Source organism: Pseudomonas sp. TE12234, from assembly GCF_054061835.1.
Genome location: NZ_JBSSEP010000002.1, coordinates 115,344 through 173,014, shown reverse-complemented (window position 1 = coordinate 173,014; position 57,671 = coordinate 115,344). Strand labels below are relative to the sequence as shown.

Genomic DNA, 57,671 nt, shown 5'->3' with positions numbered 1-57,671 from the left:
TGAGTTCACCGCCAAGGTCGGTGACCTCGACTTGCGCTTCACACCGTCGCCGACCGCGCTGGAGGGCATCGTCGGCCATCGCACCGTGGCGTCCCGGCGCAGTGAGGGCTACCAGAGTGAAGTCGCCCTCGAAGGCCAATATCGGACCCTGACCGTCAAGGGCAGGGCGGATGGCTACGATCCAGCGCAAAACTGCCTCGAAGAAGTCAAGACCTACCGTGGCGACTTGAGCAAGCAACCCGCCAACCACCGCCAATTGCACTGGGCCCAGGCGAAAGTCTACGGCTGGTTGATGTGCCGCAAGCTCGACCTGGAACGGATCAACCTGGCGCTGGTGTACTTCGACATCGTCAGCGAAAGGGAAACCTGTCTGCTCGAAGTGTTCAGCGCGGCCGAGTTGAAGTCGTTCTTCGAGGAACATTGCGCACGGTTCCTGCACTGGGCCGAGCAGGAAATGGCCCATCGCGAGGCGCGCAATCGGGCGGCTCAGCAGCTCGCGTTTCCCCATGCCGGTTTCCGACCGGGCCAGCGGCATCTGGCCGAGTCGGTGTTCAAGGCCGTCAGCACGGGCCGCTGCCTTATGGCCCAGGCACCGACGGGGATTGGCAAGACCGTCGGCACGCTGTTTCCGATGCTCAAGGCCATGGCGCCCCGGCAACTGGACAAGGTGTTCTTCCTGACGGCGAAGACCCCGGGGCGAAAGCTGGCACTGGACGCCGCCCAGGTGATTATTGAAAGCGCCGATGCACCGCCTTTGCGGGTCCTGGAAATGATCGCCCGGGACAAGGCCTGCGAACACCCGGACAAGGCCTGCCACGGTGAGTCCTGCCCGTTGGCCCAGGGCTTCTATGACCGCTTGCCAGCCGCGCGCCAGGCGGCCAATGAGCTCAAGCTATTGAATCAGGGCGCCTTGCGCCAGGTCGCGCTGGACCACGCGGTCTGTCCATATTACCTGAGCCAGGAAATGGCCCGCTGGGCGGACGTGGTGGTTGCCGACTACAACTATTACTTCGATTTCAGCGCCTTGCTGTTCGGCCTGGCCCAAGCCAACAACTGGACTGTCGCGGTGCTGGTGGACGAGGCGCACAATCTGGTGGAGCGTGGCCGTCAGATGTACAGCGCCAGCCTTGATCAGGCGACCCTCAACGGCGTACGAAAAACCGCTCCCGAAGCACTGAAAAAGCCCCTGCAACGGGTCAGCCGCGAATGGAATGCCCTGCACAACCTCCAATCGGGCGCCTACCAGGCCTATGACAAAGCCCCGGAAAAACTGCTCCAGGCATTGTCATCGTGCAGTGCCAGCATCGGCGACTATCTGAACGATCACCCACAAGGGCTGGACAGCGCACTACAGAGTTTCTACTTCGAGATGCTGCAGTTCTGTCGTGTGGCCGAGCTCTTCGATGGGCAGTTCCTGTTCGACATCAGCAAGCGCGACCTCGACCGCAAACGATGCCTTTCGCAACTGTGCCTGCGCAACGTGGTGCCTGCCGGTTTCATCGGGCCACGTCTGACCGCCGCACGCAGCACTGTGCTGTTTTCCGCGACCCTCAGCCCTCGCCACTATTACGCCGATCTGCTGGGCACACCGCTCGACACGGTGTGCATCGACGTCGAATCGCCGTTTCATGCCGACCAGTTGCAAGTGCACATCGTCGACCGGATCTCCACGCGGTTCGTCCATCGGGAAGCCTCCCTGGCGCCGATCGTCGAGCTGATCGCCAACCAGTTCATCCAGCGTCCCGGCAACTACCTGGCATTTTTCAGCAGTTTCGATTACCTGCATCAAGTAGCGCAGTTGCTGGCCGAGCGGCACCCGCAGATCAACCTGTGGACGCAGTCTCGCGGGATGGCGGAAGAACAGCGTCAGCAGTTTCTCGATCAGTTCACCGAAGGCGGCGAGGGCATTGGTTTTGCGGTGCTGGGCGGAGCGTTTGGCGAAGGCATCGACTTGCCCGGTGCACGGCTGATCGGCGCGTTCATCGCCACCCTGGGCCTGGCGCAGCTCAACCCGGTCAACGAACAGTTGAAGCGGCGCATGGCGGCGATTTTCGGCGCCGGCTACGACTACACCTACCTGTTTCCCGGCGTGCAGAAAGTGGTACAGGCCGCCGGACGGGTGATTCGCACCCAACAGGACCAGGGTGTGGTGATGTTGATCGATGACCGTTTCGCCGAGAGCAAGGTCAGGCAACTGCTGCCGCGTTGGTGGTCGATTGCCCCAACGAATGTGCATTCTGCGCTGTAGGAGCTTTCACTCTTAATAACAAATACATACCTTGATTAAAACAACGGTTTGAACAATTGGGGCCAGCACGTTTTATAGGGAGGGCTGGATATCACAGCCCAATTCTTTGATAAGGAAATCAAGGTATGTCAGATGAACCGAAATACAGTTACTCCTCAGACGACGTGATCAAGGCGTTCGACGAGATCTTCCCTACGCTCTTTGCCGACAAAACTGCTGAAACCATCCCGAAGTTGCTGATCACCGCCGGAGTGGAGGGCTCGGGCAAGACTTACCTGCTGGAAAAGAGCTTGCTGCCATCCGGAAATTACGGGAACTACATTCGACTGTACCTGCCCGAATATCGAAAAAAACACCCGCGTTACGACGACATGATCGAGTTCGGCGTATTGCACGCCTACGAACATTCAGAAGCGTTTGCCAGGGAACTTGGTTCGAAAATCTTCGCCAACGCGCTTACTCATAGATACAACATCATCATGGAGTGCGCGTTCGATGACATCGGTTTTGCCGGATTGGCAAAGTTTGTTCCTGGTTATCAACTCGAAGTCCATGTCGTGGGCTGCAATCATGCGTTCGCCCATCTTTCCAGCATCAAAAGAGCATTCTCCAGCCTGCAAAAGCAGGAGATGGAGCGATTTGTCAGCTATTCGAGACTCGAGTCGAGCATCAGTAACGCCCCGGCGGTTCTCGTTGCGTTCGAGTTCATCGCAAAGACGGTGAGCGGCTCGCAGATCTTCTTGTACGAGCGTGGTCTGGGCACGCTGAGCGAGCGGGTACTGCGTGCTCACAGCAGCTATACCCTGGACGCAAACGGGAATCTGAACGAAGTTTCAACGTTGCAGCCATATGCGTACAGCGCCTATGACACAATCCTCAGGAGGTCGGTGTATTCGATGGAGGAGCGTGACGAGATGGTCAAGGAATGTCATTTACAGCTGCTTAAAACCAGCCAATATGACAAGCAGGTTCCTGATTTCGTCTACAACGACCTTTATTCCTATATCACCAAATACGTCTATCGCTAAGCCGGCCGGGATTGCAGGCTATGAAACAAACCGCCGGAATCATGGCTTTCCAAATGCAGTTTGTCTCATACTCCAGCAAAGCAATCATGATGCGAGAACTCAATGACCGAGGATCGAAGCAGGCCAAATGCCGTTGAGGACAAACGTTTTCGCTTGTTGATCGATGCGGTGATTGACTACGCGATCTACATGATTGACCCCGACGGCATCATCACCAGCTGGAACGCCGGCGCCAAGCGTTTCAAGGGGTACGAGGAAGCCGAAATCCTCGGCCAGCATTTCTCGCGCTTCTACACCGATGAGGACCGCCGTGCCGGTTTGCCCCAACGGGCGCTGGACACGGCGATTCACGAAGGGCGATTCGAAGGCGAAGGCTGGCGCGTACGCAAGGACGGCACGCACTTCTGGTCCCACGTGGTGATCGATCCGATTGTCGATCCTTCGGGAAAATTGCTGGGATTTGCCAAGATCACCCGTGATTTGACCGACCGCAAAATGGCTGAAGAAGTCCTCAAGCAGAGCGAGCAGCAGTTCCGCTTGCTGGTGCAAAGCGTCACGGACTATGCCATTTACATGCTCGCCCCGGATGGACGCGTGACCAACTGGAATCTCGGTGCGCAGCGCATCAAGGGCTACTTGCCCCGGGAAGTGATCGGCGAGCATTTCTCGATGTTCTATACCCCGCAAGACCGCGAGGCCGGTGAGCCGCAGCGAACCCTGGACACCGCGACCCGTGAAGGGCGATTCGAAAGCAAGGGCTGGCGTGTACGCAAGGACGGCACGCGGTTTCTGGCGCATGTCGTGGTCGATCCGATCCGGGGCGAGACCGGTACCTTGCTCGGTTTCGCCAAGATCACCCGTGACATCACCGAATCGACACTCGCCCAGCAGACGCTGGAGCAAACACGCGAAGCGCTGTTCCAGGCGCAGAAAATGCAGGCCATCGGCCAACTCAGCGGCGGCATCGCCCACGACTTCAACAATTTGTTGACCGTCATCCTTGGCAATCTGGAAATCGTCCGCAAGCGTCTGGCGGATGACCCGAAAGTCGTGCGATTGCTGGACAACGCGACCCAGGGTGCCTTGCGCGGTGTTTCCCTGACCCAGCGCATGCTGGCTTTTGCACGGCGTCAGGAACTGAAGTCGGAACCTGTCGAGATACCGGCCCTGGTGCAGGGAATCTCCGGTCTGCTGCGCAGTTCGTTGGGGCCGTCAGTGGAATTGGAAACGCGTTTCCTTCCGGATGTCGAGCCAGTGATGGCCGACGTCAACCAACTTGAACTGGCCGTGTTGAATCTGGCCACCAACGCCCGTGATGCCATGCCCCATGGAGGCAAGATCGTCATCAGCACGCGAACCGAAGAGATCCACAAGGGCAGCCGCCCGGCACTGGTTGCCGGCCGTTATGTGTGCCTGAGCATCACCGATACCGGGGAAGGCATGGATGAGGCGACGCTGGCGTCGGCGATGGACCCGTTTTTCACCACCAAAGGACTGGGCAAGGGCACCGGGCTGGGGTTGTCGATGGTCCACGGCTTTATCGCGCAACTGGGCGGACGGTTGGTGCTCAAGAGCCAGAAAGATCAGGGCACCACGGCGGAACTGTGGTTGCCCGTCGCTACCGAGAGCGTGGCGGCCAACCTGGTTGCCGATAAACCCGCAGCGCCGGATGTGCCACGCCTGAGCGTCCTGGTGGTGGATGACGACAGCCTGGTGCTGACCAGCACCTGCCTGTTGCTCGAAGACCTCGGGCATCGGGTGATCAGCGCCACCTCCGGTGTCCAGGCACTGGAAGTGTTTACGGGGCAACAGGGCATTGACCTGGTGATCACCGACATGGCCATGCCGCAGATGAGTGGTGCGCAACTGGCGGATGCGATCCGCACACTGGACCCCAACGTACCGATTATTCTGGCCACCGGTTATGCCGAGCGACTGGAAGGATTCGCCACCAAACTGCCCAGGCTGTCGAAGCCCTTTACTCAACTCAGCCTGGTGGAAGTGATTGCTTCGGCGATGAAGTGAGCAAACGGGTGACAGGGTCAGCCACCCGATGCCACCGGCATCCAGCGCAGGTAGCACGAGGCGAGTGCCAATGCCCGCAGCACGGCACCCCGGTGCGGCGATCCAGGCAATAAAGCTTACGCGCGCCGCGTTCAGTCTGGTTACACGCGTTATCGTTGACGTCCATCGCGAGCAAGCTCGCTCCTGCAATGGGTCGTGCCCGGGTACGCAATTCCTGGGCCGGTGTCAGGTGCGGAGGTTGCGCAAGCTGCGCTCCATCCGCGCGATGCCTTCTTCCAGCAATGAGCGCGGGCAGCCGAAGTTCAGGCGCACGAACTGTTGGCAGTCATCGCCGAAGTCCAGGCCGGCGCTCAAACCGACTTTGGCCTGTTCGAGGAAAAACTGCTGCGGGTTGTCCAGCCCCAGCGCCGAGCAATCGAGCCAGGCCAGGTAGGTGCTTTGCGGCACGTTCATGCTGATACCCGGCAGGCGGCTGCGCACGGCTTCGACCAGGTAATCGCGATTGCCTTGCAGGTAGGCCTTGAGTTCGTTCAGCCAGGGCGCGGCTTCGCTGTAGGCGACGCGGGTGGCTTCCAGGCCCAGGGGGTTGACGCTGTCGACCATGCCGCAACGGGCCTGGTTGACGCGCTCACGCAGGTGGCGGTCCTGAATGATCATGAACGAGGTTTTCAGCCCGGCGATGTTGTAGGCCTTGCTGGCCGACATCAGGGTGATGGTGCGCTGGGCGATTTGCGGACTCAGCGTCGCCATCGGAATGTGCTGGCGACCGTCGTAACACAACTCGGCGTGAATTTCGTCGGAGATGATCCAGGCGTCGTGCTCCAGGCAGATATCGGCAATGGCCTGCAACTCGGCGCGCGGGAATGCTTTGCCCAGCGGGTTGTGCGGGTTGCTCAACAGCAGCGCGCCGCCACCTTGCAGCGACTGGCTCAAGGTCGCCAGCGGCGTGGCGTAGGTACCATCAGGCTGCGCCTCGAAGCCCAGCTCGACCTTGTTCAATCCCCAATGGCCCGGGGCATGACGCAGCGGCGGGTAGTTCGGCACCTGCACCACGACATTCTGTTGCGGTTGCACCAGGGCCTTGAGCGCCATGTTGAAGCCCGACTCGACGCCCGGCAGGAAGATCAGTTCCTGGGGCTCCACGCGCCAGGCGTATTTGTTCCACAGGTCGGCCACGATGGCCTCGCGCAAGTCGTCCGGGGCCACGCTATAGCCGACCATCGGGTGTTCCAGGCGTTTTTGCAGGGCCTGGATGATCACCGGCGGTGCGGCGAAATCCATGTCGGCGACCCACATTGGCAGCACGTCGGCCGGGTAGCGGCTCCATTTGGTGCTGCCGGTGTTGTGGCGGTCGAAGACCTGATCAAAATCGAAAGTCATGCGCAGTCTCGTCAAGGCTGGGTTGGATATGGCGCCATGATAAGCGCCAAGCCCCTGTAGGAGCGAGCCTGCTCGATGGCCCGAACAAGAACCCCCTGTGGGAGCGGGCTTGCCCGCGATAGCGACGGCACAGTCAACATTAACAGTGGCTGACCCTCCGCCATCGCGGGCAAGCCCGCTCCCACAGGGTTTGCGTCGACTCGACAAACGGCCGACGGTCGGTTTTCACACAGGACCCCCTCGCGTTGTCTAGAGTTTCAGTGTCGGCAGCCCGTCTGCCGCAACCATGTTTGTCGAGAAAAATCCGGGAAAAGTACCGGATTTCCACCTGATCAGGAGTGCACGATGGACCTCAGCCGTCGTCAGTTCTTCAAGGTCGCCGGTATCGGCCTTGCAGGCTCTAGCCTGGGTGCGTTGGGCATGGCCCCGACGCCAGCCTTTGCCGAACAGGTGCGCCACTTCAAGCTTGCCCACACCCATGAAACCCGCAACACCTGCCCGTATTGCTCGGTCGGCTGTGGGGTGATCATGTACAGCCAGGGCGATGCGGCGAAGAATGTCGCGCAAAGCATCATCCACATCGAAGGTGACGCCGACCACCCGGTCAACCGCGGCACCCTGTGCCCCAAAGGCGCGGGCCTGCTGGACTTCATTCACAGCCCCGGTCGCCTGCAATACCCGCAGGTACGCAAGCCCGGCAGCAGCGAATGGACGCGGGTGTCCTGGGATGACGCGCTCAATCGTATCGCCGACCTGATGAAGGCCGACCGCGACGCCAACTTCATCGAGAAAAACGCCCAGGGGCAAACGGTGAACCGCTGGCTGACCACCGGTTTCCTCGCGGCCTCGGCAGCGTCCAATGAAGCGGGCTACATCACCCACAAGGTCATTCGCAGTCTCGGCATGCTGGGGTTTGATAACCAGGCGCGTGTCTGACACGGCCCGACGGTGGCAAGTCTTGCCCCGACGTACGGCCGTGGTGCCATGACCAATACCTGGACCGATATCGCCAACGCGAACCTGGTTCTGGTGATGGGCGGCAACTCAGCAGAAGCGCACCCATGCGGTTTCAAATGGGTGACCGAAGCCAAGGCGCACAACAAGGCGCGGCTGATCGTGGTCGACCCGCGATTCACCCGCACGGCCTCGGTGGCCGACTATTACGCACCGATCCGCACCGGCACCGACATCGCCTTCATGGGCGGGTTGATCAACTACCTGCTGACCGAGGACAAGATCCAGCACGAATACGTGCGCAACTACACCGACGTGTCATTCATCGTCAAAGCGGGCTACGGCTTCGAAGACGGGATTTTCAGCGGCTACGACGTGGCCAAGCGCGCCTATACCGACAAGTCCGGCTGGGGTTACGAGCTCGGTGAGGACGGATTTGCCAAGGTCGACCCGACCCTGCAAGACCCGCGTTGTGTCTACCAACTGATGAAGCAGCACTACAGCCGCTACAACATCGACCTGGCGAGTCAGATTTGCGGCATGCCGGTCGATGCCATGAAAAAGATCTGGGAAGAAATCGCCACCTGCTCGCAGCCGGGCAAGACCATGACGATTCTCTACGCCCTGGGCTGGACCCAGCACTCCATCGGTTCGCAGATCATCCGCAGCGCCGCCATGGTGCAATTGCTGCTGGGCAACGTCGGCATGCCGGGCGGGGGCGTGAATGCCTTGCGCGGGCACTCCAACATCCAGGGGCTGACCGACCTCGGTCTTTTGTCCAACTCGTTGCCCGGATACCTGACGCTGCCGGGTGACGCCGAGCAGGATTACAACGCCTACATCGTCAAACGCACGCAAAAACCGCTGCGGCCGGGGCAGTTGTCCTATTGGCAGAACTACGGCAAGTTCCACGTCAGCCTGATGAAAGCCTGGTACGGCGCCAATGCGACGGCCGAGAACAACTGGTGCTACGAGTACCTGCCGAAGCTGGACATTCCCAACTACGACATCCTCAAGGTGTTCGACCTGATGGGCCAGGGCAAGGTCAACGGTTACATGTGCCAGGGCTTCAATCCGATCGCCGCGTTGCCCGACAAGAACCGGGTGATGGCGGCGCTGGCCAGACTCAAATGGCTGGTGGTGATGGACCCGCTGGCCACCGAGACCTCGGAGTTCTGGCGCAACGCCGGGCCGTTCAACGATGTGAAGAGCGCCGACATCCAGACCGAAGTGATTCGTCTGCCCACCACCTGCTTCGCCGAAGAAGACGGTTCGCTGGTCAACAGCAGCCGCTGGCTGCAATGGCACTGGAAAGGCGCCGATGGCCCTGGTGAAGCGCAAACCGACATTCGCATCATGAGCGAGCTGTTCCTGCGCTTGCGGCAGCGCTATCAGAGCGAAGGCGGGAAATACCCCGACCCGATCCTCAAACTGTCCTGGCCCTACAAGATCGCCGACGAACCTTCGCCGGAGGAACTGGCGAAGGAAATCAACGGTTCCGCCACCGCCGACTTCACCGACGTCACTGGCGCGGCTATCAAGGCCAATACCCAACTCGCCGGCTTCGCTCAGCTCAAGGACGATGGCAGCACGGCGTCCGGCTGCTGGATTTTCTGCGGCAGCTGGACCGAGGCGGGCAACCAGATGGCCCGGCGCGATAACAGCGACCCATACGGCATGCATCAACATCTGGGCTGGGCCTGGGCCTGGCCGGCCAACCGGCGGATTCTCTACAACCGTGCCTCCGCTGACGTGCAAGGCAAATCCTGGGATCCGAAAAAACGCCTGGTGTGGTGGAACGGCAAAGCCTGGGGCGGCACCGATGTGCCTGACTACAAGGCCGATGTGCCGCCGGAAGCCGGGATGAATCCGTTCATCATGAACCCCGAAGGCGTGGCGCGTTTCTTTGCCGTCGACAAGATGAACGAAGGGCCGTTCCCCGAGCACTATGAGCCGTTCGAAACGCCCATCGGCATCAACCCGATGCACCCGGACAACAAGAAAGCCACCAGCAACCCGGCGGCGCGGATCTTCGACTCGGTGTGGGACTCCCTCGGCGTGGCCAAGGATTACCCGTACGCCGCCACCAGCTACCGCCTGACCGAGCATTTCCACTTCTGGAGCAAGCACTGCAAGCTCAATGCGATTGCCCAGCCCGAGCAGTTCGTCGAGATCGGCGAAGTGCTGGCCAAGGAGAAAGGCATCGTCGCCGGCGACCGTGTGCGCGTCAGCTGCAAGCGCGGGCATATTGAAGCAGTGGCGGTGGTGACCAAGCGGATTCGGCCGTTGCAGGTCAACAATCAAGTGGTGCACCAGATCGGTATCCCGCTGCACTGGGGTTTCACCGGCCTGACGCGCCACGGTTACCTGACCAACACCCTGGTGCCGTTCCTCGGCGATGGCAACACCCAGACCCCGGAATCCAAGTCATTCCTGGTCAACGTGGAGAAAATCTAAATGGCCAGCCAAGACATCATTGCCCGCTCGGCCACCACCACCGTACCGTCCTCGGTGCGCAATCAGGAGGAAGTCGCCAAGCTGATCGACACCACCAAGTGCATTGGCTGCAAGGCCTGCCAGGTCGCCTGCTCGGAATGGAACGAGCTGCGCGACGAGGTCGGTCACAACCACGGCACCTATGACAACCCGCAGGACCTCAGCGCCGAAACCTGGACCCTGATGCGCTTCACCGAGCACGAAAACGACGCCGGTAACCTGGAATGGTTGATTCGCAAGGACGGCTGCATGCACTGCGCCGAGCCCGGTTGCCTGACGGCATGCCCCAGCCCCGGTGCGATCATCAAGCACGCCAACGGCATCGTCGATTTCAACCAGGACCACTGCATTGGTTGCGGCTACTGCATCACCGGTTGCCCGTTCAACATTCCGCGCATCTCGCAAAAGGATCACAAGGCCTACAAATGCACCTTGTGTTCGGACCGGGTGGCCGTAGGGCTGGAGCCAGCCTGCGTGAAAACCTGTCCGACCGGGGCCATCGTCTTCGGCTCCAAGGAAGACATGAAGGAGCACGCCGCCGAGCGCATCGTCGACCTCAAGAGTCGCGGTTTTGACCAGGCCGGTCTGTACGACCCCGCCGGCGTCGGCGGCACCCATGTGATGTACGTGCTGCACCATGCCGATACGCCGAAGCTCTACGCTGGCTTGCCCGCCGACCCGGCGATCAGCCCGTTGGTGGGCCTGTGGAAAGGCGTGAGCAAACCCCTGGCGCTGCTGGCGATGGGCGCGGCGGTGCTGGCCGGGTTCTTCCATTACGTGCGCGTTGGCCCGCAGATCGTCGAAGAGGACGAACTGCCGCCAGGCAATGACCCGGCGGTGCACGAGGTCGATCCGTCGGTGCACACCTATGATCCGAAGCGGGAGAACAGGTCATGATCCGCAAAGAGATCCTTCGCTATACCGCCAACCAGCGCACCAACCACTGGCTGGTGGCGATCCTGTTTTTCATGGCCGGGTTGTCCGGGCTGGCGTTGTTCCACCCGGCGCTGTTCTGGCTGAGCAACCTGTTTGGCGGCGGTCCCTGGACACGCATCCTGCACCCGTTCATGGGTGTGCTGATGTTTCTGTTGTTCCTCGGGCTGGTGGTGCGCTTCTGGCGCGCCAATTACTTCATTGCCAATGACCGCTTGTGGCTCAAGCGTATTGACCGGGTGATGAAAAACGAAGAGGAGGGCGTGCCCCCCATCGGCAAGTACAACCCCGGGCAGAAGCTGCTGTTCTGGACTTTACTGCTGTGCATGTTCGGGCTGCTGTTCACCGGTCTGGTGATCTGGCGCGCGTATTTCAGCGACTACTTCGGCATCACCATGATCCGTTGGGCGATGTTGCTGCATGCCTTGGCCGGTTTCGTGCTGATCCTGAGCATCATCGTGCACATCTACGCCGGGATCTGGATCAAGGGCTCGGTCAGCGCCATGCTGCATGGCTGGGTCAGCCGCGCCTGGGCGAAGAAACACCATGAACTGTGGTATCGCGAGGTGACGCGTGACGAGCGTCCCGACCCGCCCTTGAGCAAAAAAGGATAACGATTTGGCCACCATTCTGGAGCCTGGAGAGATCGAAGCGGCGGCCACGGCACCGCCGTTTCTGCACCTGCCACCGCCCAACCTGTTCACCTTGCGCGCGCTGCGCCTGGAGCGTCTGGCCGAAGGGCATCCCTTGGCCGAGTACCTGCGCCTGATTGCCGGGTTGTGTCACGAGCAGCAGCGTCTGATGGATGATCCACCCGACGCGGCCGTGCCGGATCCGCAACGTATCCGGCGCTGCCTGGAGCACGGTCTACCGCCGTTCGCCGCCGACAGCCTGGTGCGCGAAGACGCCTGGTTGCCATTCCTCCACGGTTTGTTGCAGCGCTATCAACCCGCCGCGCAACCGGCGGTGGAACAGGCTGTGGCGACGTTGCGCAACGCGAGCGTCGGGCAGCTCAAGACCTGGGCGCTGGCTTTGGTCAGCGGCCAGTTCAGCTTGTTGCCAGCGGCCCTGGTGCCGTTTCTCGGCGCGGCATTGCAGGTCGCGTGGAGTCATTGGTTGCTGACGACGCCAGACCTCGCCTTGAAACCCGGCTCTAGCCTCAACCAATGCCCGGCCTGTGGTTCACCGGCCATGGCCGGGGTAATTCGCCATCGCGGCAAATACAACGGTCTGCGCTATCTGGTGTGCTCGCTGTGCGCCTGCGAATGGCATGTGGTGCGGGTCAAGTGCGTGTATTGCGAGCAAAGCAAGGGCCTGCAATACGTCAGCTTCGACAGCGACCGCCACGCTGCCGACAAAGCCCCGTTGCGCGCCGAAACCTGTCCCGGCTGCCAGAGCTACCTCAAGCAGATCTACCTGGAGTGTGACGCCGAAGGCGAAGCGCTGTCCGCCGACCTGAGCAGCCTGATGCTCGACATGCGCCTGGAGCAGGAAGGCTTTCAGCGGCCGGCGCCCAATCTGCTGCTGGCCCCCGGAGGCGACTGACGCGAACGTCTACACTCAGGCGGTCCACCTTTGCCGGAGCGCCTGATGTCTGCCCGATCCGCCAGCCCAGCCTTGCGCCTGCCCTCCATCGACAGCTTGCTGCGCGACCCGGCGTGTCAGCCTTTGGCCGAACGCTATGGGCGCGATGCCTTGCTCGCCAGCCTGCGACAGTTAATCGACGACTTGCGCGAACCGGTGCTGGCCGGACAACTCGACGCCGTTGAACTCGCCCCACAAGTGCTGGCGGGCAGGGCGGGTGAGCGGCTGGCCAATCAGCATCGCAGCCATGTGCGCCGGGTGTTCAACCTCACCGGCACGGTGCTGCACACCAACCTGGGGCGTGCCTTGCTGCCGGAGGAAGCCATAGACGCAGTGCAAATGGCCGCGCGTTATCCGCTGAATCTGGAGTTCGACCTGCACAGCGGCAAGCGTGGCGACCGCGACGATCTGATCGAAGGCCTGATTCGCGAGCTGACTGGCGCGGAGGCGGTGACCGTGGTCAACAACAACGCCGCCGCCGTGCTGCTTACCCTCAACAGCCTGGGCGCGCGCAAGGAAGGCATCATTTCCCGGGGCGAGCTGATCGAAATCGGCGGCGCCTTTCGCATCCCGGACATCATGGCCCGCGCCGGGGTGAAGCTGCATGAAGTCGGCACCACCAACCGTACCCACGCCCGTGACTACGAAGCCGCCATCGGCCCGCGCAGTGGTCTGGTGATGCGCGTGCATGCAAGCAACTACAACATCCAGGGCTTCACCACTCGCGTGCCCACCGCAGAGCTGGCGCAACTGGCGCATAAACATGGCTTGCCGCTGCTGGAGGACCTCGGCAGTGGCAGTTTGCTGGACCTCACGCGCTGGGGCCTGCCGGTCGAGCCGACGGTGCGACAGGCGCTGCTCGATGGCGCAGACATCGTCACCTTCAGCGGCGACAAACTGCTCGGCGGTCCCCAGGCCGGTCTGATCGTAGGGCGCAAGGAACTGATCGCACGGATCAAGAAAAACCCGCTGAAACGTGCACTGCGCGTCGACAAACTGACCCTCGCCGCCCTCGAAGCGGTGCTCGGCCTGTACCGCAACCCGGATCGCCTGGCCGAGCGGCTGCCAAGCCTGCGGCTGCTGACCCGGCCCCAGGCGGAGATCTTCGCCCAGGCTCAACGCCTGTTGCCGTCCCTGGCGCACGTGTTAGGCGCTGCCTGGAGCGTCAGTGCAGAACCGGCGCTGGGCATGATCGGCAGTGGCAGCCAGCCGGTGGCGCGTTTGCCGGGTGCGGCGCTATGCCTGCGGCCGAACTGCTCCAAACGTCTGCGCGGTCGTTGGTTGCACGGTCTGGAAGAGAACCTGCGCAGCCTGCCGATTCCGGTGCTCGGGCGCATCGACGACGACGCCTTGTGGCTGGACTTGCGCCAACTGGACGACGAGCCGGCATGGCTGGCGCAACTCGATCAGTTGCAAGCAGGGGATCCGGCAAAGTGATCGTCGGCACCGCAGGGCACATCGACCACGGCAAGACCGCATTGCTCCAGGCGCTGACCGGACAATCCGGTGACCGACGCCGGGAAGAGCGTGAGCGAGGCATGACCATCGACCTTGGTTACCTCTACGCCGCGCTGGAACCGGGCGCCGGCCTCAGCGGTTTTATCGACGTACCCGGTCATGAGCGCTTCACCCACAACATGCTGGCCGGGGCGCAGGGCATCGATCTGGTGCTGCTGGTGGTGGCTGCTGATGACGGGGTGATGCCGCAAACCCGCGAGCACCTGGCCATCGTCGAACTGCTGGGCATCCCCCGGGCACTGGTGGCGATCAGCAAATGCGACCGGGTCGATGAGGCTCGTGTGCAGATCGTCTGTGAGCATGTCAAAGCCTTGCTGGCGCCGGGCCCTTATGCCGATGCGCCGCAGATCGTGCTGTCGAGCGTGACCGGGCAGGGCATCTACACCCTGCGTCAGGCCTTGATCGAAGCGCAACGCGAGGTCGTTCAACGCAGTCACAAAGGTGGTTTTCGCCTGTGGATCGATCGGGCATTCAGCGTGGCGGGCGCAGGTATCGTGGTCACCGGCACGTCGCTGTCCGGGCAGGTTACGGTCGGCGATACATTGATGCTTGGCCCGCTCGGCAAATCGGTGCGGGTGCGCGGCCTGCATGCACAGAATCGAGTGGCCGAGGTCGCCCTGGCCGGTCAGCGTGTGGCCTTGAACATCAGTGCCGAACGCCTGGCGCTGGAGCAGATACACCGAGGTCAGTGGCTGTGCGCTGAATGGCTGCATGCACCGACCCAGCGAATCGATATCGACCTGCGTTTGTTACCCGGCGAACCGCGCGCTTTCGAACACTTTCAACCGGTGCACATTCATCTCGGCACGCAGGACGTGACCGGACACGTGGCGTTGCTGGAGGGCACCAGCCTGGCGCCGGGCGCACGGATGTTCGCGCAACTGCTGCTGAATGCGCCGGTGCAGGCGGTCAAGGGCGATCCACTGATTCTGCGTGACCAGAGCGCACAACGTACCCTCGGCGGTGGCCGGGTGCTCGACCCGTTCGCGCCTGACCGACAACGACGCAGCCCCGAGCGTCTGGCGCAGTTACACGCGCTGGCCGCGCACAACGAGTTGGAACGCTGCCTGCCTGAATTACTGGCCCACGGCGAAACCGGACTCGACTCCGTGCGTCTGGAGCGTCAATTCAATCGCCCCCGCGACACCTGGGTTTTGCCCGCGGACGTGCGCCTGATCGACACCCGCCAAGGATCGTTGCTGTTCAGCGCGGCGCGTTGGGAAGGGCTGAAAACACGCTTGCTGGAACAACTGGCGCGCTTTCACGAATTGGAGCCGGACCAAATGGGTCCGGACCGCGATCGCCTGCGTCGATTCAGTGCCACGGTCCTCGATCGTCCGACCTTCATCTGCCTGCTCGACGAATTGCTGGTCAGTGACGACATCGCCAGCAGCGGGCCGTGGCTGCATCTGCCTGGCCATCAGGTGCGCCTGAGCGACGCGGACGAAGCCCTTTGGCATCAATTACAGCCATTGTTCGAAACGGCCGGATTCGATCCCCCCTGGGTGCGCGACTTGCCGCATGACGAAGCCACGGTGCGTTTGCTGCTGCGCAAAATGGCCCGGTTGGGGTTGCTGCACCAGGTGGCCCGCGACCTCTTTTATACCGATGCGATGATCCGCCGATTGGCGGCTATGCTGTTGCAATTGGCCGACGTCGACCCGGTGATCCAGGTGTCGGCGTTTCGCGATGCGGTGGGCCTGGGGCGCAAGCGCAGTATCCAGATTCTCGAATACTTCGATCGCCTGGGCCTGACCCGACGGGTGGGCGATCGCCGCCAGATTCGTCCCGACAACGTATTGGCCCGGCGCCCATAGCCAGGTTTTCAAGGAAGGTAATCGCGCCCGGTGGCGCGGCCGGGCTTCAAACCCGGTTGGGGACGGCATCCGTTCCCGGGCAGGTTCGACTCCGGCTACCTTCCGCCATTTTCCGCTCAGAAGGGCCCGAAATTCAGCGGGTACTGGATGACCACGTAAAGCCTGTCGATGTCATCGCCGCCCTGGGCAGCGTTGGCGCGGTGCGACACATGGGACACCTGCAGGCTCAACCCCTTGGCGGCACCGGACTGCACGATATAGCGCAGGTCGATGTCGCGCTCCCAATGGCGTCCGCCATCCCCTTGTTGCGGTACGTACTCACCCAGCGACGGGTCGAACGGGTTATACGCTCCGCCCTGGGGCGCGTGGGTGCCGTCGATGCCGGTGCCTTTGACGTAGCGGGTCATGAAGTTCAGGCCGGGCACGCCAAAGGTGCTCAAGTCGAGGTCGTAACGTGCCTGCCACGAGCGTTCGCCCGCGCCGTTGAAATCGGCGTACTTGATCGAGTTGGCGAGGTAGATCGAATCGCCACCGACGAAATCGAACGGCGTATTGCCCTCGACTTTTTGATACGCCAGGGTGAAACCATGGGCACCGACCGTGTATTTGCCCGACAGGCTATAGGCCGTGTTGTCGATGGCGCCGGCCAGCGCCTGACCGGTTTGCCGGGTGTGGTAGATGTTCCCGTCGAGGAATATGCCCGGCTGTTTCAGGTGCAGGTTGCCGTAGTACTGATGCCAGGTGTCCGTCAGCTCTGAGGCGTACAGTGCGCCGCCGACAGGGCTTTGGGTAAACAGGTCGGCGCCGGCGAACGAAATTCCGCCCGCTTCGGTATTGGCCCCGTAACCGTAGAAATTGCCCTTGCTTGAGGAACTGTCCTGGTTCTTGAAGGCCGTGAAGTGGCCGGCAGCAAGCTTCATGCCGTCGATTTCGCGGCTGTTGAGCAGAAAGCCGGTGGCGTATTCCGGTTGCAGACGCTTGTCCGAGGTGTCGAACACCGGGGTTTCCACCGTCATTTCACCGAAGGACAAGGTGGTTTTCGAGCTATTGAGTTTGATTGCACCGCCACCGCTGGAATAGTCACTGGCGCTGCGTCCATCGCTGCCGACCGGCAACAAACCGGTCCCGGAACGGCCCTTGCCGCTGTCCAGTTTCAAACCCAGGAAAGCATGGGCGTCGAGGCCAAAACCCACGGTCCCCGGTGTGAATCCGGATTCAAAGGAGCTGATAAAGCCTTGAGCCCATTCGGCTTTATAGCTTTTGCCCGTCGGCGAGGGGGAACGGTAATCGCTGTTGAGGTAGAAGTTGCGACTGAGCACATCAAGCGACGCACCACTGAGAAACCCTGACGCCGATTCGTCTGCCAGGGCGGTCCCGGTGGTCAGTAGCGATAAGCATAAGGACAGGCTGATCCGCAGGTCGGGGGAGGCACACTTCATCGATCTGTCACCACAGGCCCGCGACTGCGAAAGGTCCGCAGCCGCAGGCAGTTGAAAAGCGATTAATGGCCTTCCGAAGCGCCAAACATGGTTTTGGCGTAGATCAGTCCCAGACCATAGGCGCCACCGTTGGCAATCGAGGTTTTCACGGTTTCGTCGTAGGTCTCGGTGCGCGCCCAGTCACGCTGCAGCTCCAGCAGGTACTGCAGCGATGTCATCGGCCGGGCACCGAGCTGGATCATGCGCTGCATGGCCATTTCGTGGGCTTCTGTGCTGACGTCGCCGCAGGCGTCGGCGATCACATAGACCTCGAAGCCCTGGTCGATTGCCGACAGTGCCGGGCCGACGATGCACACCGACGTCCACAAGCCGGCCAGGACGATTTTCTGTTTGCCGAAGGCATTGACCTCGACAGCGATCCGCTCATCTTCCCAGGTGTTCATGCTGGTGCGGTCGATCACCTTGTGTTCCGGGAACACCGCCTTGATTTCGTCGAAGATCGGACCGGAAAAGCTCTTTTCGGCGACCGTGGTCAGAATCGTCGAGACCTTGAATCCACGCGCAGCCTTGGCGACCAGGGAAGCGTTATTGCGCAGCGTGACGGCGTCGATGGATTTGGTCGCAAAGGACATCTGCGACTGGTGATCGATCATGATCAGGGTGTGGTCGGTCGGGTTCAGCAGGGTTTTACCGGGAACAGCTTTCGCAATGGCCATGACAACGATCCTTACGGGGGAGTGAGGCGTTCATGGTGGCGCAGACTCAGGCGCAAAGATTGAATCGGTGTGCTGTGTTGGAGGTGTTTTTCCGCAAGCGTGCCAATGGAATCGCGCCCACGCACAGGGGGGCAGGCGTGCCTGCCAGAGCTTATGGATAAAAAACGCGACGCCCGATTGAGAGGAGCTGACGCCGCGTGGGTTCAAGCGTCAGAACTGTTCGGCGCTCAGGCCATACAACGGGGCGCTGCCGGCGCGAATGGATTGCTCCAGGCTCAAGATGCGCGGCAGCAGGCGATGGATGTAGAAGTCGGCGGTGGCGATTTTCGCGCCGTAGAACGTTTCGTCCTCGCCCCGTTTGTGCAGGGCCACTTGCGCCATCCGCGCCCAAAGCCAGGCGTAGGCGACGTAACCGAACAGGTGCAGATATTCCACTGAAGCGGCGCCGACTTCGTTACGGTGGGTCGCCGCTCGATCCTGCAGCCAGTCGCTCAGGTCCTCCAGGCGCTGCACCGCGTCCAGCAACTGAGAGGCATAGGGCGCATCGGGTTGGGCGGTAAAGCGACGAATCTCCCCGGTGAATTGGCGCAGCGCCAGCCCCTTGTCGGCCAGCACCTTGCGCCCGAGCAGGTCCAGCGCCTGGATGCCGTTGGTGCCTTCATAAATCTGCGCGATGCGCACGTCGCGCACCAGTTGCTCCTGGCCCCATTCGCGGATGTAGCCATGGCCACCAAACACTTGCTGGCCGTTGATGCAGCTTTCCAGGCCGGTGTCGGTAAAAAATGCCTTGGCCACCGGCGTCAGCAGCGCGACCAGGTCCTGGGCGCTCTCACGCTCCCGGGCATCGTCGGAAAATTTCGCCAGGTCCAGTTGCTGCCCGACATAACTGGCGAACGCGCGACCGCCTTCCGTCAGGGCTTTCATGCTCAGCAGCATGCGTCGCACGTCGGGGTGCACGATGATCGGGTCGGCCGCTTTGTCCGGAGCCATGGCGCCAGTCGGCGAGCGGCTCTGGATGCGTTCGCGAGCGTAGGCCACGGCGCTCTGATAGGACGCCTCGGCACAGCCGATGCCCTGGATGCCGATGGACAGGCGTTCGTAATTCATCATGGTGAACATCGCCGCCAGGCCCTTGTTCGCCTCACCGATCAGCCAACCGCTGGCGGCGTCGAAGTTCATCACGCAGGTGGCCGACGCCTTGATCCCCATCTTGTGTTCGATCGAACCGCAACTCACGGCGTTGCCTGCGCCGAGGGAGCCGTCGGCGTTGACCAGCACTTTCGGCACCAGAAACAGCGAAATGCCTTTAGGGCCGGCCGGCGCATCGGGCAGCTTGGCGAGCACCAGGTGGACGATGTTTTCAGTCAGGTCCTGATCGCCGCCGGTGATGAAAATCTTGCTGCCGGTGATGGCGTAGCTGCCGTCGGCCTGAGGTTCGGCGCGGGTGCGGATGAGCCCCAGGTCGGTGCCGGCGTGGGCTTCGGTCAGGCACATGGAACCGGCCCAGCGGCCTTCGTACATTGGTGGCAGATAGAGGTTTTTCAAGGTTTCGCTGGCATGGGCATCCAGCGCCAGGCAGGCACCGGAGCTCAGGGCCGAATACAACGCAAAGCTTGAATTGGCGCCGTAGAGCATCTCTTCGAACTGCACCGCGAGCATCTTCGGCATGCCCATGCCGCCAAACTCGACATTCCCGGACAAACCCACCCAGCCGCCTTCGATGTAGGTGGTGTAAGCCTGCTTGAAGCCGACGGGCGTGGTGACTTGCCCCGCCTGCCACTGCGCGCCTTCTTCATCGCCGCTGCGATTGAGCGGTGCGATCAGGTGCGAGGTGACTTTCGCCGCCTCTTCAAGAATGGCGTCGGCCGTGTCGGCATCGACGCTCTCGGCCAGCGCCGGCAGGCGTGCCCACAGGGCCGGGGCGTCGAACACTTCATGCAGCACAAAGCGCATGTCGCGCAGCGGGGCTTTGAATTCGGGCATAACGTGAACCTCGTTGTGACGGTTGTGCGAGGGGCAGGGCGCCGCATCGGCGGGCCGTACCTTTTTGGTCTATGACTGGAAACGCTGGCGCAAAAGTCGGCGTGCACGAGCCCTTGGGCGCCAGGTCAATCACCTGCCGCTCAAGGGGTGCGGCGTTGCGTCAGGCTAGAGCGCCGCAGCCCGGTCGCGCAGCACGTATTTCTGGATCTTGCCGGTGGATGTCTTGGGCAAGAGGGTGAAGATCACGGTGCGCGGCACTTTGAAGCCGGCCAGGTGTTCGCGGCAGAAACTGATGATGTCCGCCTCGCGAACGTCCTGGTGATCGGCCTTGAGCGTAATAAAGGCACAGGGCGTTTCGCCCCACTTTTCATCGGGACGGGCAACCACGGCCGCTTCCATCACACCCGGATGGCGGTAGAGCACGCCTTCGAGTTCGATGGTGGAAATGTTCTCGCCACCGGAAATGATGATGTCCTTGAGACGATCCTTGATTTCCACGTAACCGTCGGGATGACACACCGCCAGGTCGCCAGTGTGGAACCAGCCACCCTCGAACGCTTCGGCCGTGGCGGATGGATTCTTCAAGTAACCCTTCATCACGGTATTGCCACGCATGAAGATCTCACCGATGGTCTGGCCATCGCGCGGGGTCGGCTCCAGGGTCTTCGAATCGCCGACCATCACGCCTTCCAGGGTTGGGTAACGTACGCCTTGCCGGGACTTGATTTGCGCCCGTTCTTCCAGAGGCAACTCATCCCATTCGGCATGCCAGGCACAAATCGTCACCGGGCCGTAGGTTTCCGTCAGGCCATAGACGTGCGTGACCTTGATGCCCATGGCTTCCACGGCACCGATCACTTTGGCCGGCGGAGCGGCACCGGCCACCATGGCGCTGACCGGATGATCGATGGCTGCTTTCGCCGATTCCGGCATGTTCACCAGGGCATTGAGCACGATCGGCGCACCGCACAGGTGAGTGATCTGATGCTCGCGAATCAGCGTCAGGATTTTCTGCGGATCGACCCGGCGCAAAAACACATGCACGCCGGCCATGGCGGTGATGGTCCAGGGGTAGCACCAGCCGTTGCAATGGAACATCGGCAGCGTCCAGAGGTACACCGGATGGTTGCCCATGGCCCAAGTCATCTGGTTGCCCAAGGCGTTCAGGTACGCGCCGCGATGGTGGTAGACCACGCCTTTGGGATTGCCGGTGGTGCCGGAGGTGTAGTTCAGGGAGATGGCTTGCCATTCGTCCACTGGCCATTTCCAGTCGAACGCCGGATCGCCTTCGGCCAACAAGGCTTCGTAGTCCAGATCGCTGACGGACTGGCCTTCGCCATACTCCGGGTCGTTGACGTCAATCACCAGCGGCGGGTGATCGAGCATGCCGATCGCCGCGTGGATCACCCCATGGAATTCACGGTCGGTAATCAGCACCTTGGCTTCACCGTGCTGGAGCATGAAGGCAATGGCTTCGGCATCCAGGCGCACGTTGAGCGGGTTGAGCACGGCACCGATCATCGGCACGCCGAAGTGCACTTCAAGCATCTCGGGAATGTTGGGCAGCATCACCGCCACCGTGTCGTCCTTGCCGATACCGCGCCCGGCCAATGCCGAGGCCAGGCGCCGGCAGCGGGTGTAGGTCTGGGCCCAGGTGCGGCGGATCGAACCGTGGATGACAGCGGGGTAGTCCGGATAAACGTTGGCAGTGCGTTCGATGAAGCTCAGAGGCGACAAGGCAATGTGATTGACAGCCGAAGGGTCTAGCCCTTGCTCATAGATCGACATGTTCGGGTACTCGGTGGCTGATTGTTAGCTCTATGGGTGACCTGGCGAGGCAGTCGCTGAGGGCACCTTTTATGTCCGGAGTACGTTATATAACAACCCGTCATTGATATGGAAGTACAACCTATTGCGTATGGTATATATACTATATGAATTTCGTTCGACTCTAATCGAATGCCGCCAGACGTCTAAACCCGGTATATCCTTGGTTTTCCTCACAAAGTGGACCCGCGATGAGCCTGACTCCCGTTCGATTGCACAGCTGGTTGCGCCTGCAACGCGAAGGCGTGGCATTGGCTGCCCGCGCCGATGCGTTGTGCCGTGCCCTTCAGGATTGCCCGCAAGTGCAGCGCGCGGTTTATCTCAGTTGGCAGCCCGATGCGCGGATCTACAGCCACGAAGGCTCGGCCCAGCACTTTCCGCCGGGGCTGGGCGACCCGGCGCTGGCCAGCGATCAGTTGCTGTTTGAACGCCTGGTCGAAGCAGGGCACCTGGATCTGGCCCAAGTCCGTCAACTCGACTGCTGGTTGTCGGGCCGATTGCGTCGCGCCGCCATCAGCCATGGCCAGGTGTTCGATCTGGCCTTGCAACCGGGCCAGGCAGGGTTGTTGCTGGTGGAGGTGTGCGAGGGGGTCAGTCTCGACTGGCTCGGCTGGGTGCAGGATGTGTTGACGACCCTGCTCAGCAGCGTCAACGGGATGCTGCGCGGCTCACCTTTGCTGGGCCACGATCCGCAACCGAGCCTGTTGCTCGATGCCCAGGGTCGACCATTGGAATTCAACGCGGCGCTGTTGGCCTTGCTCGGCGAAAAGCCGTTGACTGATGTGCTGGGCTTTTTACCGGTCAATCATCGGGTGTTGGTGCGCGCGTGCCTGGATCAGCAACGCGCCATCGAAGGTGTCGAGGCCCGGTTCGAAGCGCAAATACTGATCTGGACGTTCATCCCCGATCCGCAGGACAACCGGGTGCTCGCCCGTTGCCGCGATGCCACGACTCAAGTGCTGGCAGAACGGGAAGCGACCACCGCACGCCGGCTGTACAGGCTGATCATCGAAAACACCACCGACCTGATTTCCCGGCACACGCCGGACGGGCGTTTTCTCGATGCCTCGCCCGCGTCCTGGACGTTGCTCGGCTACTGGCCCGAGCAATTGCGCGGGCAAATGGCCCAGGGGCTGTTCCATGGCCAGGACCTGGCCAATCTGGTTCAGCGGGCGCGGGATGCGCTGGAACAGGACGGATATCACACGATGACCTATCGCATTCGCCATCGCGACGGGCATTACCTGTGGTTCGAAACCGCCAGCCGGGCCATCCGCGAGACTTACACCGGTGCAGTGGTCGAAGTGGTCAGCGTCTCCAGGGACGTCACGGCGCGGGTGCAGGCCGAGGAAAACAAGCGCCGCCTGGCCGAAGTGGTCGAGGCCAACATCGACCCGGTGCTGTTCATCGATTCCGAGGGTCAAGTCACTTACCTCAACCCGGCGGCGCGGCGCATTCTCGGCATCGATGAGCAACAAGCGATGCCGGCCCTCGCAGGATTGTTCGCCAGTGCCGACCTGGCGCGCCTGCAACATGACGGCTGGAGCAGCGCTGAACGCGATGGCGTCTGGAGCACCGATTCGCGCTTGCAGCCACCCGGCGGCGGCACCTCGGTGCCGGTTTCGCTGGTGTTGCTGGCGCACCGTAGCGCCGGCGGCGAGCGCTATTATTCGCTGGTGGCACGGGACATGACCGAACGTGAATTGCGCGAAGCGCAGCAACGTCGTCATCAGGATGAGCTGGCGCACACCGCGCGGCTGGTGACGCTGGGTGAACTGGCCTCGGGGATCGCCCACGAAATCAACCAGCCACTGGCTGCCGTGGTGAATTACGCCAATGCGAGCCAACGCTATTTGCAGACACTGGGCAGCAATCCCCAGGCAACTGCCAGAGTGGCGCAAGGGCTGGAACGCATTACCCACCATGCCACTCATGCGTCAGAAGTAATCCGGCGTCTGCGCGGGTTTCTGCGCAAGGGGCAGCGTCGCATGCAAGCGCTGAACCTCACCGACGTCGCCCGCGAATCGGTGCGTTTGTGTGCCTGGGAGGCGAGCAATTGCCAAGTGACAATCGAGGATCGACTGCCGGATAATCTGCCGCCCGTTTACGCCGACCGCGTGTTGCTTGAGCAGGTGTTGCTCAATCTGCTGCGCAACGCGATCGACGCCAACCGCGAGCAACATCCCGGTCAGCCTTCGTTGATCGTGATGGCGGTGGAGCAGGGCAGTGGCGCCAGCGTGGAAATCAGTGTGCGAGACCAGGGGCCGGGTGTCAGCGAGCCCGAACTGGAGCAGATCTTTACCCCGTTCTACACCAGCAAGGCCGAGGGCCTGGGGCTCGGCTTGTCCATGAGCCGCAGCATCATCGAGGGTTTCGGTGGCGATCTGCAGGCCCGGCGCCAGCCTGTCGGGCTGCTGATGTGTTGCCGCCTGCCGCTTGCCGGTCCAACAAAACAACAACAGGAATAACGCAATGTCAGGTGTGACGGAGCACGTGGTGTATGTGGTCGACGATGACCAGGGCATGCTCGATTCAACGGTGTGGCTGCTGGAGTCGGTCGGTCTCAAGGCCTTGCCGTTTACCAGCGGTGTGGCGTTTCTCGATGCCTGCGATGCCAGTCTCGATGCCTGTGTGATTCTCGACGTGCGCATGCCCGGCATGGGTGGGTTGAACGTGCTGGAAGAAATGCGCGTGCGTGAACTGAACCTGCCAATCATTTTCGTCAGCGGCCACGCCGATGTGCCGATCGTGGTCCGGGCCTTCAAGGCGGGCGCCCATGATTTCATCGAGAAGCCCTACAACGAGCAGTTGCTGCTGGACAGCGTGCAGCAGGCACTGAGCAGTTGCGCCACGCGGCGGTCCGGCAATCAGGCCTTGCAGGCACGTTTGCTCACGCTGACGCCACGGGAGCGCGACGTCATGTTGCCTCTGGTGCAGGGTTACACCACCCGCGAAATCGCCGAGCAATTGGGCGTCAGTGCAAAGACTGTCGACCTGTATCGCTCGCGGGTGATGAAACGCATGCAGGCCAACACGTTGCCGGACCTGGTGGGCATGGCCATTGCGGCGAACATGGTCGATCCACTGAAGCTGCGTTGATCCTTCGCGCCGTGCAATGTGCGTCTATGCTGGGCTAACAGATTCGCCCACTTCACGGCGAACCGCGAGGAGACAGCAATGGTGCCCACACCGCTTACAGTGAAAACCTTGTCCGGCGGCCTGCTTGATGTGTTGATCCGCGCCGGGCTGATTGTCGTGATGGTGCTGTTTTGCTTCGAGATTTTCCGACCGTTTCGCGACTTGATGCTGTGGTCGCTGATCCTGGCGATCACGCTTTACCCGTTGCAAACTCGGCTCAGGGGGTCGCTTGGACAAAAGGACGGATTGATTGCGACCCTGATCGTGCTGGCCGCCATCGTGATCCTGATGGTACCGGTCTATCTGCTGGGTTCCTCGGTGGTAGATTCGATCCAGCAAACCATCTACATGGTCAAGACCCAGGGCTTTCAAATTCCCCCGCCGACCGAATCCGTCGCCACCTGGCCTCTGGTGGGTAAACCCATATCGATCCTCTGGTTGCAGGCAGCCAACGACTTGCCAAGCCTGACCGTGAAGTACATTCCGCAAATCAAAGGCGTCAGCCTCGGGCTGCTGAGCAAACTGGCCGGAATCGGCATGGGTTTTCTCATTTTCATCTTCGCCCTGATCATCGCCGGCATCTTCATGGCCTACGGCGAAGCCGGCCGCCGCAGCGCGATCCAGATCGCCTCGCGTTTCAGCGGGCCGGACAGAGGCCCGAGTATCGCCGCGCTGTGCACCGCGACGATCCGGGCCGTGGCGCTCGGGGTGGTCGGCATCGCCTTCATCCAGATGTTGCTGGTGGGCCTGGGGTTCGTCTTCAAGGGCGTGCCCGCCGCCGGACTGCTGGCAATGGGGGTGTTGTTGCTGGGGATCATGCAATTGCCGGCGACGCTCATCACCATCCCGGTCATCGTTTATGTGTTCGCCACTGAAGGTCCGAGTACCGCGACTATCGTGTTCGCCATTTACGTGTTCGTTGCGGGCCTGGTGGACAACGTACTCAAACCCTTGATGTTGGGGCGCGGGGTCGCCGTGCCAATGCCGGTGATACTGATCGGTGCCCTGGGCGGTATGGTCACCAGCGGCATCCTCGGCTTGTTCATCGGCCCGGTGGCGCTTGCGGTCGGCTATCAATTGTTCTGGCAGTGGGTGGAGGATCGGCCCCAGGACGAAAATCAGCCATTACCCTGAAACCTGTGCGGAAAGGAACCCAGCATGCGCAACAGGTTAGTCACAGCCGTCATCGCCGTTTTCTGTTTGTTGAGCACGGTGCCTCTGCGGGCCGAGGATCCGCCCAAGGCCCCGGATGCACCCGCGGAGCTCAAAGTGGCCAACCGCAGTGTCATTGTGTTCCGTGCGACGGTTCTCGGAGAGCCACCGCAATCGCGGGTCAAGGGCGCCAGCGCGGTGATCCGCGAGGCGCTGGATGAAGCCGACGATCTGACCGTCAGCATTGATCCGATCCAGAACAGTTACCTGGTGTTGTTAGGGGTCAGGCGCGCTTTCATTGTGGCCCCCAAAGACGTTGACACCCAGGGTGCCGCGTCAACCCAGGAGACCGCCGAGCAAGCGGCGCAAAACCTGCGCCTGGTGGTCGCTGAGACCCAGGAAGCGCGCAGCCTGAGACTGATTCTCAGGGCGTTGATCGCCGTGACGCTGGCCACCACCCTTTACCTTGCGCTGCTGTGGGTCATGGTTTACCTGCGGCGAAAAATGCTGAATAAGCTCCCGGAGTTGATGGATCGGCACACCAAGGCGTTGAGCGTGGGGCGCGTCCAGCTCATCGATGCCAATTTCCTCTACCTGTTGGTCAGCCGTGTGCTGTGGTTTCTGCGCTGGCTGGTGGTGTTGCTGTTGACCTACGAGTGGCTGGGATTTGTCCTGTCGCGTTTTCCCTACACCCGGCCATGGGGAGAAAGCCTCAATAACTACCTGCTGGAGATCGTGACCTACCTGTTCCAAAGCATCATCAGCGCCATTCCCGGACTGGGCGTGGCCCTGATGATTTTCTTCATCGCCCGAGGCGTCAGCGCCTTCAGCAAGCGAGTGTTGCGACGCCTGGCCAGCCCCGGCATCTTCAACTGGCTGAACCAGGAAACCTTGCAGCCGACCACCCGGCTGATGTCCCTGGCGATCTGGTTGTTTGCATTGGCCATGGCGTATCCGTATTTGCCAGGGGCGGGCACCGACGCATTCAAGGGCTTGTCGGTGTTGATCGGCCTGATGATTTCCCTGGGCGCCACCAGTGTGATCGGTCAGGCGGCGTCGGGGCTGATTCTGACCTACACACGCACCCTGCGACCGGGGGAGTTCGTGCGTATCGGTGAATACGAAGGTACGGTGACGGAGTTGGGCATGTTCACCACGCGCATCCGTACCGGCCTGGGCGAGTTGCTGACCTTGCCCAACTCGATGATCACCAACTCGGTCACCAAGAACTATTCGCGAACCGTGCAGGGCGACGGTTACGTGGTCGATACAGTGGTGACCATCGGCTACGACACGCCTTGGCGACAGGTTGAAGCCATGCTGCTGGAAGCCGCCAGACGCACCACCGGGGTCCTTGCAGTGCCGACGCCCCAGGTGTTTCAGACCGCATTGTCGGACTTCTACCCGGAGTACCGCCTCGTGGCCCAGGCCATCCCCAGCCAACCGCGTACCCGTGCCGAGTTGCTCAGCATGCTGCACGCCAATATCCAGGATGTGTTCAACGAGTACGGCGTGCAAATCATGTCGCCGCACTATTTTGGCGATCCGGGGGAAGCGAAGTGGGTGCCGAGGGAGAAATGGTATTCGGCCCCTGCGCAGGAGCCGAAACAGTCAAAATGACGGACTGAACGAAGCAGACGGCAGGGACGCTCGCATCGCCGTAATGGCTGGAGCAATTCTTCAAGGTGGCCACCGACACCTGTCATGAAATGAAAAGCCGTTGTCGTCTGATGAGAAGCGATGACGGCGCCGGAGACCTACAGTCCAATCAGCGCAATTCGACGCACTCGCCAAAATCGCAGATTGGAGAATAAGAAAAAATGGCCAAAGCCGTTCGCTTTTACGAAACCGGTGGTCCCGACGTTCTTCGTTACGAAGAGGTCGAAGTCGGCGACCCGGGCCCAGGCCAGGTTCGTCTTCGTCACGTGGCGGTCGGCCTGAACTATGCCGACACCTACTTTCGCAATGGCACTTACCCGATCCCGCTGCCCAATGGCATGGGTGTCGAAGCGTCCGGCGTGGTCCAGGCCGTCGGCGAAGGGGTGACCAACGTGCAAGTGGGTGATCGCGTCACCTACACCGGGTTCCTCAACACCTTGGGGGCGTACAGCACCGAGCGCCTGATCCCGGCGGCGCCGCTGATCAAACTCCCGGAAACCATCAGTTTCGAAACTGCCGCGGCGATGACCATGCGCGGCCTGACGTCGTCGTACCTGATGCGTCGCATTTACGATTTCAAGGTCGGTGACAGCATTTTGCTGCACGCTGCAGCGGGCGGGGTCGGCCTGATCGTTTCGCAGTGGGCCAAGCTGCTGGGCCTGACCGTGATTGGCACCGTGTCCACCGAGGTCAAGGGTGAAATAGCCCGGGCCCACGGCTGCGACCATGTCATCAACTACAGTCATGAAGACGTCGCCCAGCGCGTTCGCGAACTGACGGACGGCGTCGGCGTCAACGTGGTGTTCGACAGCGTCGGCAAGAATACTTTCATGGGCTCGCTGGATTCGCTCAAGCGTCGCGGCCTGATGGTCTGCGTCGGCACGGCGTCCGGCCCGATCCCGGCATTCGACCCGGTCATGCTGGCGATGAAAGGCTCGCTGTACCTGACCCGCCCGGCCCTGGCCGACTACATCGCCGACCCTGCGGAAAAAGCGGCCCTGGCCGGTGAATTGTTCGACCACGTCGGCAATGGCCGGATCAAAATCGAGATCAACCAGCACTACGCCTTGCAGGATGCCGTTCAGGCCCACCGGGACCTGGAATCGCGCAAGACCACGGGCTCGTCGATTTTCGTCATTTAAGGGAGTTCGCTGCCATGAAAGTCGAACAATTGACCTGCAACATCGGTGCGGAACTGATCGGCGTCAACCTCGCCGACGCGATCCATGACGATGGTCTTTTCGCCGAGATTCGGGCCCAGTTGCTCACCCATCGTGTGGTGTTCCTGCGCGACCAGAACATCAGTCGCGCCGAGCACGTGGCGTTCGCCCGTCGCTTCGGCGAACTGGAGGATCATCCAGTGGCTGGCAGTGATCCGGATCACCCCGGCCTGGTGCAGATCTATAAGAACCCCGACCAGCCGATGGACCGCTACGAGAACGCCTGGCACACCGACGCCACCTGGCGCGAAGCACCGCCCATGGGTTGCGTGCTGCGCTGCGTGGAGTGCCCGCCGGTCGGCGGTGACACCATGTGGGCGAACATGGTCGAGGCCTACGCCAACCTGCCCGATGACGTGAAGGTGAAGATTGCCGACCTGCGCGCGCGCCACAGCATCGAAGCGAGCTTCGGCGCGGCCATGCCGATCGAAAAACGCCTGGCGCTGAAAGCCATGTATCCGGACGCCGAGCACCCGGTGGTGCGTACCCACCCGGAAACCGGTGAGAAGGTGCTGTTCGTCAACGCCTTCACCACCCACTTCAGCAACTTCCACACCCCCGAGCGGGTGCGTTTCGGCCAGGACGCCAACCCTGGCGCCAGCGAGCTGCTGCGTTACCTGATCAGCCAGGCGTACATCCCCGAGTATCAAGTGCGCTGGCGCTGGAAGCCCAACAGCGTTGCCATCTGGGACAACCGCAGTACCCAGCATTACGCCGTCATGGATTACCCGCCGTGCCATCGCAAGATGGAACGCGCCGGGATCATGGGCGACAAGACTTACTGATCGACCCCTTCTGCATACGCACTCGTAAACACGTCTGCCCGGAACGAATCCGGGTGGGCGGGACAATCATAAGAACTGGCATAAGAACTGGAGAGCAACCATGCAATTCTTCGACGATTCCCTACACCCCGAAAACATGGAAAAGGTCGTCATTACCGTGGCCCCGTATGGCCCGGAATGGATGCCGGAAGACTTCCCCGAAGACATCCCGCTGACCATGGATGAGCAAGTGCAAAAAGCGGTCGAGTGCTACGAAGCCGGTGCCACCGTTCTGCACCTGCACGTACGCGAACTGGATGGCAAGGGTTCCAAGCGCCTGTCCAAGTTCAACGAGCTGATCGCCGGTGTGCGCGAAGCCGTGCCGGACATGATCATCCAGGTCGGCGGCTCGATTTCCTTCGCCCCTGAAAGCGATGGCGAAGCGGCCAAGTGGTTGTCCGACGATACGCGCCACATGCTGGCCGAGCTGACGCCAAAACCGGATCAGGTGACGGTGGCGATCAACACCACCCAAATGAACATCATGGAGCTGCTGTATCCGGAATACCTGGAAGGCACCTCCCTGGCCAATCCGTTGTTCCAGGCGGCCTACAGCGAAATGACGGTGCCGGCCGGTCCAGCCTGGGTGGCCGAGCACCTCAAGCGCCTCACGGAGAACGGCATCCAGCCGCACTTCCAGCTGACCGGGATTCATGCCTATGAAACCCTCGAGCGTCTGGTACGCAAGGGCATCTACAAGGGCCCCCTGAACCTGACCTGGATCGGCATCGGTGGCGGTTTCGACGGCCCGAACCCGTTCAACTTCTTCAACTTCATCCACCGTGTTCCGGACGGTTGCACCCTGACCTCCGAGTCGCTGCTCAAGAACGTACTGCCGTTCAACACCATGGCGATGTCCATGGGCATGCACCCGCGTGTGGGCAACGAAGACACTATCATTGATCACAAGGGTGAACGCTTCGGCTCGGTGGCGCAGATCAAGCAAACCGTGCGCATCGCCCATGAACTGGGGCGCGAAATCGCGACCGGTAAAGAGGCCCGCGAGATCTATCGCATCGGTGTGCAATACCAAAGCATCGAAGAAACCCTGTTGGCCAACGGCATGGCCCCCAACCGCAAGGTTGGGCAGAAAGGTGTGCCGCAGCGCGGCTGACCGGCAGTGGCGGCGAGAGGCCGATGGTCTCTCGCTCACTGCATGCAACACGCTTGATAACAACAATAAAACGAAGCTTTGAGGAGGCTGCATGGCCTTTCATCCAATCGCCGCGGACGATGACGACTGCAGTGGTGTCGGCGTTGCGCGCAAATATGCCTGGATCGTCTTTGCACTGACGTTTGGCCTGTTGATTTCCGACTATATGTCGCGTCAGGTACTGAACGCGGTGTTCCCGATGCTCAAGGGCGAGTGGTCCTTGAGCGATGGACAACTGGGCCTGCTCAGTGGCGTTGTAGCCCTGATGGTCGGCCTGCTGACGTTTCCCCTGTCGTTGATGGCGGATCGTTTCGGCCGGGTCAAAAGCCTCGCGCTGATGGCGCTGTTGTGGAGTGTGGCCACGCTGGGCTGTGCCTTGGCCCAGGATTACCCGCAGATGTTCATTGCGCGGTTCATGGTCGGAGTTGGTGAAGCGGCGTACGGCAGTGTCGGCATCGCCGTAGTGATTTCCGTGTTTCCCAAACACATGCGAGCCACCCTGGCCAGCGCCTTCATGGCCGGCGGCATGTTCGGTTCCGTGTTGGGCATGGCGTTGGGCGGAGCCATCGCTGCCAAGCTGGGCTGGCGCTGGTCGTTTGCCGGCATGGCGCTGTTTGGCCTGCTGCTGGCGGTGCTGTATCCGATCATCGTCAAGGAAGCACGCATTGCTCCGCAGCGCGTTGCGACCCTGGCGGCCGCGAAGGTCAAGCAACCGTTGCGCACGTTGTTTTCCAGCCGCTCGGTGATCGCGACCTATGTCGGCAGCGGCTTGCAGCTGTTCGTCGGCGGCACCGTGATCGTATGGATGCCCAGTTACCTGAATCGCTACTACGAAATGGGCACGGACAAGGCCGGGGGCATGGCGGCGATCATCGTGCTGTGCAGCGGCGCCGGGATGATTCTGTGCGGCATGCTCAGTGATCGCCTGTGCCGGCAATCACCGGAACGCAAGGTGGCCCTGGCCATTGGCTATTGCCTGGGCAGTTGCCTGCTGTTGTCGGCGGCGTTCGCCCTGCCGGCGGGGCCTGTGCAACTGGCGTTGATCTGCCTCGGTATGTTGATTGCCGCCGGCACCACCGGTCCTGCCGGGGCGATGGTCGCCAACCTGACCCACTATTCGGTGCATGGCACGGCGTTCGCCACCTTGACCCTGGCCAACAACATGCTCGGCCTGGCGCCGGGGCCGTTCATCACCGGCAGGGTGTCCGACCTGATCGGCCTGCAGGCGGCCTTTCAGTGGGTGCCTCTGGTCAGCCTCGGGGCAGCTGCGGTGTTCTTTTATGCCAAGTGTCATTACCACAGAGATATTGCCCGCCTTCAGGGTCAGCGCGTGCCTGATCCCGTCAATGCAGCCGGGTTAGAGGTGAAGTTGTGAGTCGTCGCTTATCCATTGATGTGTTTTTTGATTTTATCTGCCCCTGGTGCCTGATCGGCAAACGCCAATTGGAGCATGCGCAAGTGCAGTTTCGCAGTCGCAACCCGGATGTGCAGATCACCACGGTCTGGCACGGGGTGCAGTTGCTGCCGCATTTGCCCGTGGAAGGTGAGCCCTTCGCCGATTTCTATCGCAAGCGCTTGGGCAATGCCGATGCCGTGACCATGCGCCAGGCTCAGGTTCGGCAGGCTGCCTCGGCGGTCGGGCTGACCATCGACTTCAGCCGTATCGAGACCATGCCCAACACCGCTGATGCCCATCGTTTGTTCGAGCGTGCCAGCGCACTGGGCAATGTCGCCCAGCGTGAAATGTTGCTCGAACGACTGTTCGCCGGATATTTCCGCAAAGGCGAAAACCTGGGTTGCCGTGACACGTTGCTCGCCATTGCCAGCTCCTGCGGCGTCGATCCGGACAGCCTGCTCGATTGCCTGAAAGGCGATGCGACGCCCTTCGCCGGATCCCCCGATGCGACCAGTGGCGTACCGAGCTTTCAGTTCGACCGCCGTTTGACGGTGATCGGTGCACAACCTGCGCAGGCGTTGCTCGGGGCCATGAGTGAAGCGCTCAGGGAAAGTGATCGCGAGCGGCAACCGGCATGACCAGGCGTATCCCCGTACCTGCCGGCAAACACCCTCAGGCCGGTGGCCGTGCACTGTTCGAGTTCGACGACAAAAGCCTGGCGCTGTTCAACGTTGACGGGCAGTTGTTCGCCATCGACGACAGCTGCCCGCACCAGGGCGCGTCGCTTTGTGGCGGGCGCCTGGAGGGTCGAGTGATCCAGTGCTGCGCCCACGGCCTGCGCTTCGACCTGCTCAGCGGCTACTTGCTCAATTCCACCCAGGTCAAGGTCACTAACTACCCGGTCGAGATCATCGACGGCCAGGCGTTCATCATCATTTCCGAGGAGTCCGTGCCATGAGCGCCATTGCTCTTACCCGTATCCATAGCCGCACCCGCGAATTGGCACCGGGGTTCATTGTCAGTCTGATCGTGGCAGCGGCCGCGTCGTTTTTATCCGAGCACTACGGTGCGCCGGTGATGCTGTTCGCCTTGTTGCTGGGCATGGCGCTGAACTTCCTGTCGGGCGACGGTGCCTGCAAGGCCGGCATTGAATTCACCGCGCGTAGCGTATTGCGCATTGGCGTGGCACTGCTCGGTATGCGCATCACCCTGGAACAGATGGCCGCGCTGGGCTGGAAACCGGTGGCCCTGGTGGTGATTCTGGTGGTCGTGACCATTAGCGTCTCGGTGGTCGCGGCCAAGGCCATGGGGTTCCAGCGCCTGTTCGGCATGCTCACCGGCGGGGCCACGGCGATCTGTGGCGCATCGGCGGCGCTGGCCCTGGCGGCGGCGTTGCCCAACCATCCGCAGAAAGAACGCGCCACCTTGTTCACCGTGATCGGGGTGTCGGCGCTGTCGACCCTGGCGATGATCGTCTATCCGATGATTGCCAAGTGGCTGGCCTTGTCGCCACAGGTGGCCGGCGTGTTCCTGGGGGCCACCATCCATGACGTGGCTCAGGTCGTCGGTGCCGGCTACAGCATGTCGACCGAGACCGGCGATACGGCCACAGTGGTCAAGCTGATGCGCGTCGCCATGCTGCTGCCGGTGATCGTCAGCGCCGCCATGATTACCCGCATGCAAGGCGCCGATCCCACTGGCAAACGGCCGCCGCTGCTGCCGTGGTTCGCCGTTGGCTTCCTGATACTGGCCTGCATCAACAGCACCGGCTGGGTGGTCCCGGCGGTGCAGGGGGCGGTCAATGAGCTGTCTCGCTGGTGCCTGGTGGTTTCCATCAGCGCCCTGGGCATGAAAACCCAACTCAAGGAACTGGCCGCCGTCGGTATCAAGCCGATTCTCCTGATGGTGGGAGAGACCGTGTTCCTGGTGGTTCTTGTGCTGCTGTTGCTGCACTGGGGAGCGTAACCCCGGCGCACGCAACAGCTTTCAGCAAGTGGCGTCGCACTGTGTTCACTCCAACGCCGTGCAGCGCTCGACCGGCGTCAAAAGCACCGGTTTTTTTGCGGCGACTGTACCAGCAGTCGCCGTTTTTTTATTTGGAGGCTGCTGCGAAATCCTAGGCACCGGCTTGCTGGCGAAAGGGCCTTTGAGGGCTGCGTTAAGTTCCAGGCTGCTTTCGCTGGCAAGCCAGCGCCCGCAGTTTGATCTCCAGAGGTTCAGGTTTTTTTCGGGGCGAGGAAGGGTGTCGTCTCCGTCGGCGCTTTTGCGCTGCCGGGCTTGTGAGTTGCACGCCAGGCCGCTGGCGGCATGTCGAACTGGGTGATGAACCAGCGCGTGAACGAGCTCGCCATGGAGTAGCCCAGCATGTCGGCAATTCGGCTCAGCGAGTAATTGGGGTTTTCCAGGTAGCGCAACACCAGATCGCGACGCACGTCGTTGATCAGGTCGTTGAACGCACAGCCATCATCCTTGAGGCGACGTTGCAGGGTCCGTACGTTCATGCCCTGGGTCTGGGCAATTTGCTCGATCGTGGCGCGCCCCATTGGCAGCAGCAGGTAAATGGCCTTGCGCACTTCAAACAGCATCGACGGTCCTTCGTGGCTCTGTAGCGAATCCAGGTAGCTTTGGGCGTAACGCGCCATGGCCGGGTCGGCATGGGGGTTGGCCATGTCGAGGCTGGCGTCGGGGCAGACAATGCCGTTGAATTCGCTGCCGAACTCCAGGTTGCAACCGAACAGGCGGCGATGCAGATGCAGGTTATCCGGAGCCTGGTGGGTGAAGTTGACGCCGTATGGATGCCAATGCGTCCCCAGCAGGGCCGCGCACAGACGGAACATCACGCCAATGGCCAGCTCATTGGCTTGCCGGCAGGACATCGGTGACTCGGTGACCACCTCTTCACGAATGATCACCATCTTGCCGGCCTCCTCGACGAAGATGGCCAGCGAATCGTTCATCAGGTGACGGTAATGCACCAGCACCTGCAGCGCATCACGCAGCGTGCGCTGATGCGTGAGCAGCAGGCTGACCACGCCAAAGTCCGAGAGTTGACGCGACTCGGCCATGCTCAGGCCGAAGGTCTGGCAACCGGTGGCGGCCGCCGAAAGCTCCAGCAGGCGCACCGCTGAATCGATCGGAATGCGTTGCTCGGGGGCCAGCAGACGGGCCTTGCTCAGGCCGACCTGCGCCAGCACATCGTGAGGATTGAACCCCAGGTAATGGGCCACATCCAGGTAGTTGGTCAAGACAGCGGCGCGAACGAGCTTGGTCATGCAGAGGTCTTCCCTGGAGCGTCTCGATGGAATTGAGCGGGTCGGACTATATCCAGCACATCATGAAATGAAAAGATTTTGAAGCCGCGTTTTTTGGCTTGTTCACGACCATCAACCAGGCGCCAATGCGGTGTCATCAAAAGAAAAGTCGGTGTCGTCAAATGAAAAGCATAGCGGGTGGGGGCTCTTTAATGTCGGTACTACAAAAAGATGCTGGCGATACAGCCAGGCGAGCTACCGAGAAGGTGAGGTGTTCAAGTGAACAAACTGCAAACCGCCGCTACCGTTCTGATTGTACCGGGTCTGCGCGACCACGTTGCCGAGCATTGGCAAACGCTGCTTGAAGCCCGGTTGAACAACGTACGCAGCGTTCCGCCACTTGAAACCGACAAACTGGATTGCGCCGCCCGCGTCCGGGCGATCCAGCACCAACTGGAGCAAATCGACGGACCGGTGATTCTCGTCGCCCACAGCGCGGGCGTGCTGATGGTTGCCCACTGGGCCGCCCGACACAGCGGCTCGATCAAGGGCGCGCTGCTGGCCGCGCCGCCGGACCTCAATGCCACCTGGCCAACAAACTACCCATCCCCTGAAACCCTCAAAGCCAACGGCTGGGACCCTCTGCCTGCCGGTGCGCTGCCGTTTCGCAGCATCGTGGCGGGCAGCACCAATGATCACCTGGCCAGTCTGGATGCCGTCACCCGCATGGCCCGCAACTGGGGCAGCGAACTGCTCAACCTCGGCGAAGTCGGCCATCTCAATCCCGCTTCGGGCTTTGGCCACTGGCCGCAAGCCGAAGCCCTCATCCTGGAACTGGATCGCTAGTCAGGCACCTGGCCGGACGTGTTGTGTCCGGCACCTGCTCTAACCTGTGAGAAAAACGCAGACCCTTCACCAGGGCCTGTGCAAGGAAAGCTGCGCTTAAAAACAAGTACAACATGGCGGAGACAATGTAATGCATAACAATAAGAGTCACAGCCACACACTCCCTTCACGTCGCAGTCTGTTGGCCCTGGCCATTCTGGCTGCTTCGATGCCGGTGGCCCAGGCGGTCGAAATCGATACCGGCAACCCTGACTGGTCGGTGCGCTTTGACAACACCGTGAAGTACAACTACGGCGTGCGGACCGAAAACGCCGACAAGCGCATGCTGGGGACGCCGAACAACAACGACGGTGACTACAACTTTCGCAAGGGCGGCACCAACATCACCAACCGCCTTGACGTGCTGAGCGAGCTGGATGTGGTCAACCAGGGCAAGCAGGGGTTTCGCGTCAGTGCCGCGAGTTGGTACGACCAGGCCTATGATGACATTGGCTCCAGTTCCAATCCCTTCGTCAATGGCAATGGCTCGACCTCCGGGCTGGTTAACAATGACACGCGCCCTGTGATCGGTAGTCGCGTCAACCCCGGCGTCGGCAACGGCAGTCCGCACCTGAGCAACTATGCCCAGCGCTACTACAGTGGTCCGTCCGGGGAAATTCTCGACGCCTTTGTGTTCTGGAACCATGAAGTAGGCGATGAGTCGCAGATCAGTCTCAAGGCCGGTCAGCACAACGTGTTCTGGGGTGAGACCATCCTGAACCCGGTGCATTCGATCAGCTACGGTCAGTCGGGCCTGGACCTTGCCAAGCTGGCGGCTTCGCCGGGTACCGAGGCCAAGGAACTGTTCGTTCCGCGTAATCAACTCTCGATGACCTTCACCGTCAATCCCGAGCTGACCTTGGGCGCTCAGTACTTCATGCATTGGGATGCCGCCCGCCTGCCCGAGGCGGGTACCTACTATGGCGGCTCCGATCTGGTGGGTACCGGTGCGCAGTCCTTTCTGCTGGGCAACACCAATGCCCCCTCGGGTACCCCTTTGCTGGGATGTGGACTGGCGCCTTGCAATGGTCTGACCAACGTGCGTCGCGGTCACGACCTGACGCCGGATAACAGCGGAGACTGGGGCGTCATGGCCAAATGGTCGCCGGCCTGGCTGGACGGGACACTGGGCGTCTACTACCGCCAGACCTCGGATATTTTGCCGCAGGCGTGGATCAACGCCACCGGTATCACTTCGGCTAACCCCAATGGGACTGTGCCCAATTTCAAGACCGCAGCGGGGCAGGTGCAGGGCGTCGCCAATACGCTTAACTCGCTGAGCACCGCCACCTATCAAATGGCCTATGCCGATAATATTCATATTTTCGGTTTGAGCCTGTCGAAGGACGTGGGCGGCGTGAGTGTTGGCTCGGACCTGAACATCCGCGAAAACATGCCACTGGCCAGCATCCCGGCAATCGTCGTCAATAGCAACGCGTACGGTCTGGGTCAGGGGCTAGGCCTGTTGCCCGCGCGTACGGCGGACACCGGTGTTGTCAATGAAATCCCCAGCAATGGCAACTTGAGCGCCACCGGTGAGACGTTGCACTGGACACTCAACGGCCTGATGACCCTTCCCAAAACGCCAGTGTTCGATCAGGCAACCCTGCTCACCGAACTCTATTACAGCAACCTGCTTCACCTCGATAGCCAGAATGCCGCGCTCTACAAGGGTAATGGCAGCTACCAGGGCATCGACAAGCCGACTCGCGACAACTGGGGTATTGCGGTCAACTTCACGCCGACCTGGTACCAGGTATTCCCTGGTGTCGATCTGAACATGCCGATATCGGTCAATGCGGGGCTTGCTGGCGTGTCACCGGTCAGCGGCGGCGGTGCGAAAGACACTGGCAACTATGCCGTCGGCGTCGGCGCGATTGTTTACAACAAATACTTTGTCGATCTGAAGTATGTGGACTCCTTCGGCCAGACCGACAAGTGCAACGTCAGCGGCGTGAGCACAGGTTCAAAAGGTGGCGACGGCTCCACGCCGAACGCCTTCAGCGGTAACGAAAACTACGCGTGTTATGGCGGTGGCTACTCGTCGTTCTCGGGTGCCGGCGCAACCACTGCGGATCGTGGCGCTGTTTACCTGACATTGAAAACCACTTTCTGATTCACGAATGGCTTACCCCGGTAAGCAGGAGAATAACAAGATGAAATTCGTGCACACGTTGCTGGCCGCATCCCTGGCCATGGCTTTCGCCGCTCATGCGCAGGCCGCCGTATCGGCTCAGGAGGCCACCAGACTCGGCACCAGCCTGACCCAGGTCGGGGCCGAAAAGGCCGCTAATGCCGACGGTTCCATTCCGGCGTATACCGGTGGCTTGACCACCCCTCCGGCCAACTTCAAACCCGGCGACAGCATGCGTCCGGACCCTTTTGCCAGTGAAAAACCGCTGCAGGTGATCGATGGCAAGAACGTCGATCAATACAAGGGGTTGCTGACGGCCACCACCGCGGAGCTGGCCAAGCGTTTTCCGACCTATCACATCAATGTGTACCCGACCCACCGCACTGCAGCACTGCCTCAGGCGGTGTTGGATAATGGCCTGAAAAACGCCAGCGGTGCCAAGTCGCTCGAGGGCGGGTTGGCCATCGATAACGTCCTGCCCGGCGTGCCTTTCCCGATCCCGCAATCGGGTGCCGAGGCGATGTGGAACTTCCTGCTGCGCTATCAGGGCGTCAGCATCAACTCCAAGTATGACTCCTGGAACGTCGATTCGGCGGGCGTACCGAGCCTGGCGATCACTGGCGAAGCGTTCATCGCTTATCCGATTTACGAAAACCTGACGAAGCCCATCAGCAGCAGCGACATCTACTATCAGATGAAGCTGTATTACACCGGTCCTGCGCGCCGGGCGGGCGAGTCGGTCATGCTCAAGGACGCCGCCAACCCTCTGCAACAGCCGCGTCGCGCCTGGCAGTACCTGCCAGGTCAACGTCGGGTAAAACTGGCACCGGACCTGGCTTACGACACGCCTAACCCGGGTACTGCCGGCGCCGGTACCTATGACGATGTCTTCGTGTTCAACGGTGCGCTGGATCGCTACGACTGGAAGCTGGTGGGCAAGCAAGAAATGATCGTGCCGTACAACACCTACAAGCTGACCTATGCCCAGGATCCGAAGTCGCTGACCACCCCCAACCACCTGGCACCCGACTTCGTGCGCTGGGAAAAACACCGCGTCTGGGTCGTGGAGGGCAACCTCAAGGCTGGCGCACGGCACGTCTACCAGAAGCGTCGTTTCTACCTGGATGAAGACACTTGGACCGCTCTGGCCTCCGACGAATACGACGCACGTGGTCAGCTGTACCGTGGCTCCTTCGCTTTCCTCAGCCAGAGCTATGACAAGCAAGTCCCGGACGCTACACCCTTCATGATTTACGATCTGGTCGGCGGCTCCTACAACATCAATGGCGTGGTAGGCCCGTACGGCGGCATCAAGTACGTTGACCCGCTCTCCAAGGTGCAGTGGTCGCCGGAGTCCCTGGCGGGCGCCGGTATTCGCTAAGCACAAAGTGACACAGAGCCTGTTTGGTCCACTGCCTCCCCGGCAGTGTGACCGGACAACTCTCGGCGCCGAGTCGAGAGTCCAGGGGTGCCTGATTTCAACGCTGGGTTGCACGTTCGTGCCCCAGCGCAGTTCCCTCATGAGGACGCCGTATGTATTCGTACAAAAAGTGCGTGTCGTTGGTGCTGGGCGCCACGCTGGCACTGTTGCAGGGACTTGCCCAAGCGGCCGGCTATGTTGACGTGCTGGACCTGCCAGCCAAGGCCAGTGCCCTGGCGGTGCGCAGCCCTCTGCTGGACGTGGCCCGCGCGGGAGAGCGACTGGTTGCTGTCGGCCAGCGTGGCCACATTCTTTATTCCGATGATGCTGGCAAGCGCTGGCAGCAGGCTGCTGTACCGGTCAGTTCCGACCTGACAGCCGTGAGTTTTCCTACAGCAACACAAGGCTGGGCGGTCGGCAACGATGGTGTGGTCCTGCACAGCGGCGATGCCGGCGCGACGTGGAGCAAGCAGCTCGATGGTCGTCAAATCGGTGCCTTGCTGGTCAAACACTACGGTGACTTGGCCAGTGCCGATTCAGGCAACGAACAATGGGCGCAGCTCGTCAGCGAAGGCCAGCGTCTGGTCGAGGAGGGCGCCGACAAACCGCTGCTGGGCGTCTGGTTCGCCAACGCCAGACTCGGCTACGTAGTCGGTGTGTTCAACCTGATCTTGCGTACAGAAGACGGCGGTCAGCACTGGACACCCTTCGAAGACCGCACAGAAAACCCGCAAGGTTTGCACCTCGAAGCCATTGCCTCCACCGGTGACGCGCTCTACATCGCAGGAGAACAGGGCCTGCTGCTCAAGTGGGATGAGTCCAGCCAGCATTTCATGGCCGTGCAAACGCCTTATCAGGGCAGCTTTTTCGGCGTTATCGGTAAGCCAGGTGAAGTGCTGGCTTACGGCCTGCGCGGACATGTGTTTCGCAGTGTCGATGCCGGCAAGAGCTGGAGTGAGTTGAACGCCGGGCTGCCAGTCAATATCACCGCCGCCACGCTGGACGCGAAAGGCAATTACCGGTTGTTCACTCAGGCCGGTCACATGTTGGTGGAACAGGAAGGCAGTACGCAGTTGCAACTGGTACCGCAGCAAGGTCAATCCCCCGTGGCAGGTGCCACGCTGGCCGCCGATGGCTCGCTGGTGTTGGTGGGTAGTCGTGGTGTGCGTGCACTTCGCGTCGAATAAGAACTGGATCAATTAGAGCGAGTACCCTGACATGGGCAACATCAAGCAAGACACCATGCCGGTGATCCGCGATTTGCGTGACTTCGATCAGCGCTCCGGCAACCGGCTGGAACGCTGGGTGTTCAATCACCGTCCGCTGTTCATGCTGTTCATGGTGATCGTCACCCTGCTGCTGGGTTACATGGCGCTGACTCGTCTGGAGCTGCGCCCCAGCTTCGAAAAAATGATTCCACAGAGCCAGCCCTACATTCAGAACTTCCTCGAGAACCGCAAATCGTTGCGCGGCCTGGGCAGCTCGGTGCGGGTGGTGGTGGAAAACACCCAGGGCGATATTTTCGACCCTGAGTATCTGGCCGTGCTCAAGCAGGTCAACGACGACCTGTTCCTCACCGAAGGCGTCGATCGTGCCTGGATGAAGTCGCTGTGGAGCCCGTCGGTACGCTGGACTGAAGTCACCGAGCAGGGTTTTCAGGGTGGCCCGGTAATGCCCGATGACTACAAGGGCTCGCCGTCGGACATTGAAAAGCTGCGCCAGAATATCAACCGTGCAGGCCTCGTCGGGAGTCTGGTGGCCAGCGACTTCAAATCGAGCATGCTGGTGGTGCCATTACTGGACGTTGCCTCGGCCACCGGCCATGGCATCAACTACTACCAATTCGCCCAGACCCTCGAGCAGCAACTGCGCGACAAGGTTGAGTTCGCCGGTGACAGCGCCGCACGCAAGGCCGGAAAAGAAGGCACCGGCAAGTACAAGGTGCATGTGATCGGTTTCGCCAAGTTGATCGGTGATCTGATCGACGGCCTGATCCAGGTGATGATGTTCTTCGGCCTGGCCGTGGTCACCTCGTTCGTCATCATTTATCTGTACACCCGTTGCATCCGCAGCACGCTGCTGGTGATCTTCTGTTCGCTGACCGCAGTGGTCTGGCAACTGGGCATCGTCGCCTGGCTGGGCTATGCCATCGATCCGTACTCGGTGCTGGTGCCGTTCCTGATTTTCGCCATCGGTGTCTCCCACGCGGCGCAGAAGATGAACGGCATCATGCAGGACATCGCCCGTGGCACCCATAAGCTGGTCGCGGCGCGCTACACCTTCCGCCGTTTGTTCATTGCCGGGGTCACCGCGTTGCTGGCCGACGCGGTGGGTTTCGCGGTGTTGATGCTGATCGACATTCCGGTGATTCAGGACCTGGCCATTACCGCCAGTATCGGGGTGGCGGTGTTGATCTTCACCTCGCTGCTACTGATGCCGGTGGCGCTGTCCTACATCGGTGTCGGGCGCAAGGCCGCGGAGCGAGCGCTGAAGATCGACACCCGTGCCGACGAGAGCCGCGGCTTCGGCAAGCTGTGGGATTTTCTCGACCGCTTCACCACGCGCAAGTGGGCCACGGGCATCGTGCTCGGCGCCGTGGCGCTGGGGATCGCCGGCTTCATGGTCAGTCAACACCTGCAGATCGGCGACCTCGACAGCGGCGCCCCGGAGCTGCGCGCCGACTCGCGCTATAACCGTGATAACGCCTACATCACCAGCCACTATGCGCTGTCCAGCGATCTGTTCGCGGTCATGATCAAGACCCCGCCTGAAGGTTGCCTGAATTATCAGACGCTGATTCTGGCCGACCGCCTGGCCTGGGAGTTGCAGCAATACCCGGGCGTGCAAGCGACGTCTTCGCTGGTCAATGCGGTCCGGCAGATCACCGCCGGTTCGTTCGAGGGCAACCCCAAGCTCAACAGCATCCAGCGCAACCAGAACGTGCTGAACTACGCGGCGCAGCAGGCCTCGGTCAATGCTCCGGAGCTGTTCAATACCGATTGCTCGGTGATGCCGGTGATCGCTTTCCTCAAGGACCACAAGGCCCAAACGCTGGACGCGGTGGTCGCTATCGCCGACAAGTTCGCCCGCGAAAACAGCACCCCGGACCGCCAGTTCCTGCTGGCCGCCGGCACCGCCGGTATCGAAGCGGCGACCAATATCGTCGTGCGTGAGGCCAATCACACGATGCTGCTGTACGTGTACGCAGCAGTGACGCTGTTCTGCCTGATCACCTTCCGTAGCTGGCGTGCCACGCTGGTGGCGCTGCTGCCGCTGGTACTGACCTCGATTCTCTGCGAGGCGCTGATGGTCATCATGGGGATTGGCGTCAAGGTCGCGACGCTGCCGGTGATCGCGCTGGGGGTCGGGATCGGTGTCGACTACGCGCTGTATCTGCTCAGCGTGCAGTTGCATTACCAGCACCAGGGCATGCCGTTGGCACAGGCCTACCGTAACGCCGTGTCCTTCACCGGCCGGGTGGTGGGACTGGTCGGTATCACCCTGGCGGCGGGGGTGGTGTGCTGGGCCTGGTCGCCGATCAAGTTCCAGGCCGACATGGGCATCCTGCTGACCTTCATGTTCATCTGGAACATGCTCGGTGCGTTGATCCTGATCCCGGCACTGTCCAGTTTCCTGCTGCGCAACATCGCCCCCGTACCCGTAAGCACCAAGGAGCAAACGGCGGAGCTTGTTGACGCAAACCATTAACCTTTTTGCACTTCCATTGACCAGGGCAGGTTGAATGCCCTGACATTGCCTGAGTATTCAAATATGGCTGACTACAAAGCACCCCTGCGCGATATCCGGTTCGTCCTCAACGAAGTTTTCAACGTCTCTCGCCTGTGGGCGGCGATGCCGGCCCTGGCCGAGGTGGTGGATGAAGAAACCGCCAACGCAGTCCTCGAAGAAGCCGGCAAGATCAGTGCGGAACTGATCGCGCCGCTCAATCGCAGTGGCGACGAGCAAGGTTGTTCCTGGCACAACGGCGAAGTGTCCACCCCTGATGGTTTTGCCCAGGCCTATCGCGCCTTTGCCGAGGGTGGCTGGGGCGGCGTCGGCGGTGACCCGGCCTACGGCGGCATGGGCATGCCCAAGGTGATCGGCGCGCAGGTCGAGGAAATGGTCAACGGCGCCAATCTGTCTTTCGGCCTCTACCCGATGTTGACCGCCGGTGCTTGCCTGGCGATCAAGGCCCATGCCAGCGAAGAACTGAAGTCCGCCTTCCTGCCGAACATGTACGCCGGCACCTGGACTGGCTCGATGTGCCTGACCGAACCCCACGCGGGCACCGACCTGGGGATTATCCGCACCAAGGCCGAACCTCAGGCCGACGGCTCCTACAAGATCAGCGGGACCAAGATCTTCATCACCGGCGGCGAACAAGACCTGACCGAGAACATCATTCACCTGGTGCTGGCCAAACTGCCGGATGCCCCGGCGGGGCCGAAGGGCATTTCGCTGTTCCTGGTGCCGAAGTTCATGGTCAATGCCGATGGCAGCCTGGGCCAGCGAAACGCGCTGTCCTGTGGTTCGATCGAACACAAGATGGGGATCAAGGCGTCCGCCACCTGCGTGATGAATTTTGACGGTGCCACGGGCTGGATCGTCGATGCGCCGAACAGGGGCCTGGCGGCGATGTTCACCATGATGAACTACGAACGCCTGGGCGTTGGCATTCAAGGCCTGGCCACGGGCGAGCGTTCGTACCAGAACGCCGTTGAATACGCCCGTGACCGGCTGCAAAGCCGTTCGCCGAGCGGCGCGCAGAGCAAAGACAAAGTGGCCGACCCGATCATCGTCCACCCGGACGTGCGGCGCATGCTGCTGACCATGAAAGCCGCGAACGAGGGCGGTCGTGCTTTCTCGACTTACGTGGCCATGCAACTGGACACCGCCAAGTTCAGCGAAGACGCCGCGACCCGCAAGCGCGCGGAAAACCTGGTGGCGTTGCTGACGCCGGTGGCCAAGGCGTTCCTCACGGATATGGGGCTGGAGACCACGATTCACGGCCAGCAGATTTTCGGCGGCCACGGCTACATCCGCGAATGGGGCCAGGAGCAACTGGTGCGTGACGTGCGCATCACCCAGATCTACGAAGGCACCAACGGCATTCAGGCGTTGGACCTGGTCGGACGCAAAGTGGTGGGCACCGGAGGCGAGTTGTACAAGCTGTTTGCCGACGAGATTCGCCATTTCACTGCCACCGCTTGCGCCGACTTCGCGGAGTTCACCAAGCCGCTCAACAGCGCCCTGGACAACCTCGACGAACTCACGGCGTGGCTGCTCGACCGTTCGAAAAACAACCCGAATGAAATCGGCGCGGCGTCGGTCGAGTACTTGCACGCCTTCGGTTACACCGCTTACGCCTACATGTGGGCACTGATGGCCAAGGCAGCCGTGGGCAAGGAAACGCAGGACGACTTCTACGCCAGCAAGCTGGGCACAGCGCGCTTCTACTTCGCCCGCCTGCTGCCACGCGTTCATTCGCTGGCCGCGTCGGTCAAGGCCGGCAGCGAGTCGCTGTACTTGCTCGACGCCGATCAGTTCTGACCCCGTGAACCGGAGATGATCTCCAATCAACAGCATCAGGAAGACTTCACCGTGGTGAAAACAAAAATACTCGCGCCTGCGCCAGGCGCTTACAGCTACCCCTTGTTGATCAAGAGCCTGTTGCTCTCGGGCGCACGCTATGCGCCCGATCAGGAAATTGTCTACGCGGACAAGCTGCGCTACAGCTACCGGACACTGAATGAACGCATCAAACGATTGGCTAACGCGCTCACCCAGGCGGGCGTCAAAGCTGGCGATACCGTGGCCTTGCTGGATTGGGACAGCCATCGGTATCTGGAGTGTTTTTTCGCCGTGCCGATGCTGGGGGCGGTGTTGCACACGGTGAATATCCGCCTGTCCGCGGAGCAGGTTCTCTACACCATGAACCACGCCGAAGATGATCTGGTGCTGGTGCATGACGATTTTCTGCCGCTGATGGAGCAGGTCCACGATCAGTTGACCACCGTCAAAGGCTACATTCAGCTCACCGATCAGGACGCGCCGTCGACCGCGTTACCGGTGCTGGGGGAATACGAAAGCCTGTTGGCGCGGGCTGAAACGCACTTCGATTTCCCTGATTTCGATGAGCACTCGGTCGCCACGCTTTTCTACACCACGGGCACGACGGGCGACCCCAAGGGCGTGTACTTCTCCCATCGCCAGTTGGTCCTGCATACGCTCAATGCCGTCGGCACCCTCGGCGTGTATCAGGGCCTGCCATTGTTGCGTTCCGACGATGTCTACATGCCGATCACGCCGATGTTCCATGTGCATGCCTGGGGCGTGCCCTACGTCGCGACATTGATGGGGATCAAGCAGGTGTATCCGGGGCGTTATGAGCCCAACAGCCTGGTCAGGCTGTACCGCGAAGAGAAGGTCAGTTTTTCCCATTGCGTACCGACGATCCTGCAAATGATCCTGGGTTGCGACGAAGGGCAACGGACTGATTTCGACGGCTGGAAAATGCTCCTGGGCGGTAGCGCCTTGACCCATGGGCTGGCCGCCCAGGCGACCGCACGGGGCATGCGTGTGCACAGCGGCTACGGCATGTCGGAGACCTGTCCGTTGCTGTGCCTGACGCACCTGAGTGAGCCCGAACTGGAACTGCCGGCGTCCGATCAGGTGACCGCGCGTATCAAGACCGGCGTGGCGGTGCCGATGGTGGACTTGCGCATCATTGATGCCAGCGGCAACGAAGTGGTGCAGGACGGTGAGGCGCTGGGCGAGATCGTGGTGCGTGCACCCTGGTTGACCCAGGGCTACCTGAACGCACCCGAGCAAGGCGCGCAACTGTGGGAAAACGGCTGGATGCATACCGGTGACATCGGCTCCATCGACCCCATGGGCGTCGTGGAGATCAAGGACCGGATCAAAGACGTGATCAAGACGGGCGGGGAGTGGATCAGTTCGCTCGAGCTGGAGAGCCTGATCAGCGAGCACCCCGCCGTCAGCTCGGTGGCGGTGGTGGGCGTACCTGACCCGCAGTGGGGGGAACGACCGGTGGCGCTGGTCGTGTCAGAAGGCATCACGGCTGAAATGCTGGTGACCCATCTGCTTCAGTATGTCGAGAGTGGTCGCATCAACAAATGGGCGATCCCCCGGCAGATCAGGCTGGTGGCCGACATACCCAAGACCAGTGTCGGGAAAATCAACAAGCGGCTGATCCGTGAACAGGCATTGAGCCAATAGGCGACGATGCGCGTTTGTAGGAGCGAGCCTGCTCCGGGCGGCTCGCTCCTACAGGTGGGGGCGTGGGTCATCCCAGATGTTCGGGTTTGACCGGGTCCCCCGACTGCATGTTCAGTTGCTTGCGTACATCTTCGAACATTTTGTCGTAGTAAACGTGGCTCGAGCCGATCTGGCTGTGGGTCCTTGGAATACCGTGTTTCTCTACAACTGTCGTGAAGTTGCGGCCGAAATTGTAGGCCTGGTCCTTGGGCAGATAGAAACTCTCTTCGAACGGCTTGTCGAAAATGGTGCCGTGCATCTTGAACAGCATCCCCTTGCCTTCCTTGGGGTCCTGAGTGACTTCGTAGTCGATGTATATGTTGTAGCTGACGTCATCGTTGGTCAGCGCATGACGCTCGATGTGCATGTGACCGGGCTCGAACTTAGCCATTGTCATCTCTCCTTCAAATAGGCCTTGAAGCGGGGCAGGCCGCCAGCCTGCCCGCAGTATCGCGACTATCGATAGCTGATACCGGGTGTCGCCGTGCTCACGCGAGTACCGGCCTTGCCCTGGACGATCGCTTCGATGTCCGAAAGCGAGCCAATCACCGCGACCTTTCCAGTATGGCGGGCAAACTCGCAGGCTGCCTGCACCTTCGGCCCCATGGAGCCGGCGGCGAAGCCCAGGCGCTCCAGTTCGTCGGGGTGCGCCTGGGCGATGCCTTTCTGGGTCGGCTTGCCGTAATCGATATACGCCGCATTGACGTCGGTGGCGATCACCAGCAAATCGCTTTCCAGTTGTTCGGCCAGCAGCGCCGAGCACAGGTCTTTATCGATCACCGCTTCCACGCCCTGAAGCCTGCGGTGTTCATCGTACATCGTGGGAATACCGCCACCGCCGGCACAGATCACGATGCTGCCTTTTTCCAGCAGCCACTTGATCGGGCGGATCTCGAAGATGCGCTTCGGTTTGGGGCTGGCGACCACGCGGCGGAATTTGTCGCCGTCCGGGGCAATGGCCCAGCCTTTTTCGGCGGCGAGTTTTTCCGCCTCGGCCTTGGAGTACACCGGGCCGATGGGTTTGCTCGGCTTCTGGAACGCCGGGTCATTGGCGTCGACTTCGACCTGGGTCAGCAGCGTGGCGAAGGGCACTTCGAAGTCCAGCAGGTTGCCCAGTTCCTGTTCGATGATGTAGCCGATCATGCCTTCGGTTTCAGCGCCCAGCACGTCCAGCGGATAAGGCGACACCGACGTGTAGGCTGCCGCTTGCAGCGACAGCAGGCCGACCTGAGGGCCATTGCCGTGAGCGATGACCAGTTGGTTGCCGGGGTGGATCTTGGCGATCTGTTCGGTGGCGATCCGGATGTTGGCGCGCTGATTGTCAGCGGTCATCGGTTCACCCCGGCGAAGCAGGGCGTTACCGCCCAGAGCAACGACGATACGCATGGTGTATGTCCTTCAAAAAGAGAAGTAAGCGGGCGACCCGGTCTCCTGTGGGAGCTGGCTTGCCAGCGATGGGATCACTGCGGTCTATCAGATACACCGAGGTGCGGCCATCGCTGGCAAGCCAGCTCCCACAAGGAGCCGAGTAAGCTGTTACAAGTCAGCCAGTGTCGACACCAGAATCGCCTTGATGGTGTGCATGCGATTTTCCGCTTGCTCGAAAGCGATGCAGGCCGGTGATTCGAACACGTCATCGGTCACTTCGATGCCGTTGGCCAGGTGCGGATACTGTTCGGCAATCTGCTTGCCGACCTTGGTGTCACTGTTGTGGAAGGCCGGCAGGCAATGCATGAACTTGGTGCGCGGGTTGCCGGTGGCTTTCATCAGCTCGGCATTGACCTGATACGGCAGCAATTGCTTGATGCGTTCGGCCCAGGCTTCGACCGGCTCGCCCATGGACACCCACACGTCGGTGTGAATGAAGTCCACGCCTTTGACAGCCGCTTTCGGGTCCTCGGTCAGGGTGATGCGGGCACCGCTTTCTTCACCGTATTTCTTGCAGCGGGCCACCAGGTCGTCCGCCGGCCACAGGGCTTTCGGCGCGCAGATGCGTACGTCCATGCCGAGCTTGGCGCCCACCAGCAGCAGCGAGTTGCCCATGTTGTTACGCGCATCGCCGAGGTAGGCGTAGCTGATTTCGTGGATTGGCTTGTCGGCGTGTTCGCGCATGGTCAGCACGTCGGCGATCATTTGCGTCGGGTGGTATTCGTCGGTCAGGCCGTTGAACACCGGCACGCCGGCAAACTTGGCCAGTTCTTCGACGATTTCCTGCTTGAAACCCCGGTATTCGATGGCGTCGTACATGCGCCCGAGCACCCGGGCGGTGTCCTTCATGCTTTCCTTGTGGCCGATCTGCGAGGAGTTCGGGTCGATGTAGGTGACATTCGCGCCCTGGTCATAAGCGGCAACTTCGAAGGCACAACGGGTGCGGGTCGAGGTTTTTTCGAAGATCAGCGCGATGTTGTTGCCTTTGAGGTGTTGCTGTTCAGTGCCGGTGTATTTGGCCCGCTTGAGGTCACGGGAAAGATCGAGCAGGTAGCGCAATTCGCGAGGGGTGTGGTGTTCCAGGCTCAGCAGATTGCGGTTATGGATGTTGAACGCCATTTTGGATCTCCTAAGGTATCGGTTATCCCCTGGGTCCGTGCGTTGTAAGCACGGACCGAGGTTAATAGGTTAGTAATCGATAGGGTCGCGGATGATCGGGCAGGTCATGCAGTGACCGCCGCCACGGCCGCGGCCGAGTTCGCCGGCGCTGATGGTGATGACCTCGACCCCGGCCTTGCGCAGCAGGGTGTTGGTGTAGGTGTTGCGGTCGTAGCCGACGACCACGCCGGGTTCCATGGCGACCACATTGTTACCGTCGTCCCACTGTTCGCGTTCGGCGGCGAAGCTGTTGCCGCCGGTTTCCACGACGCGCAGTGCTTTCAGATTGAGGGCCTTGGCCACGGTGTCGAGGAAGTTGGTTTCTTCGCGACGGATGTCGATGCCGCCTTGCTTGCTTTCGTCCGGGCGCAGGGTGAAGGCCACGATCTGGCTCACCACTTCCGGGAAGATGGTCACCAGGTCGCGGTCGCAGAAGCTGAACACCGTGTCCAGGTGCATCGCTGCGCGGGATTTCGGCATGCCGGCAACGATCACCTTCTCGACGGCTTTGTTCTTGAACAGGTTGAGCGCCAGTTGGCCGATCGCCTGACGGGATGAGCGTTCGCCCATGCCGATCAAGACCACGCCGTTGCCGATGGGCATGACGTCGCCGCCTTCAAGGGTGGAGCTGCCGTGTTCCTGGTCAGGATCGCCGTACCAGATCTGGAAGTCGGCGTTGGTGAACTCGGGGTGGAATTTGTAGATGGCGGTCGTCAGCAGTGTTTCCTGGCGGCGCGCCGGCCAGTACATCGGGTTGAGCGTCACGCCACCGTAGATCCAGCAGGTGGTGTCGCGGGTGAATTGGGTGTTGGGCAATGGCGGCAGAATGAAGCTGGAGTGGCCGAGGAAGTCGCGGAACATCTGGATGGTCTTGCCACCGAAGCTGTCCGGCAGGTCATCGGCCGATACGCCGCCAATCAGGAACTCGGCGATCTTGCGAGGTTCCAGGCTGCGCAGCCACGAGGTTGTTTCATTGATCAGGCCCAGGCCGACCGAATTGGCGGTGACCTTGCGTTCCAGAATCCAGTCCAGGGCTTCAGGAATGGCAACGATGTCGGTCAACAGGTTGTGCATTTCCAGCACATCAACGTTGCGCTCACGCATTTTGGTGACGAAATCGAAATGGTCGCGCTTGGCTTGAGCGACCCACAACACGTCGTCGAAAAGCAGTTCGTCACAGTTGTTCGGGGTCAGTCGCTGATGGGCCAGGCCGGGGGAGCAAACCATGACTTTGCGCAGTTTGCCGGCTTCGGAATGGACGCCGAACTTAACTTTTTCCGTGGTCATTACAGTGATCCTCCAGATGACAATTAATCAGGGGGTTACAGAGTCAGGAAGCCGTCATACAGCCCATAGGCCGCCACCAGGGCACCCACGACGACGGCCGCGAAAATCAGCTTCTCGACGTTGGTGAAAACAGGTTTGTCGATTTCCATCTTGGCCTTGGCGAACAGAATGACGCCGGGCGCATAGAGCAGGGCGGACAGCAGCAGGTACTTGACGCCGCCGGCATAGATCAGCCAGATCGCGTAGACCAGGGCGATCGCGCCGATGAACAGGTCTTTCTGGCGTTCGGGCGCGGCGCTTTCATAAGTCTCACCGCGTACCGCCAGCAAAAACGCATAAGCTGCCGACCACAGGTAAGGCACCAGAATCATTGAGGTCGCCAGGTAGATCAGCGACAGGTAAGTACTGGCCGAGAACAGGGTGATGATCAGGAACAGCTGCACCATGGCGTTGGTCAGCCACAGCGCGTTGACCGGTACATTCTTGCTGTTTTCCTTGCGCAGGAATGCCGGCATGGTGTGGTCCTTGGCCGCGGCAAACATGATCTCCGCGCACAGCAGCACCCATGACAGCAATGCCCCGAGCAGCGAGATGACCAGACCGACGCTGATCAGCACCGCGCCCCAATGACCCACCACATGCTCCAGCACGGCGGCCATCGACGGGTTCTGCAGCTTGGCCAGTTCCGGTTGGGTCATGACACCCAGCGACAGCACGTTTACCAGCACCAGGAACAGCAGCACGGTAATGAACCCGATCACGGTGGCTTTACCCACGTCGGTGCGTTTTTCCGCCCGCGCCGAGAAGATGCTCGCGCCTTCGATGCCAATGAACACCCACACGGTGACCAGCATCATTTTGCGCACCTGGTTCATCACGCTGCCCAGGTCCGGGTTTTTCAGGCCCCAGATATCAGCGGTAAAGATGTCCAGTTTGAAGACGAACAAGGTGATCAACATGAACAGCAACAGCGGCACGACCTTGGCGATCGTGGTGACCAGGTTGATGAATGCCGCTTCCTTGATCCCCTGCAACACGAGGAAATGCACGCCCCACAGCAGCACTGACGCGCCAATCACGGCGGCCACCGTATTGCCTTCGCCGAAGATCGGGAAGAAATAACCGAGGGTGCTGAACAGCAGAACGAAATAACCGACGTTGCCCAGCCAGGCACTGATCCAGTATCCCCAGGCGGAAGAGAAACCCATGTAGTCGCCAAAACCGGCTTTGGCGTAAGCGTAAACACCACCGTCCAGGTCAGGCTTGCGGTTGGCCAGCGTCTGGAAGACGAAGGCCAGGGTCAACATGCCCACGGCGGTAATTGCCCAACCAATCAGAATGGCGCCGACGTCTGCACTGACAGCCATGTTTTGTGGCAGGGAAAATATTCCGCCGCCAATCATCGAACCGACGACCAAGGCCACCAGTGCGCCAAGTTTCAGTTTTCCGGGGGATTCAGACATTGCATGACTCCAATGCAGGAGAAGAGAGACAACAGATTAGTTCTGTTAGCAATTCAATCATCTGATTTAGATCAGTACATGGGCACATTCCATTGCGATTTGAACGACTTATATTCGATCCGGAAACATGGCTACTTCTCCGGAAACGCCTTATCCAGAGGCCTCGGAAAGAACAAACGGCAATACTGCGTATTGCTTCGAGTTTTTACGCTAGTTCGTTTCTGTGTTTCTGCAAATTTTTGACACCCGATTTCAGTAACGCTATGAATTAACGGTTTCGTTCAGCCAAAGTGTTCTTAACACGGCACCGATATTCTGATCGGCTATAACTAACAGGCTCCTTGTTCGGGGTTATTTAATAAACGTCATTGCGCTGAAGCCATTTAGTTAATGCCAGGCAAGTGACGGTTTCATGGCTGTGATAAAACCCGGCCGCATCGGGAAATAAATGGAGACCCAGGAATGTCGCAACCCACGCAAAAGCTTCGACTGAGTGCATTGATCGCCCTGGTGGTGGGCTCGATGATTGGTGGTGGCATCTTTTCACTGCCTCAGAACATGGCAGAGCGCGCCGATGCCGGTGCGGTGCTGATCGGCTGGGCGATTACCGCCGTGGGCATGCTGACCCTGGCCTTCGTGTTCCAGACCCTGGCCAATCGCAAACCGGAGCTCAATTCCGGGGTGTATGCCTACGCCAAGGCCGGGTTCGGCGACTACATGGGGTTTTCCTCGGCCTGGGGTTACTGGATCAGTGCCTGGCTGGGCAACGTCGGTTATTTCGTGTTGTTGTTCAGCACCCTCGGTTATTTCTTTCCGGTATTTGGCCAGGGTAATACACCGATCGCTATTGGCTGCGCCTCGGTATTGCTTTGGGCAGTGCACTTTCTGGTATTGCGCGGGATCAAGGAGGCCGCATTCATCAATCAGTTGACCACTGTGGCCAAGATCGTTCCGCTGATCATGTTTATCGTGATTGCCGCAGTGGCCTTCAAGGCCGAGATCTTCACCCGGGACATCTGGGGGCAGAGCAATCCGGACTTTGGCGGCGTGATGGACCAAGTGCGCAACATGATGCTGGTCACCGTGTTCGTGTTCATCGGCATTGAAGGCGCCAGCATCTATTCGGCCAGGGCGGAGAAACGCAGCGATGTCGGGCGCGCGACGGTCATTGGCTTCCTCGGCGTGCTGGCCTTGCTGGTGTTGGTGAACGTGCTGTCGCTCGGGATCATGAGCCAGCCGGAGCTGGCGACGCTGCAGAACCCGTCGCTGGCGGCGGTGCTGGAGCGCATCGTCGGCCCCTGGGGAGCCTTGTTGATCAGCGTCGGCCTGGCGATTTCGTTGCTCGGGGCCTTGTTGTCGTGGGCGTTGCTGTGCGCCGAGATCCTTTTCGCCACCGCAAAGGACAAGACCATGCCGGCGTTCCTGACCCGGGAGAACGCCAACCACGTGCCGGTCAACGCGTTGTGGCTGACCAATTCAATGATCCAGATTTTCTTGCTGATCACGCTGTTTTCCGCTGGGACCTACACCAGCCTGATCTACCTCGCGTCGTCGATGATCCTGGTGCCGTACCTATGGTCGGCGGCCTATGCGGTGCTGTTGAGCGGGCGCGGCGAAACCTATGAGCATGCCTCGGCGGAGCGCACCAAGGATCTGTTGATCGGCGGCATTGCGCTGAGTTACGCGGTGTGGCTGCTGTATGCCGGGGGCGTGAAATACCTGCTGCTGTCGGCGTTGCTGTATGCGCCTGGGGTGATCTTGTTCGCCAAGGCCAAGCACGAGCAGGGAGAGCCTTTGTTCAGCCATTTCGAGAAAGGCATTTTTGCCTGTGTCATCACCGCTGCCGGCCTGGCGGGATATGGGTTGTACAACGGCTTTTTGTCGCTGTGAGGCGCTGAATCTTCAAAGTTCCCCGTCTTCGGCGCCGGGATAAACCCCGTGTAGCAGGCGATAGCGGTCGTGCCGTACCTGGGCGATGCGGTCGAGGACCTGACGCTCGGGGAATCCCAACATGATCAGGGCATGCGACGCCAGCATCAGGCTGGACTCGAGTAACTCTGGCACCACTTCGCTGGCGCCGGCCGCCTTCAACTCGGGACACTGGCTGTCGTCCCGCGTACGCACCAGGATCGGCACGTCCGGATTGATGCGACGCGCCTCCTTCAGCACCTGCAGGGCAACCTCGGTTTTGTCCACGGCGATGACCACCAGGCTGGCGCGCTCCAGGCCAACGGCGACCAGCAGTTCGCCACGATGGGAATCGCCGTAATGCACGTCGCTTTCAGCGACGGCCGCTTCACGTACCCGGACCGGGTCATTGTCCAGGGCGATGTAGGGCTGTTGCGCCTTGCGCAATATTCGCCCGATCGATTGCCCTACACGACCGTAACCACAAATCACCACATGGCCCTGCACGCCGGCGTTGAGCGCGCTGATTTCCTCCAGCTTCGCTTCTTCATTGGGTTTGCGGTGCAGATGTGTGGCAATCCAGGGGGCGGCGCGCAGTAACGACGGGGTGACCACCATTGAGCAGAAGGTCGCCGCCAGCAACAGGCTGCCGAGGTTGGCAGGCATCAGGTCGTTTTGCTGCATCTGCGCCATCAATGCAAAGCAGAACTCGCCGCCCTGGGCCAGGGCCAGGCCGCTGCGCCACGCGGTTTCCCCGTCGCTGACGCGCCATTTGACCAGAAGCGCGACCACGCTGCCCTTGATCAGCAACAGCGCCAACGTCAGCCCGAGGATCAGCAGGCCGTGACTGGCGAACAGGCGCAAGTCGATCAGCATGCCGATGCTGATGAAAAACACGCCGAGCAGTATGTCGCGGAACGGCCGCAGATCGGCCTCGATCTGGTGCCGGTAGTGGCTTTCCCCCAGCAACATGCCGGCGAGAAATGCGCCCAGGGCAGGGGAGAGCCCGATCAGGTGGGTCAGCCCGGCCGTCAGCAGGACGATGACCAGGGCCAGCAAGACGAACAGCTCAGCCGAGCGAGCCGCCGCGACCTCATGGAACAGGCGCGGCAATACCCAGCGACTGGCCAGGGACAGCCCGATAAACAACAACACGGTTTTACCCAGGGTCAATGGCAGCGCCCAATACCAGGCTTGATCGCTGTTACCGGCGAAGACCGGCACCAGGGTCAGCAACAACACCGCGACCACGTCCTGGAACAACAGAACGCCGATGGCATTCTGGCCGTGGCTGCTGAAAATCTCGCCGAGGCTGGTCAACTCCTTGCTGACAATGGCGGTGGAAGACAGTGCCAGCCCGCCACCCAGTAACAACGCTGGCGTCGTCGCCACGCCTGCCAGCATCAGTAACGCGCCCAGTACCGCCCCCGACACCAGTACTTGCAGGCTGCCCAGGCCAAAGACAACCTGGCGCAGGGCAATCATTTTCGACAGGGAAAATTCCAGCCCGAGCGAAAACAGCAAAAACACCACGCCCAGTTCGGCGAGAAGCGGCAGCGCTTCACTTTCATCCACCCAGCCAAACGCCCTGGGGCCGACGATCAGGCCCACGAAGAGATAACCCAGCACCGGTGGCAATCGCAGGCGATAGAACAGGGAAATGACGACCAGGGAGGAGGTGAGGATGATGATCAGACTGACAAACATAGAGACTCCGTGATGGTGCAAGGTGCGGCCATGAATGCCGCGCCAGTGAGGCTCAAGGCGAATGGTGGATGTCAGGTTTGATCCTGATTCTTCAAGTCGGCCATGGCGAATAACGTCAAGCCAGGGCGCTGTTACCGGGGGAGTGTAGCCCGAGCAAAAAAACCGACCGGGTTTGCTCGCACCAATGCGGCAGCAATATCGATTCAAACTACACTCACAGGGGGCTGGAATCGGACTGTCGCAAGACCGGCGCCAGCGCAGGCCCGCGAACCTGAATCACAGGGCATCCAAAGGCGAGAAACCTGCCAAGGTTGGGAGCATGCAAAGCACCGCAGAACATAAGCCCTCGCGTGTGCTCGATCCCGTCGAGCGTGTCACGGAGGTGATCTTCGGCTTGCTCATGGCGATGACCTTCACTGGAACGATCAGCGTGGTCACCGCAGATCAGGAGGCCGAACGCGTGATGATGATCGCCGCGCTCGGCTGCAACCTGGCCTGGGGACTCGCGGACGCGGTGATGTATCTGCTGCGAACACTGATTGAACATACCCGCAACCGCACGCTATTGAAAAAGGTGTGCAGCGGGGTGGATGCGGCTACCGGGCAGTCGCTCATTGCCAATGCATTACCACCACGCCTGGCGACAGCGGCCGGTGCCGACGGCCTGGAATTGTTGCGTCGACGCCTGGCCGAAACCGCCACCATGCCCGCGCCGCCGCGACTTGGCCTGAATGACTTCAAGGGGGCACTCGGTGTGTTCCTGCTGGTGGTGCTCTCCACATTTCCGCTGGTGATCCCGTTTCTGTTACTCGAACAGACAAGACTTGCGGTACGCGTGTCCAACCTCGTCGGACTGGCTGTGCTCTTCGCGGGGGGCTGGATTCTGGCGCGTTACGCAGGCGCCAGACCATGGCAGGGGGCGATTGCGCTGACAATCACCGGCGCCTTGCTGATCAGCGCAATCATTGCGCTCGGCGGATAAGCATCCAGGCATTTCCAATTCCCTCCAGCGCCACTGCCGGGGTGAACTTTTGTAAGTCAGTGACTGAAAATCGTGAGGTCTTGAACATGGCAAAGGATAAAAAAGGCAGCTCAAAAAGCGCTTCCGCTGAAGGCGCGAAGCTGACAAACAAAGCGTATCTGGCGCAATTGCGCCTGCTGCATGTCGAGCTGGTCAAGCTGCAGGAGTGGGTCAGGGTAAAGGGCATCAAGGTTTGTATTGTCTTCGAGGGGCGCGACGGTGCCGGCAAGGGCGGGACGAT

The 57,671-nt window shown here is 60.9% G+C and carries 42 protein-coding genes and 1 tRNA gene (2 of these 43 cut by a window edge); 31 read left to right on the top strand and 12 right to left on the bottom strand.

All coding sequences use genetic code 11. The features are described 5' to 3' along the window. From ACVWYU_RS04410 to ACVWYU_RS04400, 3 genes are all read left to right on the top strand, one after another. On the top strand, window positions 1-2,248 hold the 3' portion of the coding sequence (locus tag ACVWYU_RS04410) for an ATP-dependent DNA helicase (protein ID WP_457372021.1). The gene continues 32 nt to the left of window position 1, outside the view; the window shows 2,248 of its 2,280 coding nt (coding positions 33-2,280); its start codon lies beyond the left edge, outside the window; the stop codon is at window positions 2,246-2,248. 125 nt (window positions 2,249-2,373) lie between these two features. Continuing rightward, a complete protein-coding gene (locus ACVWYU_RS04405; RefSeq protein ID WP_457372020.1) occupies window positions 2,374-3,276 on the top strand; it encodes a zeta toxin family protein in 903 nt (300 codons plus the stop codon). 102 nt (window positions 3,277-3,378) lie between these two features. Further along, the gene (locus ACVWYU_RS04400) at window positions 3,379-5,301 is read left to right on the top strand and encodes a PAS domain S-box protein (protein WP_457372019.1); all 1,923 of its coding nucleotides are present in this window, start codon (window positions 3,379-3,381) and stop codon (window positions 5,299-5,301) included. A gap of 225 nt (window positions 5,302-5,526) precedes the next feature. Here the strand turns inward: ACVWYU_RS04400 and ACVWYU_RS04395 are convergent, their stop codons facing one another. Then, the gene (locus ACVWYU_RS04395) at window positions 5,527-6,681 is read right to left on the bottom strand and encodes a MalY/PatB family protein (protein ID WP_457372018.1); all 1,155 of its coding nucleotides are present in this window, start codon (window positions 6,679-6,681) and stop codon (window positions 5,527-5,529) included. 345 nt (window positions 6,682-7,026) lie between these two features. Between ACVWYU_RS04395 and fdnG the strand changes: the two genes are divergently transcribed. From fdnG to ACVWYU_RS04360, 7 genes are all read left to right on the top strand, one after another. Next, window positions 7,027-10,092, top strand: coding sequence for a formate dehydrogenase-N subunit alpha (fdnG, locus tag ACVWYU_RS04390; protein ID WP_457372017.1), 3,066 nt, complete (start codon window positions 7,027-7,029; stop codon window positions 10,090-10,092). Then, a complete protein-coding gene (fdxH, locus tag ACVWYU_RS04385) occupies window positions 10,093-11,028 on the top strand; it encodes a formate dehydrogenase subunit beta (RefSeq protein WP_457372016.1) in 936 nt (311 codons plus the stop codon). It begins immediately after the preceding gene. Next, window positions 11,025-11,678 carry a formate dehydrogenase subunit gamma gene (locus tag ACVWYU_RS04380; RefSeq protein WP_090321544.1) on the top strand — a complete coding sequence of 218 codons (654 nt, stop codon included), beginning with the start codon at window positions 11,025-11,027 and terminating at the stop codon, window positions 11,676-11,678. The genes fdxH and ACVWYU_RS04380 overlap by 4 nt, the downstream gene beginning before the upstream one ends. 4 nt (window positions 11,679-11,682) lie before the next feature. Further along, a complete protein-coding gene (gene fdhE / locus ACVWYU_RS04375) occupies window positions 11,683-12,609 on the top strand; it encodes a formate dehydrogenase accessory protein FdhE (protein WP_457372015.1) in 927 nt (308 codons plus the stop codon). A gap of 45 nt (window positions 12,610-12,654) precedes the next feature. Next, window positions 12,655-14,085 carry an L-seryl-tRNA(Sec) selenium transferase gene (gene selA / locus ACVWYU_RS04370; protein ID WP_457372014.1) on the top strand — a complete coding sequence of 477 codons (1,431 nt, stop codon included), beginning with the start codon at window positions 12,655-12,657 and terminating at the stop codon, window positions 14,083-14,085. Continuing rightward, window positions 14,082-15,983, top strand: coding sequence for a selenocysteine-specific translation elongation factor (selB, locus tag ACVWYU_RS04365; RefSeq protein WP_457372013.1), 1,902 nt, complete (start codon window positions 14,082-14,084; stop codon window positions 15,981-15,983). The genes selA and selB overlap by 4 nt, the downstream gene beginning before the upstream one ends. Before the next feature lie 12 nt (window positions 15,984-15,995). Further along, window positions 15,996-16,091 (top strand) — tRNA-Sec (locus ACVWYU_RS04360). An 8-nt stretch (window positions 16,092-16,099) separates the two neighbouring features. Here ACVWYU_RS04360 and ACVWYU_RS04355 read toward each other — a convergent pair. The 4 genes from ACVWYU_RS04355 to ACVWYU_RS04340 form a co-directional block, all read right to left on the bottom strand. After that, window positions 16,100-17,422: an OprD family porin gene (locus ACVWYU_RS04355; RefSeq protein ID WP_457372012.1), complete on the bottom strand. Its 1,323-nt coding sequence runs from the start codon at window positions 17,420-17,422 to the stop codon at window positions 16,100-16,102. A 62-nt stretch (window positions 17,423-17,484) separates the two neighbouring features. After that, entirely contained in the window at window positions 17,485-18,138 is a 654-nt protein-coding gene (locus tag ACVWYU_RS04350; RefSeq protein ID WP_090321558.1) for a hydrolase, read from the bottom strand. Between the two features lie 210 nt (window positions 18,139-18,348). Next, entirely contained in the window at window positions 18,349-20,121 is a 1,773-nt protein-coding gene (locus ACVWYU_RS04345; protein WP_457372011.1) for an acyl-CoA dehydrogenase C-terminal domain-containing protein, read from the bottom strand. 165 nt (window positions 20,122-20,286) lie between these two features. Next, on the bottom strand, window positions 20,287-21,909 hold the full coding sequence (locus ACVWYU_RS04340) for an acyl-CoA synthetase (protein WP_457372010.1): 1,623 nt from the start codon (window positions 21,907-21,909) through the stop codon (window positions 20,287-20,289). Window positions 21,910-22,139: 230 nt separating this feature from the next. Between ACVWYU_RS04340 and ACVWYU_RS04335 the strand changes: the two genes are divergently transcribed. From ACVWYU_RS04335 to ACVWYU_RS04285, 11 genes are all read left to right on the top strand, one after another. Beyond that, the gene (locus ACVWYU_RS04335; protein WP_457372009.1) at window positions 22,140-24,416 is read left to right on the top strand and encodes a PAS domain-containing sensor histidine kinase; all 2,277 of its coding nucleotides are present in this window, start codon (window positions 22,140-22,142) and stop codon (window positions 24,414-24,416) included. 4 nt (window positions 24,417-24,420) lie between these two features. Then, on the top strand, window positions 24,421-25,047 hold the full coding sequence (locus ACVWYU_RS04330; RefSeq protein WP_457372008.1) for a response regulator transcription factor: 627 nt from the start codon (window positions 24,421-24,423) through the stop codon (window positions 25,045-25,047). A 78-nt stretch (window positions 25,048-25,125) separates the two neighbouring features. Beyond that, the gene (locus tag ACVWYU_RS04325; protein WP_247257084.1) at window positions 25,126-26,220 is read left to right on the top strand and encodes an AI-2E family transporter; all 1,095 of its coding nucleotides are present in this window, start codon (window positions 25,126-25,128) and stop codon (window positions 26,218-26,220) included. A gap of 24 nt (window positions 26,221-26,244) precedes the next feature. Then, a complete protein-coding gene (locus tag ACVWYU_RS04320) occupies window positions 26,245-27,858 on the top strand; it encodes a mechanosensitive ion channel family protein (protein ID WP_457372007.1) in 1,614 nt (537 codons plus the stop codon). 200 nt (window positions 27,859-28,058) lie between these two features. Next, window positions 28,059-29,039 (top strand): quinone oxidoreductase family protein, encoded by a 981-nt coding sequence (locus ACVWYU_RS04315; RefSeq protein ID WP_247257082.1) that lies wholly within the window; start codon window positions 28,059-28,061, stop codon window positions 29,037-29,039. Window positions 29,040-29,053: 14 nt separating this feature from the next. Beyond that, window positions 29,054-29,902, top strand: a complete 849-nt coding sequence (locus ACVWYU_RS04310; RefSeq protein ID WP_090321582.1) for a TauD/TfdA dioxygenase family protein — start codon at window positions 29,054-29,056, stop codon at window positions 29,900-29,902. A 100-nt stretch (window positions 29,903-30,002) separates the two neighbouring features. Beyond that, on the top strand, window positions 30,003-31,055 hold the full coding sequence (locus ACVWYU_RS04305; RefSeq protein ID WP_247257081.1) for a BKACE family enzyme: 1,053 nt from the start codon (window positions 30,003-30,005) through the stop codon (window positions 31,053-31,055). A 91-nt stretch (window positions 31,056-31,146) separates the two neighbouring features. Beyond that, entirely contained in the window at window positions 31,147-32,469 is a 1,323-nt protein-coding gene (locus ACVWYU_RS04300; RefSeq protein WP_457372006.1) for an MFS transporter, read from the top strand. After that, window positions 32,466-33,128, top strand: a complete 663-nt coding sequence (locus ACVWYU_RS04295; protein ID WP_248914909.1) for a DsbA family oxidoreductase — start codon at window positions 32,466-32,468, stop codon at window positions 33,126-33,128. The genes ACVWYU_RS04300 and ACVWYU_RS04295 overlap by 4 nt, the downstream gene beginning before the upstream one ends. Next, complete coding sequence (locus ACVWYU_RS04290) at window positions 33,125-33,448, top strand: Rieske (2Fe-2S) protein (RefSeq protein WP_090321593.1); 324 nt, start codon at window positions 33,125-33,127, stop codon at window positions 33,446-33,448. Before ACVWYU_RS04295 ends, ACVWYU_RS04290 begins: the two co-directional genes overlap by 4 nt. Further along, window positions 33,445-34,455 (top strand): YeiH family protein, encoded by a 1,011-nt coding sequence (locus ACVWYU_RS04285; protein WP_090321596.1) that lies wholly within the window; start codon window positions 33,445-33,447, stop codon window positions 34,453-34,455. The genes ACVWYU_RS04290 and ACVWYU_RS04285 overlap by 4 nt, the downstream gene beginning before the upstream one ends. A 251-nt stretch (window positions 34,456-34,706) precedes the next feature. Here the strand turns inward: ACVWYU_RS04285 and ACVWYU_RS04280 are convergent, their stop codons facing one another. Beyond that, entirely contained in the window at window positions 34,707-35,762 is a 1,056-nt protein-coding gene (locus ACVWYU_RS04280; RefSeq protein ID WP_457372005.1) for an AraC family transcriptional regulator, read from the bottom strand. Between the two features lie 258 nt (window positions 35,763-36,020). Between ACVWYU_RS04280 and ACVWYU_RS04275 the strand changes: the two genes are divergently transcribed. The 7 genes from ACVWYU_RS04275 to ACVWYU_RS04245 all read left to right on the top strand — a co-directional run bounded on the left by ACVWYU_RS04275 (window position 36,021) and on the right by ACVWYU_RS04245 (window position 47,419). Continuing rightward, window positions 36,021-36,587: an RBBP9/YdeN family alpha/beta hydrolase gene (locus tag ACVWYU_RS04275; protein WP_090321601.1), complete on the top strand. Its 567-nt coding sequence runs from the start codon at window positions 36,021-36,023 to the stop codon at window positions 36,585-36,587. A gap of 130 nt (window positions 36,588-36,717) precedes the next feature. Further along, complete coding sequence (locus tag ACVWYU_RS04270) at window positions 36,718-38,742, top strand: DUF1302 domain-containing protein (RefSeq protein ID WP_090321604.1); 2,025 nt, start codon at window positions 36,718-36,720, stop codon at window positions 38,740-38,742. A gap of 40 nt (window positions 38,743-38,782) precedes the next feature. After that, window positions 38,783-40,141 (top strand): DUF1329 domain-containing protein, encoded by a 1,359-nt coding sequence (locus tag ACVWYU_RS04265; protein ID WP_457372004.1) that lies wholly within the window; start codon window positions 38,783-38,785, stop codon window positions 40,139-40,141. 152 nt (window positions 40,142-40,293) lie between these two features. Then, the gene (locus ACVWYU_RS04260) at window positions 40,294-41,367 is read left to right on the top strand and encodes a WD40/YVTN/BNR-like repeat-containing protein (protein WP_247257074.1); all 1,074 of its coding nucleotides are present in this window, start codon (window positions 40,294-40,296) and stop codon (window positions 41,365-41,367) included. 31 nt (window positions 41,368-41,398) lie between these two features. After that, complete coding sequence (locus tag ACVWYU_RS04255) at window positions 41,399-43,888, top strand: efflux RND transporter permease subunit (protein ID WP_457372003.1); 2,490 nt, start codon at window positions 41,399-41,401, stop codon at window positions 43,886-43,888. 63 nt (window positions 43,889-43,951) lie between these two features. Beyond that, window positions 43,952-45,730: an acyl-CoA dehydrogenase C-terminal domain-containing protein gene (locus ACVWYU_RS04250; RefSeq protein WP_457372002.1), complete on the top strand. Its 1,779-nt coding sequence runs from the start codon at window positions 43,952-43,954 to the stop codon at window positions 45,728-45,730. 51 nt (window positions 45,731-45,781) lie between these two features. Next, window positions 45,782-47,419 carry a fatty acid--CoA ligase gene (locus tag ACVWYU_RS04245; protein WP_457372263.1) on the top strand — a complete coding sequence of 546 codons (1,638 nt, stop codon included), beginning with the start codon at window positions 45,782-45,784 and terminating at the stop codon, window positions 47,417-47,419. A gap of 67 nt (window positions 47,420-47,486) precedes the next feature. Here ACVWYU_RS04245 and ACVWYU_RS04240 read toward each other — a convergent pair whose 3' ends face one another. The 5 genes from ACVWYU_RS04240 to arcD (ACVWYU_RS04220) form a co-directional block, all read right to left on the bottom strand. Beyond that, on the bottom strand, window positions 47,487-47,849 hold the full coding sequence (locus ACVWYU_RS04240) for a DUF5064 family protein (protein ID WP_457372001.1): 363 nt from the start codon (window positions 47,847-47,849) through the stop codon (window positions 47,487-47,489). Window positions 47,850-47,914: 65 nt separating this feature from the next. After that, window positions 47,915-48,844 carry a carbamate kinase gene (arcC, locus tag ACVWYU_RS04235; protein ID WP_090321619.1) on the bottom strand — a complete coding sequence of 310 codons (930 nt, stop codon included), beginning with the start codon at window positions 48,842-48,844 and terminating at the stop codon, window positions 47,915-47,917. A gap of 150 nt (window positions 48,845-48,994) precedes the next feature. After that, a complete protein-coding gene (locus ACVWYU_RS04230; protein WP_090321622.1) occupies window positions 48,995-50,005 on the bottom strand; it encodes an ornithine carbamoyltransferase in 1,011 nt (336 codons plus the stop codon). Between the two features lie 69 nt (window positions 50,006-50,074). Further along, window positions 50,075-51,331, bottom strand: coding sequence for an arginine deiminase (arcA, locus tag ACVWYU_RS04225; protein ID WP_090321624.1), 1,257 nt, complete (start codon window positions 51,329-51,331; stop codon window positions 50,075-50,077). A 35-nt stretch (window positions 51,332-51,366) separates the two neighbouring features. Further along, a complete protein-coding gene (gene arcD / locus ACVWYU_RS04220; protein WP_457372000.1) occupies window positions 51,367-52,794 on the bottom strand; it encodes an arginine-ornithine antiporter in 1,428 nt (475 codons plus the stop codon). Window positions 52,795-53,256: 462 nt separating this feature from the next. Here arcD (ACVWYU_RS04220) and arcD (ACVWYU_RS04215) point away from each other — a divergent pair, with 462 nt between their 5' ends. Further along, window positions 53,257-54,684, top strand: a complete 1,428-nt coding sequence (gene arcD / locus ACVWYU_RS04215; protein WP_457371999.1) for an arginine-ornithine antiporter — start codon at window positions 53,257-53,259, stop codon at window positions 54,682-54,684. Window positions 54,685-54,696: 12 nt separating this feature from the next. On the opposite strand, the gene ACVWYU_RS04210 is transcribed toward arcD (ACVWYU_RS04215), so the two are convergent. Further along, a complete protein-coding gene (locus ACVWYU_RS04210; RefSeq protein ID WP_457371998.1) occupies window positions 54,697-56,409 on the bottom strand; it encodes a cation:proton antiporter in 1,713 nt (570 codons plus the stop codon). Between the two features lie 319 nt (window positions 56,410-56,728). Here ACVWYU_RS04210 and ACVWYU_RS04205 point away from each other — a divergent pair, with 319 nt between their 5' ends. Together ACVWYU_RS04205 and ppk2 are read left to right on the top strand one after the other, a co-directional pair. After that, window positions 56,729-57,391 carry a VIT1/CCC1 transporter family protein gene (locus ACVWYU_RS04205; protein WP_090321636.1) on the top strand — a complete coding sequence of 221 codons (663 nt, stop codon included), beginning with the start codon at window positions 56,729-56,731 and terminating at the stop codon, window positions 57,389-57,391. 86 nt (window positions 57,392-57,477) lie between these two features. Continuing rightward, a protein-coding gene (gene ppk2 / locus ACVWYU_RS04200; protein ID WP_247257065.1) for a polyphosphate kinase 2 crosses the window boundary here: on the top strand, window positions 57,478-57,671 show its 5' portion. Its footprint extends 628 nt past the window's final position; the window shows 194 of its 822 coding nt (coding positions 1-194); it begins with the start codon at window positions 57,478-57,480; its stop codon lies beyond the right edge, outside the window.

Coding starts and splice junctions, on each gene's coding strand:
- arcA (WP_090321624.1), bottom strand. CDS start 51,331: ATGACCACGGAAAAAGTTAAGTTCGGCGTCCATTCCGAAGCCGGCAAA.
- ACVWYU_RS04325 (WP_247257084.1), top strand. CDS start 25,126: ATGGTGCCCACACCGCTTACAGTGAAAACCTTGTCCGGCGGCCTGCTT.
- ACVWYU_RS04310 (WP_090321582.1), top strand. CDS start 29,054: ATGAAAGTCGAACAATTGACCTGCAACATCGGTGCGGAACTGATCGGC.
- arcC (WP_090321619.1), bottom strand. CDS start 48,844: ATGCGTATCGTCGTTGCTCTGGGCGGTAACGCCCTGCTTCGCCGGGGT.
- ACVWYU_RS04210 (WP_457371998.1), bottom strand. CDS start 56,409: ATGTTTGTCAGTCTGATCATCATCCTCACCTCCTCCCTGGTCGTCATT.
- ACVWYU_RS04260 (WP_247257074.1), top strand. CDS start 40,294: ATGTATTCGTACAAAAAGTGCGTGTCGTTGGTGCTGGGCGCCACGCTG.
- ACVWYU_RS04265 (WP_457372004.1), top strand. CDS start 38,783: ATGAAATTCGTGCACACGTTGCTGGCCGCATCCCTGGCCATGGCTTTC.
- ACVWYU_RS04240 (WP_457372001.1), bottom strand. CDS start 47,849: ATGGCTAAGTTCGAGCCCGGTCACATGCACATCGAGCGTCATGCGCTG.
- ACVWYU_RS04290 (WP_090321593.1), top strand. CDS start 33,125: ATGACCAGGCGTATCCCCGTACCTGCCGGCAAACACCCTCAGGCCGGT.
- ACVWYU_RS04350 (WP_090321558.1), bottom strand. CDS start 18,138: ATGGCCATTGCGAAAGCTGTTCCCGGTAAAACCCTGCTGAACCCGACC.
- ACVWYU_RS04320 (WP_457372007.1), top strand. CDS start 26,245: ATGCGCAACAGGTTAGTCACAGCCGTCATCGCCGTTTTCTGTTTGTTG.
- ACVWYU_RS04315 (WP_247257082.1), top strand. CDS start 28,059: ATGGCCAAAGCCGTTCGCTTTTACGAAACCGGTGGTCCCGACGTTCTT.
- ACVWYU_RS04250 (WP_457372002.1), top strand. CDS start 43,952: ATGGCTGACTACAAAGCACCCCTGCGCGATATCCGGTTCGTCCTCAAC.
- ACVWYU_RS04340 (WP_457372010.1), bottom strand. CDS start 21,909: ATGTCGATCTATGAGCAAGGGCTAGACCCTTCGGCTGTCAATCACATT.
- arcD (WP_457371999.1), top strand. CDS start 53,257: ATGTCGCAACCCACGCAAAAGCTTCGACTGAGTGCATTGATCGCCCTG.
- arcD (WP_457372000.1), bottom strand. CDS start 52,794: ATGTCTGAATCCCCCGGAAAACTGAAACTTGGCGCACTGGTGGCCTTG.
- ACVWYU_RS04330 (WP_457372008.1), top strand. CDS start 24,421: ATGTCAGGTGTGACGGAGCACGTGGTGTATGTGGTCGACGATGACCAG.
- ACVWYU_RS04405 (WP_457372020.1), top strand. CDS start 2,374: ATGTCAGATGAACCGAAATACAGTTACTCCTCAGACGACGTGATCAAG.
- ACVWYU_RS04280 (WP_457372005.1), bottom strand. CDS start 35,762: ATGACCAAGCTCGTTCGCGCCGCTGTCTTGACCAACTACCTGGATGTG.
- ACVWYU_RS04300 (WP_457372006.1), top strand. CDS start 31,147: ATGGCCTTTCATCCAATCGCCGCGGACGATGACGACTGCAGTGGTGTC.
- ACVWYU_RS04345 (WP_457372011.1), bottom strand. CDS start 20,121: ATGCCCGAATTCAAAGCCCCGCTGCGCGACATGCGCTTTGTGCTGCAT.
- ACVWYU_RS04205 (WP_090321636.1), top strand. CDS start 56,729: ATGCAAAGCACCGCAGAACATAAGCCCTCGCGTGTGCTCGATCCCGTC.
- ACVWYU_RS04395 (WP_457372018.1), bottom strand. CDS start 6,681: ATGACTTTCGATTTTGATCAGGTCTTCGACCGCCACAACACCGGCAGC.
- selA (WP_457372014.1), top strand. CDS start 12,655: ATGTCTGCCCGATCCGCCAGCCCAGCCTTGCGCCTGCCCTCCATCGAC.
- ACVWYU_RS04230 (WP_090321622.1), bottom strand. CDS start 50,005: ATGGCGTTCAACATCCATAACCGCAATCTGCTGAGCCTGGAACACCAC.
- ACVWYU_RS04380 (WP_090321544.1), top strand. CDS start 11,025: ATGATCCGCAAAGAGATCCTTCGCTATACCGCCAACCAGCGCACCAAC.
- ACVWYU_RS04285 (WP_090321596.1), top strand. CDS start 33,445: ATGAGCGCCATTGCTCTTACCCGTATCCATAGCCGCACCCGCGAATTG.
- ACVWYU_RS04255 (WP_457372003.1), top strand. CDS start 41,399: ATGGGCAACATCAAGCAAGACACCATGCCGGTGATCCGCGATTTGCGT.
- ACVWYU_RS04355 (WP_457372012.1), bottom strand. CDS start 17,422: ATGAAGTGTGCCTCCCCCGACCTGCGGATCAGCCTGTCCTTATGCTTA.
- ACVWYU_RS04335 (WP_457372009.1), top strand. CDS start 22,140: ATGAGCCTGACTCCCGTTCGATTGCACAGCTGGTTGCGCCTGCAACGC.
- ACVWYU_RS04305 (WP_247257081.1), top strand. CDS start 30,003: ATGCAATTCTTCGACGATTCCCTACACCCCGAAAACATGGAAAAGGTC.
- fdxH (WP_457372016.1), top strand. CDS start 10,093: ATGGCCAGCCAAGACATCATTGCCCGCTCGGCCACCACCACCGTACCG.
- ACVWYU_RS04270 (WP_090321604.1), top strand. CDS start 36,718: ATGCATAACAATAAGAGTCACAGCCACACACTCCCTTCACGTCGCAGT.
- ACVWYU_RS04400 (WP_457372019.1), top strand. CDS start 3,379: ATGACCGAGGATCGAAGCAGGCCAAATGCCGTTGAGGACAAACGTTTT.